This window comes from Bradyrhizobium sp. 170 (assembly GCF_023101085.1).
Taxonomy (GTDB): Bacteria; Pseudomonadota; Alphaproteobacteria; order Rhizobiales; family Xanthobacteraceae; genus Bradyrhizobium.
This window is the reverse complement of record NZ_CP064703.1, coordinates 5,473,874-5,531,544: the sequence shown is the minus strand read 5'-3', so window position 1 is coordinate 5,531,544 and position 57,671 is coordinate 5,473,874. Positions and strand designations below refer to the sequence as shown.

At 63.0% G+C, this 57,671-nt stretch carries 39 protein-coding genes and 1 pseudogene (2 of these 40 running past the window's edge); 19 read left to right on the top strand and 21 right to left on the bottom strand.

Features of this window, described 5'->3' with window-relative positions; translation table 11 throughout:
- The 5 genes in view from IVB05_RS25755 to fhuB are tightly spaced (at most 51 nt apart) and all read left to right on the top strand, a layout consistent with a single transcriptional unit that may run on beyond the window.
- Window positions 1-1,364 carry the end of a non-ribosomal peptide synthetase gene (locus IVB05_RS25755; RefSeq protein ID WP_247778737.1) on the top strand. 5,209 nt of this gene lie to the left of the window's left edge, so 1,364 of the gene's 6,573 nt are visible here — the last part of the coding sequence; its start codon lies off the left edge, out of view; the stop codon is at window positions 1,362-1,364.
- Window positions 1,357-17,802: a non-ribosomal peptide synthase/polyketide synthase gene (locus tag IVB05_RS25750; RefSeq protein WP_247778736.1), complete on the top strand. Its 16,446-nt coding sequence runs from the start codon at window positions 1,357-1,359 to the stop codon at window positions 17,800-17,802. The genes IVB05_RS25755 and IVB05_RS25750 overlap by 8 nt, the downstream gene beginning before the upstream one ends.
- Complete coding sequence (locus IVB05_RS25745; RefSeq protein ID WP_247778734.1) at window positions 17,799-18,818, top strand: alpha/beta hydrolase; 1,020 nt, start codon at window positions 17,799-17,801, stop codon at window positions 18,816-18,818. Before IVB05_RS25750 ends, IVB05_RS25745 begins: the two co-directional genes overlap by 4 nt.
- A gap of 51 nt (window positions 18,819-18,869) precedes the next feature.
- Window positions 18,870-19,811: an ABC transporter substrate-binding protein gene (locus tag IVB05_RS25740; protein WP_247778733.1), complete on the top strand. Its 942-nt coding sequence runs from the start codon at window positions 18,870-18,872 to the stop codon at window positions 19,809-19,811.
- On the top strand, window positions 19,798-21,804 hold the full coding sequence (gene fhuB, locus IVB05_RS25735) for a Fe(3+)-hydroxamate ABC transporter permease FhuB (RefSeq protein ID WP_247778732.1): 2,007 nt from the start codon (window positions 19,798-19,800) through the stop codon (window positions 21,802-21,804). Before IVB05_RS25740 ends, fhuB begins: the two co-directional genes overlap by 14 nt.
- Before the next feature lie 34 nt (window positions 21,805-21,838).
- Here fhuB and IVB05_RS25730 read toward each other — a convergent pair whose 3' ends face one another.
- Window positions 21,839-22,663 (bottom strand): ATP-binding cassette domain-containing protein, encoded by an 825-nt coding sequence (locus tag IVB05_RS25730; RefSeq protein ID WP_247778731.1) that lies wholly within the window; start codon window positions 22,661-22,663, stop codon window positions 21,839-21,841.
- A 74-nt stretch (window positions 22,664-22,737) separates the two neighbouring features.
- The gene (locus tag IVB05_RS25725; protein WP_247778730.1) at window positions 22,738-23,799 is read right to left on the bottom strand and encodes a siderophore-interacting protein; all 1,062 of its coding nucleotides are present in this window, start codon (window positions 23,797-23,799) and stop codon (window positions 22,738-22,740) included.
- Between the two features lie 221 nt (window positions 23,800-24,020).
- Here IVB05_RS25725 and IVB05_RS25720 point away from each other — a divergent pair, with 221 nt between their 5' ends.
- The 3 genes from IVB05_RS25720 to IVB05_RS25710 all read left to right on the top strand — a co-directional run bounded on the left by IVB05_RS25720 (window position 24,021) and on the right by IVB05_RS25710 (window position 28,419).
- Window positions 24,021-25,808 carry a cyclic peptide export ABC transporter gene (locus IVB05_RS25720; RefSeq protein ID WP_346771781.1) on the top strand — a complete coding sequence of 596 codons (1,788 nt, stop codon included), beginning with the start codon at window positions 24,021-24,023 and terminating at the stop codon, window positions 25,806-25,808.
- 228 nt (window positions 25,809-26,036) lie between these two features.
- Window positions 26,037-27,098: a GNAT family N-acetyltransferase gene (locus IVB05_RS25715; protein WP_247778729.1), complete on the top strand. Its 1,062-nt coding sequence runs from the start codon at window positions 26,037-26,039 to the stop codon at window positions 27,096-27,098.
- Window positions 27,099-27,120: 22 nt separating this feature from the next.
- Window positions 27,121-28,419, top strand: a complete 1,299-nt coding sequence (locus IVB05_RS25710) for a lysine N(6)-hydroxylase/L-ornithine N(5)-oxygenase family protein (protein WP_247778728.1) — start codon at window positions 27,121-27,123, stop codon at window positions 28,417-28,419.
- 4 nt (window positions 28,420-28,423) lie between these two features.
- Here IVB05_RS25710 and IVB05_RS25705 read toward each other — a convergent pair whose 3' ends face one another.
- The 14 genes and pseudogenes from IVB05_RS25705 to IVB05_RS25640 all read right to left on the bottom strand — a co-directional run bounded on the left by IVB05_RS25705 (window position 28,424) and on the right by IVB05_RS25640 (window position 42,066).
- Window positions 28,424-29,239, bottom strand: coding sequence for a 4'-phosphopantetheinyl transferase superfamily protein (locus tag IVB05_RS25705; RefSeq protein ID WP_247778727.1), 816 nt, complete (start codon window positions 29,237-29,239; stop codon window positions 28,424-28,426).
- A gap of 68 nt (window positions 29,240-29,307) precedes the next feature.
- Window positions 29,308-29,580, bottom strand: a pseudogene (locus IVB05_RS25700) (amidase family protein); the annotation flags it as partial.
- Between the two features lie 259 nt (window positions 29,581-29,839).
- Complete coding sequence (locus IVB05_RS25695) at window positions 29,840-30,811, bottom strand: tripartite tricarboxylate transporter substrate-binding protein (protein ID WP_247778726.1); 972 nt, start codon at window positions 30,809-30,811, stop codon at window positions 29,840-29,842.
- A 58-nt stretch (window positions 30,812-30,869) separates the two neighbouring features.
- Window positions 30,870-31,586 (bottom strand): GntR family transcriptional regulator, encoded by a 717-nt coding sequence (locus IVB05_RS25690; protein ID WP_247778725.1) that lies wholly within the window; start codon window positions 31,584-31,586, stop codon window positions 30,870-30,872.
- 28 nt (window positions 31,587-31,614) lie between these two features.
- On the bottom strand, window positions 31,615-32,355 hold the full coding sequence (locus IVB05_RS25685; protein WP_247778723.1) for an SDR family oxidoreductase: 741 nt from the start codon (window positions 32,353-32,355) through the stop codon (window positions 31,615-31,617).
- Between the two features lie 33 nt (window positions 32,356-32,388).
- Window positions 32,389-33,162, bottom strand: coding sequence for an SDR family oxidoreductase (locus IVB05_RS25680; RefSeq protein WP_247778722.1), 774 nt, complete (start codon window positions 33,160-33,162; stop codon window positions 32,389-32,391).
- 15 nt (window positions 33,163-33,177) lie between these two features.
- Window positions 33,178-33,558 carry a carboxymuconolactone decarboxylase family protein gene (locus IVB05_RS25675; protein ID WP_212441740.1) on the bottom strand — a complete coding sequence of 127 codons (381 nt, stop codon included), beginning with the start codon at window positions 33,556-33,558 and terminating at the stop codon, window positions 33,178-33,180.
- Between the two features lie 19 nt (window positions 33,559-33,577).
- The gene (locus IVB05_RS25670) at window positions 33,578-34,813 is read right to left on the bottom strand and encodes an ABC transporter substrate-binding protein (protein WP_247778721.1); all 1,236 of its coding nucleotides are present in this window, start codon (window positions 34,811-34,813) and stop codon (window positions 33,578-33,580) included.
- 37 nt (window positions 34,814-34,850) lie between these two features.
- Complete coding sequence (locus IVB05_RS25665; RefSeq protein WP_247778720.1) at window positions 34,851-36,107, bottom strand: ABC transporter substrate-binding protein; 1,257 nt, start codon at window positions 36,105-36,107, stop codon at window positions 34,851-34,853.
- Window positions 36,108-36,143: 36 nt separating this feature from the next.
- Entirely contained in the window at window positions 36,144-36,851 is a 708-nt protein-coding gene (locus tag IVB05_RS25660; protein WP_247778719.1) for an ABC transporter ATP-binding protein, read from the bottom strand.
- Window positions 36,838-38,622, bottom strand: coding sequence for a branched-chain amino acid ABC transporter ATP-binding protein/permease (locus tag IVB05_RS25655; protein ID WP_247778718.1), 1,785 nt, complete (start codon window positions 38,620-38,622; stop codon window positions 36,838-36,840). Before IVB05_RS25655 ends, IVB05_RS25660 begins: the two co-directional genes overlap by 14 nt.
- 2 nt (window positions 38,623-38,624) lie before the next feature.
- Entirely contained in the window at window positions 38,625-39,575 is a 951-nt protein-coding gene (locus IVB05_RS25650) for a branched-chain amino acid ABC transporter permease (RefSeq protein ID WP_247778717.1), read from the bottom strand.
- A 115-nt stretch (window positions 39,576-39,690) separates the two neighbouring features.
- Window positions 39,691-41,088 carry an MmgE/PrpD family protein gene (locus IVB05_RS25645; protein WP_247778715.1) on the bottom strand — a complete coding sequence of 466 codons (1,398 nt, stop codon included), beginning with the start codon at window positions 41,086-41,088 and terminating at the stop codon, window positions 39,691-39,693.
- Between the two features lie 33 nt (window positions 41,089-41,121).
- A complete protein-coding gene (locus tag IVB05_RS25640) occupies window positions 41,122-42,066 on the bottom strand; it encodes an NAD(P)-dependent oxidoreductase (protein ID WP_256473451.1) in 945 nt (314 codons plus the stop codon).
- 126 nt (window positions 42,067-42,192) lie between these two features.
- Between IVB05_RS25640 and IVB05_RS25635 the strand changes: the two genes are divergently transcribed.
- From IVB05_RS25635 to IVB05_RS25625, 3 genes are read left to right on the top strand one after another with little or no spacing between them, the layout of a single operon-like run.
- Window positions 42,193-43,536, top strand: a complete 1,344-nt coding sequence (locus IVB05_RS25635) for an MmgE/PrpD family protein (protein WP_247778713.1) — start codon at window positions 42,193-42,195, stop codon at window positions 43,534-43,536.
- Window positions 43,537-43,584: 48 nt separating this feature from the next.
- Window positions 43,585-43,962: a carboxymuconolactone decarboxylase family protein gene (locus IVB05_RS25630; RefSeq protein ID WP_247516655.1), complete on the top strand. Its 378-nt coding sequence runs from the start codon at window positions 43,585-43,587 to the stop codon at window positions 43,960-43,962.
- A 27-nt stretch (window positions 43,963-43,989) separates the two neighbouring features.
- Complete coding sequence (locus tag IVB05_RS25625; RefSeq protein ID WP_247778712.1) at window positions 43,990-44,823, top strand: N-acyl homoserine lactonase family protein; 834 nt, start codon at window positions 43,990-43,992, stop codon at window positions 44,821-44,823.
- Window positions 44,824-45,024: 201 nt separating this feature from the next.
- Here IVB05_RS25625 and IVB05_RS25620 read toward each other — a convergent pair whose 3' ends face one another.
- Genes IVB05_RS25620 through IVB05_RS25610 form a run of 3 tightly spaced genes read right to left on the bottom strand, consistent with a single transcriptional unit; the run spans window position 45,025 to window position 47,007 of the window.
- On the bottom strand, window positions 45,025-45,318 hold the full coding sequence (locus IVB05_RS25620) for a hypothetical protein (RefSeq protein WP_247778711.1): 294 nt from the start codon (window positions 45,316-45,318) through the stop codon (window positions 45,025-45,027).
- Between the two features lie 34 nt (window positions 45,319-45,352).
- The gene (locus IVB05_RS25615) at window positions 45,353-45,916 is read right to left on the bottom strand and encodes a flavin reductase family protein (RefSeq protein WP_247778710.1); all 564 of its coding nucleotides are present in this window, start codon (window positions 45,914-45,916) and stop codon (window positions 45,353-45,355) included.
- Window positions 45,913-47,007 carry an LLM class flavin-dependent oxidoreductase gene (locus IVB05_RS25610; RefSeq protein WP_247778709.1) on the bottom strand — a complete coding sequence of 365 codons (1,095 nt, stop codon included), beginning with the start codon at window positions 47,005-47,007 and terminating at the stop codon, window positions 45,913-45,915. The genes IVB05_RS25615 and IVB05_RS25610 overlap by 4 nt, the downstream gene beginning before the upstream one ends.
- A gap of 127 nt (window positions 47,008-47,134) precedes the next feature.
- On the opposite strand from IVB05_RS25610, the gene IVB05_RS25605 reads away from it, so the two are divergent.
- Complete coding sequence (locus tag IVB05_RS25605; RefSeq protein WP_247778708.1) at window positions 47,135-48,049, top strand: LysR family transcriptional regulator; 915 nt, start codon at window positions 47,135-47,137, stop codon at window positions 48,047-48,049.
- A gap of 19 nt (window positions 48,050-48,068) precedes the next feature.
- Here the strand turns inward: IVB05_RS25605 and IVB05_RS25600 are convergent, their stop codons facing one another.
- On the bottom strand, window positions 48,069-48,956 hold the full coding sequence (locus tag IVB05_RS25600; protein ID WP_247778706.1) for an SMP-30/gluconolactonase/LRE family protein: 888 nt from the start codon (window positions 48,954-48,956) through the stop codon (window positions 48,069-48,071).
- 128 nt (window positions 48,957-49,084) lie between these two features.
- Here IVB05_RS25600 and IVB05_RS25595 point away from each other — a divergent pair, with 128 nt between their 5' ends.
- A complete protein-coding gene (locus IVB05_RS25595) occupies window positions 49,085-49,759 on the top strand; it encodes a TetR/AcrR family transcriptional regulator (RefSeq protein ID WP_247778705.1) in 675 nt (224 codons plus the stop codon).
- A gap of 43 nt (window positions 49,760-49,802) precedes the next feature.
- Here IVB05_RS25595 and IVB05_RS25590 read toward each other — a convergent pair whose 3' ends face one another.
- Complete coding sequence (locus IVB05_RS25590; RefSeq protein ID WP_247778704.1) at window positions 49,803-50,783, bottom strand: tripartite tricarboxylate transporter substrate binding protein; 981 nt, start codon at window positions 50,781-50,783, stop codon at window positions 49,803-49,805.
- Window positions 50,784-50,902: 119 nt separating this feature from the next.
- Here IVB05_RS25590 and IVB05_RS25585 point away from each other — a divergent pair, with 119 nt between their 5' ends.
- The 6 genes from IVB05_RS25585 to IVB05_RS25560 form a co-directional block, all read left to right on the top strand.
- The gene (locus IVB05_RS25585) at window positions 50,903-51,760 is read left to right on the top strand and encodes an enoyl-CoA hydratase/isomerase family protein (protein ID WP_247778703.1); all 858 of its coding nucleotides are present in this window, start codon (window positions 50,903-50,905) and stop codon (window positions 51,758-51,760) included.
- Between the two features lie 2 nt (window positions 51,761-51,762).
- The gene (locus IVB05_RS25580; RefSeq protein WP_247778702.1) at window positions 51,763-53,895 is read left to right on the top strand and encodes an acetate--CoA ligase family protein; all 2,133 of its coding nucleotides are present in this window, start codon (window positions 51,763-51,765) and stop codon (window positions 53,893-53,895) included.
- 56 nt (window positions 53,896-53,951) lie between these two features.
- Window positions 53,952-55,181 carry an ABC transporter substrate-binding protein gene (locus IVB05_RS25575; RefSeq protein ID WP_247778701.1) on the top strand — a complete coding sequence of 410 codons (1,230 nt, stop codon included), beginning with the start codon at window positions 53,952-53,954 and terminating at the stop codon, window positions 55,179-55,181.
- Between the two features lie 81 nt (window positions 55,182-55,262).
- Window positions 55,263-56,474, top strand: a complete 1,212-nt coding sequence (locus tag IVB05_RS25570) for an acyl-CoA dehydrogenase family protein (protein ID WP_247778700.1) — start codon at window positions 55,263-55,265, stop codon at window positions 56,472-56,474.
- Window positions 56,474-57,508: an acyl-CoA dehydrogenase family protein gene (locus tag IVB05_RS25565; protein WP_247778698.1), complete on the top strand. Its 1,035-nt coding sequence runs from the start codon at window positions 56,474-56,476 to the stop codon at window positions 57,506-57,508. Before IVB05_RS25570 ends, IVB05_RS25565 begins: the two co-directional genes overlap by 1 nt.
- A 15-nt stretch (window positions 57,509-57,523) precedes the next feature.
- On the top strand, window positions 57,524-57,671 hold the 5' end (the start) of the coding sequence (locus IVB05_RS25560) for an SDR family oxidoreductase (RefSeq protein ID WP_247778697.1). The gene runs 623 nt beyond the window's last position; only the first 148 of its 771 coding nucleotides appear in the window; it begins with the start codon at window positions 57,524-57,526; the stop codon falls past the right edge of the window.

The window sequence follows — 57,671 nt, the reverse complement described above, 5'->3', positions numbered from 1 at the left end:
CCTATGTGATCTACACCTCAGGTTCGACCGGCCTGCCCAAGGGCGTGATGGTCCGCCACGACGCGGTGACGAACTTTTTGGCGACGATGGCGGAGCGACCGGGAATCACTCCACGCGACCGGGTGCTCGGCCTGACCTCGCTGTCGTTCGACATTGCGGTGCTGGAGCTGTGGCTGCCGCTCACTCTGGGGGCGCGCGTGGTGCTGGCGGATCGCGCGGCCGCACATGATCCATCGCGGCTCAAAGCCATGGTGGCAACTCAGGGTGTAACCATGATCCAGGCGACGCCGTCGACCTGGCGGATGCTGCTCGATCACGATGGCCCATCGCTCCCGATAAGCTGCCGCGTGCTGTGCGGCGGCGAGGCGCTGGCGCCGGATCTGGCGCGGCGGCTGGTGGCGCAGGCCGGCGAGGTGTGGAACCTGTACGGCCCGAGCGAGACCACGGTGTGGTCGGCGCGTCATCGCCTCGATGCGCGGGACGACCGTCCGGTGCTGGGCGGACCGATCGGCAACACCACGCTGCATATCCTGGACAACGACCTTAACCTCGCGCCGATCGGGGTTGCGGGCGAACTTTATATCGGCGGCGACGGGCTGGCGCGGGGCTATTGGCAGCGCGGCGCGCTGACGGCGGAACGTTTTATTCCCGATCCGTTCGGCCCACCGGGCGCGCGGCTGTACCGCACCGGCGACGTGGCGCGGTGGCGCGCCGATGGCGTGATCGAATATATCGGCCGCTCGGATCACCAGGTGAAGATCCGCGGCTTTCGCATTGAACTCGGCGAGATCGAGGCGCGGCTGATGGCGCAGGCCGCCGTGCGGTCGGCCGTGGTGGTGGCGCGCGAAGTCGGTGCAGGCCGTCAACTCGTAGGTTATGTCAGCGGTGGGGCATCGTTGGATGGATCGACGCTAAAGACCGCGCTGTCATCGGTGCTGCCGGACTACATGGTTCCGGCGCGGATCGTGGTGCTGGACCGGCTGCCGCTGACGCCGAACGGCAAGATCGACCGCAAGGCGCTGCCGGCGCCGGATCAACTCGCCGCTTTGGCCGAGCATGTGGCGCCGCGCACGCCGGTCGAGGTGGCGCTGGCCGCGATCTGGGCCGACCTGCTGCGCCAGCCCAACATCGGCGTCACCGACAACTTCTTCGAACTCGGCGGGGACTCTCTCACCGCCGTCCAGCTCATCAGCCGCATCAAGCGCGATCTCGGCCACGACCTGCCGCTGCACCGCCTGTTTGAAATGACGACCATCGAAACGATGGCCGCTGGTCTCGCCCCGGAGATTCAGGTCGACAAGCGCAGCGACGATATCGCCGCGATGCTCGACATGTTGAAGGAAGTCGAACTTTCCGATGAGTGAAACCGCCACAACGCAGAAGCAGCAGCTTCGCGATATCTCACGGCGATTGATGCGCCTTGATGCGAACAAGCAGCACGCTTTCCTGACGCAGCTAGCGGCCAAGGGCGTCAATCTGGCCATGCTGCCGATTGCGCGCCAGGAGCGGACGCGCGCGCCGCTTTCCTTTGCGCAGTCGCGCCTCTGGTTCCTGTGGCGAATGGATCCGGGCAGCGCAACCTACAACATCTCGGCGACCGTGCGAGTGCGAGGCAAACTCGATGTGCATGCAATGCAGCAGGCGTTCGACATGCTGGTTACCAGGCACAGCGCGCTTCGCACGGTATTTCGGCAAGAGGGCAGGGAAGCCGAGCAGATCCTGCTCGACCCGCAACCGGTCAACCTGCGGCGCGTCAAGGTGGATGGCCGTGATCGCGAACAGCAGGCTCGCCTGCTGGCGCGCGAGGAAGCCGCACGACCCTTCGATCTCGAGGTTGGCCCGCTCATGCGTGTCGCGTTGCTGACGCTGGAAGAAGACCACCAGTTTGTCGTGGTCAGCCTGCACCATATCGTGGCCGACGGCTGGTCGATGGGGGTGCTGGTCGAAGAATTCTGGCACTTGTATGCGGTGGCTGCGCGTGGCGAGGCGCCGGCGCTGCCGGAACTCGATATTGAATACGCCGACTATGCCGAATGGCAGCGGCTGTGGATGAGCGCGGTCGACGGCGAGCGGCAGGTCGACTACTGGACGGCTCGCCTCAAGGATCCGGCGGTGCTGCAGCTTCCCATCGATCGGGCGCGGCCGGCGGTTCCCGACCTCGCCGGCGCTGCGGTTCGCATGGAGCTTGAACCGGCGCTTGCCGATGCCCTACGCGCTCTGGCGCGCAAGCACCAGACAACACTGTTCGTCGTCCTGCTGGCGAGCTTCAAGCTGCTGCTCTATCGCTACACCGGCCAATCCGATATCGGCGTCGGCGTGCCGGTCGCCAATCGCCACCGGGACGAGACCCGGGGGATGATCGGTCTGTTCGTCAATACCCAGGTGCTTCGCACGCAGCTCGACGGGCGCGCGACGATCGCGGATTTCATCGCATCCGTGCATGCAGCCACGATCGAAGCCCAGGAGAACCAGGATCTTCCGTTCGAACGGCTGTTGGAGGTATTGCAGCCGAAACGAAGTTTGAGCCAGAATCCTCTCTTCCAGGTTCTCTACAATCACCAGCGCCGCCGGGCATCGGACAATTCGCTCGGCCTGACGGGTCTGCAGATCGAAAAAATCGACGCCAATGTCGACACCGTGAAGTTCGACCTGGCGCTCGACAGCGACGAGGGACCGTCAGGAGAGCTACGCGCCATATTTACCTATGCGACGGCCTTGTTCGACGCGACAACGATCGAACGCCTTGGGGCGCATTGGATCACGCTCCTCAAGACGATGGCTCAGGATTCGTCGCAGTCCATCGCCGGCACCGCGCTGCTTTCCGAGCAGGAGTTATCCAGAATCCGGAGCTGGAACGAAGCTGACGCCGGATCGGCGGCGCCGTTCACGCCCGTGCACCAGACGGTCGCCCGCTTTGCCGCGCAAACGCCCGATGCGCCGGCCCTCGTCTTCGGTGCCGACGTCATCTCGTACGGCGAGCTTGATCGTCGCGCCAACCGTCTTGCCCAGCGCCTGATCCGTCTTGGTGTCACCGGTTCCGACCTGGTCGGCCTCTCTGCGCGACGTTCGCCATCCCTCATCGTAGCCTTGCTGGCCGTGCTGAAAGCGGGCGCCGCCTATCTGCCGCTTGATCCTGAGCATCCCGTCAAGCGCCAGCTTGACACCATGCGTGATGCTGGCGTGCGTTTTGTCCTGATCGATGCGGCAGGCGCAGTGCTGACCTCGCAAGAGGCCGGGGTCGAAGTTATTTCGCTTGACGCTGTTGATCTCGACCAGGAGCCGGAGAGCGATCCCGCGATCGCCGTGGGAGCGCAAAGCCTCGCCTATGTGATCTACACTTCGGGCTCGACCGGAATGCCGAAAGGTGTCGCGGTTGAGCATGGGCCGTTCGCGATGCATTGCGAGGTGACCGCCGGGCTCTACGACATGGACCGGCATTCCCGCGAACTGCATTTCCTGTCCTTTACGTTCGACGGTGCGCATGAGCGGCTCTGGACCGCGCTGACCTGCGGCGCCGCGTTGGTGATGCGGGATGAGAATCTATGGTCGGCCGAGCAGACGCTCGACATCATGCGCAAACAGCGCGTCACCAACGCCGGCTTTCCGCCGGCTTACCTGCAGCAGCTCGCCGACTTTGCGGCCTGGCGCGGCGATCCGCCGCCGGTCTCGCTTTATTCTTTCGGCGGCGAGGCGATGCCGAAGGCCGGGTTCGACAAGGTCAAGCGCGCGCTCAAGCCGCGGACCTTGATCAACGGTTACGGCCCGACCGAAACCGTCGTGACGCCGCTGGTCTGGAAGGTCGACGCCAGCGAAGAGATCGAGGGTAGTTATGCCCCGATCGGTCGCCCCGTTGGTCGGCGGTCCGCCTATGTCCTCGATGCCGATCTGAACATCGTGCCGGTTGGCGTGACCGGCGAATTGTTCATCGGTGGTGAAGGGTTGGCGCGAGGCTACTGGAGGCGTGGCGCGCTGACGGCAGAGCGGTTCATTCCCGATCCCTTCGGTGCGCCGGGCATGCGGCTATACCGTACCGGCGATCTGGCCCGATGGCGCGCTGATGGCGTGGTGGAATATGTCGGCCGCTCCGATCATCAGGTCAAGATCCGCGGTTTTCGGATTGAGCTCGGCGAAATCGAGTCATGGCTGATGCGCCAGCCGGGCGTGCAATCGGCGATCGTTGTTGCCCGCGACGCCGGGGCAACCCGCCAGCTGGTCGGTTATGTCTGTGGTGAAGGTGCGCTCGATGAGACGGCAATGCGCACCGCACTCTCGGACGGACTGCCGGACTACATGGTGCCGGCCCGTATTGTGAGACTTGAAAGCCTGCCGCTCACCGCTCATGGCAAGGTGGACCGTGAGGCCCTGCCATTCCCCGATATGCATGCCGTTACGGCAGCTCACGTCGCGCCGCGTACTGCGGTGGAGACGACACTTGCCGCGATCTGGGCCGAGCTCCTTGGCCAGCCCCTGATTGGTGTCGACGACAATTTCTTCGAACTTGGCGGCGATTCGATCATCTCGCTGCAGATGGTTGGTCGAGCCCGTCAGGCAGGCCTGCTGATCGAACCGCGTGACGTTTTCCGGCACCAGACGTTGCAGGAGCTGGCGCTGGCGGCGCGCATGGAACGGGCGATGCAGGACGCTGAGCCTGAGAAGGATCTGGCGGGCAGCGAGCATCCGCTGTTGCCGATTCAAGTTCGGTTTTTCGGTGAGGACGCCGGCGAACGCCATCACTGGAACCAGGCCGTATTGTTGATGCCGCAGTCGCGGCTGGAGTGGGGGATCGTTGAGCGCGCGGTCGCCGCCGTCGTGGCGCATCACGATGCGCTGCGTCTTCGCTTCGAGGAGATCGACGGCGTCTGGCGGGCGACCTATGACGCCGCGCCTCCAGTATCCGAACTATTGTGGATTCGGAGCGGCATACGCGACGCGGCCGAGGTGACGACGCTGGCGTCTGCGGCGCAGGCCAGCCTGTCATTGCGCGGACCGCTGTTGCGCGTGGTCGGAATGGACCTTGCCGACGGCGGTCAGCGGCTCCTGATATCGGTGCATCATCTTGTCATCGACGGTGTGTCGTGGCGCGTCCTGCTGGAAGACTTCGCAGCGGTTTACGGTCAGATGGAGCAGGGGGTGGCCTCGATCGCGCTGGCGCCAAAGAGCCAATCCTATGCATCCTGGGCCGCGCGCCTGAAGGCGCATGCAGGCAGCGTCGAATTGGCTGCCGAACTAGCGTATTGGCTCGAACGCAAGCCGACCACCGATCTGCCCTGCGACGACGATCATGGCGACGTCGATCGGGTTTCTGACGGTGAGGAAATCCTGCTGACTTTCGACGCGGGGCTGACGACGCGGCTGCTCAAGGAAGCGCCGTCGGCTTACCGAACCCACGTCAACGATCTGCTGTTGGCCGCGTTGTCGCGCGCGGTATCGTGCTGGAGCGGGATTGACGATGTCCTTGTCGAACTCGAGGGCCACGGCCGTGAGGATATCTTCGCGGGCGCCGAGATTTCACGCACGGTGGGCTGGTTCACCACCGCGTTCCCCGTGCGTTTGCCGGCCGGGTCGAGCGACGACGCCGCGCTGATCAAGGCCGTCAAGGAAGAACTTCGGGCGATCCCCGCGCGCGGGCTGGGGTATGGCGTGCTGCGCTATCTCGGCACCGAAGAGCAGCGCCATGTGCTCTCCTCGGTCTCCGAACCGCGTATCGTTTTCAACTATCTTGGCCAGTTCGATGCCAGCCTGGGTGAGGGCGCCCCGTTCAAGCTTGCTCCCGAGGGCGCGGGCGCTGCGCGCAGCGCGAGCGCGCCGCTTGGCCGCTGGCTGAGCATCAACGGTCAGGTGCGCGACGGCCTGCTGCGGCTGTCGTTTAGTTTTGGTCGCAGGCGCTACCGGCGCGCGACGGTTGAACGTCTCGCAGAACACTATGCGGACGCCTTGCGTGAACTGGTGGACCACTGCACCGGCGGCGCGCGCGGGATCACGCCGTCTGACGTCGAACTCTCCGGGTTGAACCAGGCTGATCTCGACATTCTCTGTGCAACGATCGATTGCCGTGAGATCGAGGATATCTATCCGCTGTCGCCGATGCAGCAGGGAATGTTGTTCCACGCGCTGCGCGATGGCGAAAGCGGAAACTATGTCAATCAGGTCGGCCTGGAAGTTCGCGGCCTCGATCCCGGAAGGCTGCGCGCGGCCTGGCAGGAAGTGAGCGCCCGGCACGCCGTGTTGAGAACAGGCTTCGCCTGGCGCGAACTGTCGGGTCCTGCCCAGCAGGTAGTGTATCGTCATGTGGCGCTGCCGTTCGTCGAAGAAGACTGGCGCGAGCAGGCGACCACAATGGACCGCAGCGAACTCGAGGCCGCGCTGGCGCGGGCGTCGCAGGCCGAGCGGGCCCAGGGATTCGATTTGTCGCATTCACCCTTGCAGCGGGTGCGGCTGATCAGGCTCGGGGAAGGCCGCCACTGGCTGATCTGGACGCATCACCATATCCTTCTGGACGGCTGGAGTTCGGCGCGCCTGATTGCAGAGATCCTGCAGCACGAACGCGGCGGCCGATTGCCCGCCGTGCAGGGCCGTTACCGCGACTACATCGGTTGGCTGCAACGGCAGGATCGCGATGCGTCGGCGGCGTTCTGGCGTACCGCGTTGGCTGATTTGGACGAGCCGACCTTCCTGGCGGATGCGTTGGGAGGAACTTCGAGCCACGATACGTCCGGCCACGGTTCGCTGGATCTGCTTCTCACCTCCGATCTGACCGCAAGATTGCAGGCGTTCGCCAGACGCGAGCGCATGACGCTTAACACCCTGCTGCAGGGCGCGTGGGCGCAACTGTTGCGCCGTCATACCGGGCAGCGCGTTGTCTGCTTCGGAGCGACGGTGTCGGGCAGGCCCGCGGAGATTGCCGGGTCCGAAGAAATGGTGGGCCTGTTCATCAATACCCTTCCGGTCGTTGATCAAGCAAACCCGCAAGCCGAAATGGGTGCGTGGCTTCGTGATCTGCAGGAGCGCAACATTGACTTACGCGACCATGGCCGGATGCCGCTCTACGAGATCCAGCGCCTGGCAGGACGATCCGGCCGGCCGCTGTTCGACAGCATCCTGGTGTTCGAGAACTATCCGATCGATCAGGCCCTGCGCGGCGAGAATGAAAGTGGCACCCGCTTTGGCCGGGTCGAGCAGGTCTCGATCACCAACTATGCTCTGACAGTCGCCGTATTCGCCAAGGCCGACGGCATCAATCTTGGTTTCCGGTATGATCGCGGCCGGTTCGACGAAGATCAGATACGGTATCTGCAAGCCTGCCTGTCGCACCTGCTCGCGCAGATCGTGACGGATGCCGCCGCGCCGCTTGGTGAACTCAGGGGACTTGATATCGATGAGACCCGGCAGGTTCTCGGCTGGAGTGGCGGCGCAACCGAACTCGGCAAGATTCCGGATTTTGATGGCGGGATCGTCGCCCAGATCGAGGCGCGCGCCGCTGGTTCGCCGTCCGCAATCGCGTTGGTGTTCGGCGATCAACAGGTCAGCTATGGCGATTTGAACGCTCGCGCCAATCGTCTGGCGCGACAGTTGCGGGATCGCGGTATCGGCCGCGACCAGTTGGTCGGTGTCGCGCTGGAGCGCAGCGTCGAGCTGATCGTCGGTGTTCTCGCCGTGCTGAAAGCGGGTGGCGGCTATCTGCCCCTCGATCCGGATTATCCGCCAGACCGACTTCTGCATATGCTGCGCGACAGCGGAGCCAGGCTGATACTGACGCAAGGCCGGTTGCTTGAACGCCTCGCGCCCGTGATTGCAGAAGCAGCCGCGGAGGCCTGGACTATCGACGTGGGGAATGAAGCCGGGGCAGGAGAGCCGGCCAGCAATCTCGACATCGCGGTTCATCCGGACAGTCTGGCCTATGTGATGTACACGTCGGGATCGACGGGCATGCCCAAGGGCGTGGCCTGCTCGCATGGCGCGCTCGCCGCACGGCTTGGCTGGATGCAGGCGGAATATCGCCTCGATGCCGGCGAGACCTTGCTGCAAAAAACGCCGTTCAGTTTCGACGTCTCGGTCTGGGAAATCCTGTGGCCGCTTGCGGCCGGTGCTCGCCTTGCGATCGCAGCGCCGGGCGCGCATCGCGAACCGCGGCTTCTCATTGATGCGGTCATTGCCCACGATGTGACGACGCTGCATTTCGTGCCGCCGATGCTCGAGCATTTCATTGCAGAGCCGGAGGCGAAACGCTGCGCGACGCTCAAGCGGCTGTTTGCCGGCGGCGAAGCATTGTCGGCGGAGTTGAAGGCGCGCGTGCTCGCAGCCTTCCCCGACGTTCGGTTCGACAATCGCTACGGGCCGACCGAGGCCCTGATCAACGCGACGTTCTGGACTTGCCGCGACGACGGCACAGCACGGGTCCCGATCGGACGACCGATTCCGGGCACGGCCATTCGCATCCTCGATACCGAGCTGAACATGGTTCCGGCCGGAGTGACGGGTGAGTTGTTCATCGGCGGCGTTGGGCTGGCGCGCGGCTATTGGCAGCGCCAGGGCCTGACGGCGGAGAGGTTTATCCCGGATCCTTTCGGCGGTCCCGGCGAGCGTCTGTATCGGACGGGAGACCTGGCGCGCTGGCGTTCGGACGGCGCCATCGAGTATGTCGGACGATCCGATCATCAGATCAAGATCCGCGGTTTCCGTATCGAGCTTGGAGAGATCGAAGCGCGGCTGCTTGAACAGCCCGGGGTACGCTCCGCGGTGGTGGTCGCGCGCGAGGTAGGCGCTGGACGTCAGCTAGTCGGATACGTCAGCGGTGCGAACGAGCTCGACGGAACTGCGTTGCGGACGGCGCTGTCGTCTGTCCTGCCTGATTACATGCTGCCGTCGCGAATCGTGACGCTGGAACGGCTGCCGCTGGCGCCGAACGGTAAGGTCGACCGCCGTGCGCTCCCGGCGCCCGGCCACGCGACTTACACCGGCTCAGAACACCAGGCGCCGGGCACCCCGGCGGAAATAGCGCTCGCGGCGATTTGGGCCGAGCTGCTCGGCCGGCCCGTCGTCGGCCTCGCCGACAACTTCTTCGAACTCGGCGGCGATTCGATTATCTCGTTGCAGATGGTGAGCCGGGCCCGTCGCGCCGGTTATCTGATCGAACCGCGCGATGTGTTTCAGTATCAGACGCTCGAAGCCCTGGCGCTGGCGGCACGTGCCGAACAGCAGAGCGCGCCGCGCGCCGATCAGGGGCTGGTGTCCGGTTCACATCCCTTGCTGCCGATACAGACCCGGTTCTTCGCTGATGATGTCGGAGAACGCGATCACTGGAACCAGGCGGTGCTGTTGCGGCCGAAGGATCGACTTGATTGGGAGATCTCAGGACGCGCGATAGCGGCCGTGCTCAGTCATCACGACGCATTGCGGCTTCGCTTCCAGGTGAGGGACGGTGTATGGCGTGCGGAGCACGGCGCCGCTCCAGCCGCAGCGGAACTGTTGTGGGTCCGAAGTGCGGCTGATGGCGAAGCTGTCACGGCGCTTGCATCATCGGCACAGGCTAGCCTCTCGCTGTCCGGGGGGCCGCTGCTGCGGGCCGTCGGCATCGATGTCGCTGACGGCAGTCAGCGCTTGCTGATCGTGATCCATCATCTAGTTGTCGACGGCGTGTCGTGGCGGGTGCTGCTGGAGGACATCGCGGCTGCATACAGCCAGTTGGCGCAAGGTGATACAGTTGTGCTGCCGCCGAAGAGCCATGCCTACGCGCTGTGGGGTGCCCGGCTGCATGCCTATGCAGGCTCGTCCGAACTCGCGGCAGAACTGCCCTATTGGGTCGAGCGCGATGGAGGTTTGGGTTTTCCGTGCGACGACGATCACGGCGGTACCGACTGCGTCGCCGAGGCCGATGAAGTCTCGCTGTCGTTCGATGCGGAATTGACGCAACGCCTGCTGACGGACGCGCCTTCCGCCTATCGCACTCAAATAAACGACCTTCTCCTCGCCGGTCTGACGCGCGCTGTTTGGCGATGGAGCGGACTGGACGACGTGCTGGTCGAGCTGGAAGGCCACGGCCGCGAGGACCTGTTCGGCGATATCGACATCTCGCGCACGGTCGGCTGGTTCACGACCGCGTTTCCCGTGCGGTTGGTGGGCGGGTCGCAGAATCCTTCGTCACTGATAAAGACCGTGAAGGAGGAGCTTCGTGCCATTCCCGGCCGCGGGCTTGGCTACGGCGTGTTGCGTTATCTAGGCTCCGAAGAGCAGCGCGCGGCCCTGTCGGGAGTGGCCGAGCCGAAGATCACGTTTAACTATCTCGGCCAGATCGACGGCGGCGCCGGAGAGGCGGAATTGTTCGCCATGGCGCCGGAAAGCGCGGGCCCGTCGCGCGACGCATCGAGCCCCTTGCGGCGCTGGCTCAGCGTCAACGGCACCGTACGCGAAGGCCAATTGCGATTGTCGTTCGGATTCGGCCGGAAACGCTATCGGCGCGAGACGATCGAGCGGCTGGCCGGATTGTATGATGCGGCGCTGCGGGAGTTGGTTGAACACTGCACCAGTGGAGCCTGCGGGCTGACGCCGTCGGATGTGGCGTTGTCCGGCCTCAGCCAGACCGATCTCGATAGGCTGGAGCTCGATTGGCGGCAGATCGAGGACGTTTATCCGTTGTCGCCGATGCAGCAGGGCATGCTGTTCCATGCGATGCACGACGGCGAGAACGGACTTTATGTCAACCAGGTTGCCGCCGAAATACACGGCCTCGATGCCGGCAAGCTTCGTCTGGCATGGCAGGCGGTCAGCGATCGTCATGCGGTGCTGCGGACCGGCTTTGTCTGGCGCGACCTGTCAGGTCCGGCGCAACAGGTGGTCTATCGTCATGCCCAGGTGCCGTTCGTCGAGGAGGATTGGCGCGCGCGGGTGGTGGTGCTGGCGCAATCCGAACTGGATGCTGCCCTGACGGATGCTTCGCGGCAGGAACGGCTCGAAGGCTTTGACCTGTCGCGGCCGCCCTTGCAGCGGGTCCGGCTGATCCGCCTGGGACAAGATCGTCACTGGCTGATCTGGACCCATCATCACATCCTGCTCGACGGATGGAGCTCGGCGCGACTGATCGCCGAGGTGCTGCAGTACGGCGGCGATGGCCGATTGCCGGCCTTGCAGCGCCGCTATCGTGACTACATCGGCTGGCTGCAGAATCAGGATCGCGACGCCGCGGCCACCTTCTGGCGCGCAGCGATGGCAGAGCGAGGCGAACCGGGCTTCCTCTCGGACGGTTCGGCGGAACGTTCGAGCGGAGAAACGTCCGGTCACGGCGCGCTGGCGCTGGAACTGGACGCGGCGCTGACCGGACGGCTGCAACAGTTTGCGGCGCGCGAGCGCGTGACGCTGAACACATTGGTGCAGGCCGCATGGGCGCAAATGCTGCGTCAGCATACCGGACAGGGCACGGTCTGCTTCGGCGTCACCGTGTCGGGCCGGCCGTCGGAACTCGCAGGCTCCGAAGACATGGTCGGCCTCTTCATCAACACCTTGCCGGTCGTCGACGGCGTCGCTCCGCAGCAGAAAATCGGCGCATGGCTGCGCGAGCTGCAGGACCGCAACCTGACCATGCGTGAATATGGCTGGACGCCGCTCTATGAAATCCAGCGCCTGGCGGGACGTCCCGGACGGCCGCTGTTCGACAGCATCCTGGTGTTTGAGAATTATCCGGTCGACAACGCGCTGAAGGAGAAGAACCAGCGCGTCCGGGTCGGTGAGACTAGGATCGTCGAGACCAGCAATTATCCGCTGTTTGCGAGCGTCGGGCTCGATGAGCGGCTGCGGCTGGTGTTCAACTATCAGCGCAAGCATTTTGATGAGGCGCAGGTGGCGCGGCTGCAAGCCGCCTTCGTGCGGTTGCTGGAAGCGTTGAGCGCCGATGCGGATCGGCCGGTCGGCATGATCGCCGCGAGCGATCCGGCGGATGACGCGCTGCTCTCGCGCATGAACAATACGCGTCGCGATCAACCGCGCCGGGGAATTGTCGAACAGTTCGAGGAACAGGTCCGCCAGTCTCCCGATGCTGTGGCGCTGGTGGTTGGCGATGAGGAATTGAGCTACGGCGAGTTGAACAGCCGGGCCAACAGGCTGGTGCGGGGGCTGCGGGATTACGGTGTCGCGACGGACGTGGTGGTGGGACTGGCGCTGGATCGCGGCGTCGGGATGATGGTCGCGTTGCTGGCGGTGCTGAAGGCGGGCGGGGCGTATCTGCCGCTCGATCCGGAATACCCGCCGGAGCGGCTTGCGCACATGCTGCGCGACAGCGGTACGGCGCTGGTGCTGACGCAGACGTCGCTACTGGAGCAGTTCGCACCGGTGCTGAAGGAGACGGGCGCCGAGGCGTGGCTGCTCGACGAGGCGGATGGCGGCGAGGGCCGTGATACCGGCAATCTCGACGTCGCGGTTCACCCCGAGAGCCTGGCCTATGTGGTCTACACCTCAGGCTCGACCGGCCTGCCCAAGGGCGTGATGGTCCGCCACGACGCGGTAACGAACTTTTTGGCGACGATGGCGGAGCGGCCGGGAATCACTCCACGCGACCGGGTGCTCGGCCTGACCTCGCTGTCGTTCGACATTGCGGTGCTGGAACTGTGGCTGCCGCTCACCCTGGGGGCGCGCGTGGTGCTGGCGGATCGCGCGGCCGCACATGATCCATCGCGGCTCAAAGCCATGGTGGCAACCCAGGGCGTAACCATGATCCAGGCGACGCCGTCGACCTGGCGGATGCTGCTCGATCACGATGGCCCATCGCTCCCGACAAGCTGCCGCGTGCTGTGCGGCGGCGAGGCGCTGGCGCCGGATCTGGCGCGGCGGCTGGTGGCGCAGGCCGGCGAGGTGTGGAACCTGTACGGTCCGACCGAGACCACGGTGTGGTCGGCCCGTCATCGCCTCGATGCGCGGGACGACCGCCCGGTGCTGGGTGGACCGATCGGCAACACCACGCTGCACATCCTGGACAATGACCTCAATCTTGCGCCGATCGGGGTTGCAGGTGAACTTTATATCGGCGGCGACGGACTGGCGCGGGGCTATTGGCAACGCGGCGCGCTGACGGCGGAACGTTTTATTCTCGATCCGTTCGGCACATCGGGCGCGCGGCTGTACCGCACCGGCGACGTGGCGCGGTGGCGCGCCGATGGCGTGATCGAATATATCGGCCGCTCGGATCACCAGGTGAAGATCCGCGGCTTTCGCATTGAACTCGGCGAGATCGAGGCGCGGCTGATGGCGCAGGCCGCCGTGCGGTCGGCCGTGGTGGTGGCGCGCGAAGTCGGTGCAGGCCGTCAACTCGTAGGTTATGTCAGCGGTGGGGCATCGTTGGATGGATCGACGCTAAAGACCGCGCTGTCATCGGTGCTGCCGGACTACATGGTTCCGGCGCGGATCGTGGTGCTGGACCGGCTGCCGCTGACGCCGAATGGCAAGATCGACCGCAAGGCGCTGCCGGCGCCGGATCAACTCGCCGCTTTGGCCGAGCATGTGGCGCCGCGCACACCGGTCGAGGCGGCGCTGGCCGCGATCTGGGGCGACCTGCTGCGCCAGCCCAACATCGGCGTCACCGACAACTTCTTCGAACTCGGCGGGGACTCGATCATTTCGCTGCAAATGGTGAGCCGCGCGCGCCGCGAAGGCGTGTTGATCGAGCCGCGTGACTGCTTTCACCATCAAACAATCGAAACGCTTGCAGCGATATCCCGACACGTTCGGCCGCCAAAGGAAGCGCCGACCCCGGTGCGCGGTTCCCTATCGGGCCTGACCAGCGAACAGCTCGAAAAACTCGATCTGGACTGGAGCCGAATCGAGGACATCTATCCCCTGTCACCGATGCAGCAGGGCATGCTGTTCCACAGCCTGCGCGATGCCGGCAGCGGCGTTTACGTCAATCAGGTCAGCGTTGAAATCCGTGGGCTCGACGCCGAACGCTTCCGGACAGCATGGCACGAGGTGACTGCGCGTCACCCGATGCTTCGGACCGGATTCCTCTGGCGCGAGCTCTCGGGCTCCCCACTGCAGGCCGTCTATCGCGATGCAGTCGCGCCGTTCGAGCAGGAGGACTGGCGGGGGCAAGCCGTCAACGAGGAACGTATTGCGGCGGCCCTTGCCGGCGAACGCTCCGCCGAGTTTGACCTCTCGATGCCGCCTCTACAGAGGGTTCGGCTGCTGCGTCTCGATGACGACTTCTATCGTCTCATCTGGACCTATCATCACATCCTGATGGACGGCTGGAGCTCGGCACGGTTTGTCGGCGAAATTCTGGAGCGCTATTACGGCGGATCGCCCGCGGCGAACCCGGCGCGTTACCGCGACTATATTGCGTGGCTGGTGGCTCAGGATGCAGAGGCTGCTGAAATTTTCTGGCGTGAACAGCTGAAGGCCTTCGACGAGCCGACGCAACTCGCCGACGCCTTCGGTTCTCGCCGTCATGAGGCGTCCGGCCACGAGCGCTGTTACACGCGACTCGGCGAGACGGCGACCGCTGAGTTGAAGGCGTTCGCCCGCAGTGAGCGGATCACGCTCAGTACCATTGTTCAGGGCGTATGGGCGTTGTTGTTGCAACGCTATACCGGCCAGCAGGCTGTGACCTTCGGCGTCACCGTCGCCGGTCGCCCGGCGGGCCTCGAGGGGTCGCAGCAGATGCTCGGTCTCTTCATCAACACGCTCCCCGTGATCGAATCGCCGTCGTTCGCAAGCACGGTGGGCGAATGGTTGCGCGCGCTTCAGGATCGCAATCTGGCGATCCGGGACTACGAGCACACGCCGCTCTACGACATTCAGAGCTGGGCCGGCCACGCCGGTCAGACGATGTTCGACAGCATCATCGTGTTCGAGAACTATCCGATCGAACGCGGCATGCACCGAGGTGACGGGTCGCTTCAATTCAGTGGCCTGAAGAATGTCGACGTGACGAATTATCCGATGGATCTGTCGGTGCTCGTCGAGGAGACGCTTCAGGTCGAATACACCTATATGCCGAGCCATTTTACAGCCGCGCAAGCCGGGCAGATCAAGATGCAGTTCGAGCAACTGCTTGCAGCGCTGACGCGGGATGCGTCGGTGTTGCTTGGCAGTATCGATCCGGTCACGACGGTCGATGCCCGTCTTGCCGACAACTGCAATCGCCACGCGACATCAGCCATTGCATTGCCGCTGGTACATGAGGCGATCAGCGAACATGCCAAGCGTCATCCAGAACGGACGGCGCTTACCATCAGCGGGGAGGCGCTGTCGTTCGGAGCGCTCGATGCCAGGGCCAATCGTCTTGCCCAGCGCCTGATCGATCGCGGGCTTAAGCTAGAGCAGCGCGTTGGTGTCGTGGTCGAACGAACCGAAGCCACGATGGTCGCGCTGCTCGCCGTCCTCAAGGCGGGTGGGGCGTACGTTCCGCTCGATCCGGAGCTTCCGCCCGAGCGCCGCGGGTTTGTCATGCGCGATGCCGGGATTTCATTCCTGCTGACGGGACAGCTCGACGAGGGTCTGGATGATGTTGAAAGAATCTCTCTTCCTGCATTTGATTTCGATGCGGGTCCGGACCATGCGCCGCAACCTGACCTGCATGCGGACAATCTCGCTTATCTGATCTACACCTCCGGCTCGACAGGGACGCCAAAAGGCGTGGCGGTCGCCCATGGACCGCTCGCCATGCACTGTCACGTCACTGGAAGCCTCTACGAGATCGACGAGGGATCGTGCGAATTGCATTTCCTGTCGCTGGCTTTCGACGGCGCGCACGAACGCTGGTTGACGGTGCTGTCGCACGGTGCGCGGCTGCTGATGCGCGATGCCGAGTTGTGGACGCCGGAGCAAACGGTCGAAGCTTTGCATGCCCATCGGGTCAGCCATATCGGCCTGCCACCGGCCTATCTTCAGCAAGTGGCGGAATGGGTCGAGCAGGCCGGCAATCCGCCACCGGTCAAACTATATTCGTTCGGCGGCGAGGCGATGCCGAAGGCGGGTTTCGACAAGGTCAGGCGCGTCCTGAAACCGCGCATCCTGATCAACGGCTATGGCCCGACCGAAACCGTGGTCACGCCGCTGGTATGGAAGGTCGATGGTGCTGCCGAATGCGACACGCCATACGCACCGATCGGTTTGCCGGTCGGTGATCGCAGCGCCTACATTCTCGATAGCTCGCTCAATATCATTCCCGCCGGCGTCGCCGGTGAGCTCTATCTTGGAGGCTTTGGACTGGCGCGCGGCTATCACGGCAAGGCTGGCATGACGGCAGAGCGTTTCGTGCCTGACCCGTTCGCGGCGGAGCCGGGCGCCCGGCTGTACCGTACCGGTGACCTGGCGCGATGGCGCGAAGACGGTACCGTCGAGTATCTCGGCCGCAGCGACGATCAGGTCAAGATCAACGGCTTCCGGATTGAGCTTGGCGAGATCCAGACCTCTCTTCTTCGTCACGAGGAGATTGAGCAAGCGGCGGTGGTGGCGCTGCCGGGCGCTGCCGGAAGCCAACTCGTTGCCTATGTCGCGCCGAAGGTGACAAAGGACGCGTCGGGAGCCGCCGCCGAGGCTCTGGTCGACAGATTGACCGATTTCCTGAGGCAGACATTGCCGCTCTACATGGTGCCGGCGCGGATCATGGTGCTTGAGCGTCTGCCGGTGATGTCGAGCGGAAAGATCGATCGCCGTGCGCTGCCGGCTCCCGACTCGGCGGCGCGTACCTTCGTTGCCCCGCAAGGGGCTGCGGAAACCGCGTTGGCGCGTCTGTGGGCCGACATACTCAAGCTGCCGCAAGTCGGTGTCACCGACAATTTCTTCGAACTCGGCGGCAATTCGATCCTCAGCCTCAAGGTCGTTGCCCGGCTCCGGCAGGACAAGACCTTCGGCATCGAGATCAAGCTGCGCGATCTCCTGCAGAAGCCGACGATTCGCGCGTTGCTCGCGGATACCGCCGCGGCTCCCGCCGCATCGGCGCCGTCGGCGCTGCTGCCACTGAATGCGGCGGTTGGTGGAACGCAGCCGGTATTCTGCGTGCACGGCGGCTTCGGCACCGTTTTCGACTATGGGCCGCTGGCGCGACGCCTTGATGGACGCCGGCAGGTGATTGGATTGCAGTCCAGGATGCTTGTCGACAGTTCCTGGAGCGACCAGTCGCTCGATGCGATGGCGACAGACTATGCGCGCGAGATCAGGCGGGCGCAGCCGCACGGTCCGTACAGCCTGATCGGCTGGTCGCTGGGAGGACTTCTCGTCAGCCTCGTTGCGGCCGAACTCGAACGAAGCGGCGAACGCGTGGCTTGTCTCGCCATGGTCGACAGCTTCGTGCTGCGGCAGCGCGGCGGACCGAGCCGGCAGGAAGCCACAGTCCATTGGACCGATGATCTGGCCGGACTGCTGTCGGCCGTTCTTCCGCCGGCTGCGATCGCTCGCGTCGGTTCGCACGTGGAAGCGGCGAAACGTGCCGGCTTGCCGGAGACATCCGAGGCCGTCCGGCGTCTGGTCGCAGGAGCATTGGAAGGAACGTCGGGGACATCGGCGGATGATTCCTTGCTCGGAGTAGAAGACATAGCCGGCGCCTTCGCGGTCGGGCGGCACCTGAAAGCTTTGGCGCAGACCGCGACGCCGCCGCAGCGTCTTGCGACTGCCCCATTGTGCTGGTGGACGTCAGGTCGCCTGACGCAGCGCAGTCGGCTGGAGACGCAACTGCCTGACGCCGTTGACCGCGGCGTTGTCGGAGACAACCATTTTACGATTTTGCGGGATGCCGGCTTCCTCGATGAGATCTGTGTGCTGCTTGCTCCGGCGGCGACATCGACGACTTCGCTGGATCAGGTTCCGGAACCGGCGGAGTGAACAAGCCCATGAGCCTTGATCCCGATATCGCGGCGCTGCTCGAGATGGTCCAGCTCGGGACCGAGAGCGGCGCACGCATTCCGTTTCCGCAGTTGACCGCCGTACAGGCGCGAGCGGATTTCGACGCGTCCTCGCCGCTGCTCGACGTCGATCCTCCGGCGCTCGCATTTGAACGTCAACTCTCTCTGCCGACGCGCGATGGTGATGCAATTGCTGCGCGGCTGTACGCTCAGCGGGAGCCGGACGCGCAAAATCCCGCGCCTGTGCTTCTTTACATGCACGGCGGAGGTTTCGTTGTCGGCAGCCTCGATTCGCATCAGCCCTTGTGCCGCGGTCTCGCCGCCGATAGCGGCGCAGCCGTGCTGTCGATTGGCTATCGGCTTGCACCGGAGCATAAATTTCCGACGGCGTTCGAGGATGCCGTCGATGCGCTGGCCTGGATCGGGCGCGAGGGGGAAGCGGCGGGGATTGACGCCGGCCGCGTTGCGGTCGGCGGCGATAGCGCCGGCGGAACGCTTGCCGCAGCCCTTGCGATTGAAGCGAAAGCCGACAGGGGCTTGCCGCGGCCCGTCCTGCAGGTTCTTGCGTATCCCGGCCTGAGCTCGCGGCAAACATCGGAATCCTACAACCAATACGGCTCGGGCTTCCTGCTGGAGCGGGACACCGTAGATTGGTTCTTCCGGCAATACCTCCGCAACGATTCCGACCGCGACGATTGGCGCTTTGCGCCGCTGGCCGCGCACGATCTCTCGGGGTTGCCGCCGGCGCTGGTCGTGCTGGCCGAATATGACCCGCTGGTGGATGAGGGGCGCGATTATGCGGCACGGCTCCGCGCCGCCGGCGTTCCCGTCGATCTCCAGATCTATCCGGGTATGATCCATGAATTCCTGCGCATGGGAAATGTCGTGACCGATGCCTTGCAGGCGCGGGCGGCGATCGGGCAGGCCCTGGCCAATGCTCTTCGAGCCTCCAGCGGCAGGGCTTGGAAAGACACGGCGGTTGAAGGTATGTCATAATGGCCTTCTGTCCCCAGGCCTTGGCCGCAAGAGCTCTTTGAGCCGATTTCCATGAACAAGAAGTCTGTCATTGCTTCCGATCATCGGCCGTCGCGCCGCGATGTTCTCACCGCAGGCCTGAGCCTTGGCGGCGGCGTGCTGCTCGGCACTTGGCCACTGGACGCAACACAAGCCGCCACGTCTCAACACGGGCCGCGCGTTGCCGCGCTCGGTTGGGCCTGTGCGCAGACGCTGTTGGCGCTCGGTGTCGTGCCGCTGGTCGTTCCGGAGATCGAGCGCTACGGCAGGCTCGTCGTCGAGCCGGCTATTCCTTCAAGCGTTCAGGAAATAGGGTTACGTTCGGAGCCAAATCTCGAACTGCTGCAGAGCTTCGCGCCTGATATTATCATCATCGATCCCAGCATCACTGCGGCAATACCCCGCCTCAAGCTGATCGCCCCGGTCGAGGTCTTTACGATTTTCAAGCCCGGCCGGCATCCCCTGGAAACGGCGCGCAGTTCGACGATGGAGCTCGCACAGCGTGTCGGCGTGCAGGCCGCATGCGAAGCCTATCTGGCGCGTTTCGATGCGGCGATGACCGGCTACCGCGAGCAGCTAAGGAATCGCGGAGGCAAACCGCTGTATCTTGTCAGCGAGATCGCGCGCAATCGTGCGCTCGTGTTCGGTCCGAACAGCCTTTATCAGGAGGTACTCAGCCAATTCGGATTGAAGAATGCCTGGACCGGACAAAGCGGTCCATGGGGGCATACCAGCGTGGGTCTTGAAGTGCTCGCCGCGGTTCCGGACGCGCGGCTGATCCTGATGAGTTCGCGGGTCGCGGATATCGAAGCCCTGCTTACGTCGAGCCCGGTGCTGCGGACTTTGCCGTTCCTTCGGTCGGGACGGCTGACGGTATTGGGAAATCAATTCTTCTATGGCGGCGTGCCGGCGGCGGAGCGCTTCGCACGCCTTCTCGCCGAGCGTCTCCCGCAGGAAAACAATGAGCAAGGTTGACGCGCTGCCCGTCCGTTCCGGAATTGCGATGCATCCTGCGATGCTGATCGGTTTGCTGTTTGCGGCCGCCGTCGCAATGACGTGGCGTCATCTGTCGGGATTTCTGCCGGCCACCGCATGGTTGCCGGTGCTGTGGCGGCCCGAGATCACGGACCCGCAGCAGATGCTCGTGCATTACACCGTCTTTCCACGAATAGCCGTGGCCTTGCTCAGCGGGGCGGCCCTTGGCCTGGCAGGCACGGTCTGTCAGCAGGTGCTGCGCAATCCGCTTGCTGAACCGAGCACCCTCGGTGTCTTGAATGGAGCCTATCTCGCGCTGACCGTGACAACCTTGTGGGCGCCGTCGCTGCTTGCCTTCGGCCGCGAGTGGATCGCGTTGATAGGCGGCTTCGCCGCGTTCCTGTGCGTGTTCGGTCTCACCTGGCGCCGTGCGCTGTCGCCGGTCGTGCTGGTGCTTGCCGGGCTGATCGTCGCCTACTACTGCGCCGTGACGACCCAGGCGCTGGTGTTGCTCAACCACGAATACCTGATCGGCCTGTTCATCTGGGGCGCGGGTTTCCTCAACCAGCAGGACTGGAACAACGTCGCATTCCTTGCGCCGCGTTTCATCATTTCCTTCGTACTCATCGCGGCGATGGTCCGCCCGCTGACCTTGCTCGGCTTCGATGACGAGACCGCGCGCAATCTTGGCCTCGGATTGACCGGCGCGCGGGTCTGCGCGCTTGGTATCGCGATCGCGCTCAGCGCTTCGGTTGTCAGCGTGGTCGGCATAATGGGCTTTGTGGGCCTTGCCGCGCCGGCCATCGTCATGCTGTCAGGCGCGCGCCGTTTTCGCGACCGGCTGATTTGGGCGCCACTTTGCGGCGCCCTGCTGCTGTGGCTGACGGATGAGCTTGTATTGCTGATCCCGCCCGGCTACCGCGAAATGCCGGCTGGCGCCGCGACGGCCCTGATCGGCGCGCCGATGTTGCTTTTGTTGCTGCCGCGGCTACGGGCCACCGCGCCGGTAAGCAACCTCACGCCATCCGTTCCACTACGCCTTGACCATCCCTGGCGAGTGATCCTGTTCGGCCTGGCCTTGCTGTTGCTCGTGGTCTGGATCGCGCTTGCCGTCGGGGTAGGGTCAGAAGGCTGGAGCTGGAGCGGTCTGGCCGGCATCCAGGAATTTCTGCCGTGGCGCTGGCCGCGTGTGGTGTCGGCATTGGCGGCGGGGGCCACGCTGGCGGTGGCCGGCACGCTGCTGCAACGCATGACCGGGAATCCAATGGCGGCTCCGGAGGTGATGGGGATCAGCTACGGCGCCGCGATGGGTGTGCTCGTTCTCCTTTATCTTCTTCCCTCCCACACACGCGTAGCGCAGATTGCAGGCGGCGGGATCGGAGCCTTCATCGTGCTCGGGCTGGTTCTGCTGTTCAGCCGGCGGTCCGAATTCAGTCCGGAGCGTGTGCTGCTGGCGGGCGTCGCCATGAGCGCGGCGTTCGGCGCGATCATGGCCATGGTGCTTGCGACCGGTGATCCCCGCATCGGCATGCTGCTGTCGTTGCTGGCGGGATCGCTTTATCAGATCGGTCCGACCGAGGCCGCGATACTGGCCGCCGCCGCCATCGTCCTGCTGGCTATGGTGCCGATGTTGTCACGCTGGCTCGACATCCTGCCGCTCGGCTCTGCGGCGTCGCGTTCGGTGGGCGTGCCTATGGCGAGAAGTCGAATTGTCATCATGCTGCTGACCGCGTTGTTGACGGCGACCGCGACACTGATGGTTGGTCTTCTAAGCCTGGTCGGTTTCATCGCGCCGCATATGGCGCGGATGATGGGGGCGCAACGCGCGCTTCACCAGGCGGCGCTGGCCGCGCTGATTGGCGCCACCCTGATGGTCTTCGCGGATTGGGCCGGGCGGATGGTGATATTTCCGTTCCAGATGCCGGCCGGCATCTTCGCGATGATGCTCGCCGGGCCTTATCTGGTTTGGCTATTGCGCCCGCGGCGAACATGACATGCCGCGATGGAAAGGCGGATGACCCGCCCTTTTATCGCGCAAAGCTGATGAGGTGGCTTTGATCCGGAGACGGCATCACTCCCATGGGGATGCCGTAGATGGTTTCGAGCTCAGCCGGCGTCATGATCCTGTCGGGGGCGCCGCGGGCTATCAGCCTGCCCGAATGCAAGGCGATGATCTCGTCGCAGAAGCGTGCCGCCATGTTGACGTCATGGAGCACGACGACCACGCAGAGGTTGCGTTCGCGGGCGAGCTTCTGCACCAGCGACAGAACTTCGATCTGATGAGCAATGTCGAGTGCCGAAATCGGCTCGTCGAGCAGCAGGCACTCGGCGTCCTGCGCAACCAGCATGGCGATCCAGACCCGCTGGCGCTCGCCGCCTGACAATGTGTCGACCAGCCGGTCCGCAAACGGCTCGATGTGGGTCAGCGCCATGGCTTTCGCCACCTTGTCGCGATCAGTGTTGCCGAACCGGCCGAGTGCGCCGTGCCATGGATAGCGGCCGAGCGCGACCAGCTCCTTGACCAGCATGCCGGCGGCGGGGGGCGTCTGCTGCGGCAGGTAGGCCACCTTGCGGGCGTACTCCCGGTCGCTCCATTCGCGCAGCGGACGCCCTTCGAAACGGATCGCGCCGGAGGAGCTTGGCTGCTGCCTCGCCAGCAGCTTCAACAACGTCGATTTGCCGGAGCCGTTGTGCCCAATCAGGCCGACGACGCTGCGAGCAGGAAGGGTCAGGGTCAGCGGCTCGAGCAACGCGCGGCCCGCCACCGCGAAGCTCACCTGGTCCAGTTCGAACAAGGGCGTGGCCGCGTCGCGCGACGCCGTAGCGGTTTCGGTTGGCAGAATTGCGTGCATCGGAAGCGCCTGATGGAGTTATGTGGTGCAAGGAGAAGGCAGCCCGGCCGGTCCACGTATCGGACGTTGGGACGTCATGGCTGACGCAGGCTCCAATACGCGACGGCAAGATGCTGTTCGCGGGAGAGCTTTCTCTCATCGCGCAGATGGTTTCGAAGCGCCTTCAGCGCCTGTGCTTCGCAGGCGACCCACGCAAAGACCTCGCGATGGTCGGGCCATCGCACGGCCTTCACGGCGTCGATCAGCAACTGCGTCGTCCCGGCCGGCCGGTCGCCGCGATGCAGCCAGCGGACTGACACACCGGCGGGTGCGACCAGCGGGACTTCCTCGAGCCGGTCAGCGACTTCAATGAAGGCTTCACCCGTTGCCGTTGCCGGCAATGTCTCGAGAATTCGCGCGATGGCGGGAAGGGCGGTTTCGTCGCCCGCCAGCAGTAACCAGCGGGCCGGACGAATGCTTCGTCCGAGGGGGCCGGCCATACCGCAAATGGCGCCGGCTTGCGCATTGAGGGCGAACGCCGAGCCGGGGCCGGCATGATCATGGACCACGAAATCGATATCGATCTCGCGGGCCTGCAGATCGATGCGGCGGATCGTGTAGTAGCGGGTGACAGGCCTGCGATCGGGTTCGGGCCACAGGATGCGCCCGTCGGGTGCAGGCCAGGGCCATTCAGGCTTGGCGAGGCCCTCCGGCGGGAAATACAGGCGAACGTGGAGGTCATCGTCGTTCACGAAACGCGTGATGTCGTCTCCGGTAAAAGTCAGCCGGCGCATGCGGGGCGTCAGGTCGATCGTCGCCTTCAGCCGCACTTCGCGGAAATTGGCAAGCGTGCCGCCATTGGATTCATGGCCGGACCAGACGATGGTCGGCGCCTCATCGCCTGCGAATTCGATAACGTGTGACGCGACGACCGAACGCAGAACCTCGAGGTTGCCCTTGTCGTTGGCCTCGACGCGGATCTTGAGCGCCTCGGCCTCGACGGCGAGCGAACTCGTTCCAAACGGCAGTCTTGCCACCATCACACCATCCAGCGCCTGGAAGGTGATATCATGTTCGGCCAGATGATCGATCATCCGGGCGGCAAGGCCGGCGGCATCGGCAAGCGGGATGCGGGTTTCGGAGACAAGGGAATCCAAAGTCATTCTCCAGTCGGGCCTGTCCGATGCTGGCCTGCAAGCGTTTCGATTTTTCGGATATCGCGGCCCCGACACAGCGGCTGGATCCATGTCCTACGCGCTCCTCGGCTGCGATGCAAAGGGGGTACTACCCGGCATTTTATTAAACGCGATGCTGATCACAAATTAGAATCAATCGAAAGAGATCGGAAAATAAGCGCGGGAACAGCGATGCTGCCATCATGTATTCGCATCACTCCGGCAAGGCTGTTCGCATCGCGACGGGCCGTGTAGGTTCGCTTCAGCTCTACTCCAGCGCGGCACCCATGATGAATTCACGAAGCGGCCTGACGGCGCAGATACTGCATCTCCTGCGGCCATATTGGCCAACCGTGCTCGGAGGCATCGTTCTCGGTATTGTCGGCGGCGCCAGCGTGGCGGGGTTGCTTGCGGTCGTCAATCACGGGTTGTACGCGTCGCAGGGTGACGTCGCGATGCTGCTTTATGCCTTTGCAGGCCTGTGTTCGCTGATCCTGATTGGTTCGATCGGCTCGGATGTTAGCGTCAACTATGTCGGACAGCGGATCATCGCCGAGCTCCGAAAGTCGCTCGCGGCCAAGATTCTGGCGGCTCCGATTGACCAACTCGAGATCTATCGTACGCATCGGCTGATCCCGGTGCTCACGCAGGATGTCGATACGATCAGCGATTTCGCGTTCTTTTTCTCCTCCTTCTTCGTGTCGGTCGTTATCACCGTCGGCTGCATGGTTTACCTCGCGGTGTTGTCGTGGCCGCTCTTTCTGATCACGGGGCTGGTCATTGTCCTGGGCTCGTTGGCGCATGCCTACGCTCGAACGCGAGGGGTTCGGGGCTTCAATGCCGCCCGCGATTCGGAAGACGAGTTGCATAAGCACTACCGGGCAATCGCGGAGGGCGCCAAGGAATTGCGCCTGAATCGCACCCGCCGGCAGCGCGTGTACGTGGACAAGCTTCAGCATACCGTTGACCGGATCAGCGAGGTGCAGATCAAGTCGATCAATCTCTTCGTGACCGCGCGGGCTTTCGGCACGATGCTGTTCTTTGTCGTGATCGGCGTGGCACTGACCCTGCGCCCCTTCCTGTGGCCGGACAGCCCCGCCTCGGTCTCTAGCGGTTTTGTGCTTGTGCTGCTCTATATGCGAGGGCCCATTGATCAGGTCATCGGGATCCTGCCCGCACTCGGCCGCGCACAGGTGGCGATGCGGCGCATCGCCGAGCTCTCGGAACAGTTCTCGACCCCCGAACAGGGGTTGCTGGCTGCGCCTTCGACTGCGCCGGAAGCATCGGCCAGGATCGAATCGATCGAACTTCGTGGGGTGTCGTACGGCTTCCGCGCGGTGTCCGGCAGCAATCCTTTCGTTCTCGGGCCGATCGACCTGCATATCCGCCAGGGCGATATCGTTTTCATTGTCGGCGAAAACGGTAGCGGAAAAACCACGCTCATCAAATTGCTGCTGGGCCTTTATGCGCCACAGACCGGTGCGGTATTTCGCGATGGCCTGTCCGTCGTAACGGAAACGCGCGATGACTACCGGCAGCTCTTCACCACCATCTTCTCCGACTACTATTTGTTCGAAGATCTCCTGCAGGGATCAGGAATGGTGCCCGATATCGCGGAGCGGTATCTTGAGCGATTGGAGGTCGCGCACAAGGTTTCGGTCGAGAATGGCGTATTCACGACAACGGATCTGTCGACCGGGCAGCGCAAACGGCTGGCTCTGATGAATGCCTGGCTCGAGGAGCGACCGGTCCTCGTGTTCGATGAGTGGGCGGCGGATCAGGATCCCGCGTTCCGGCACATCTTCTACACGGAATTGCTGCCCGACCTGAAGCGTCTGGGCAAGACGATCATCGTGATCTCACATGACGACCGCTATTTCGGCGCGGCAGATCACCTTGTGCGCCTCCGGAACGGCAAGATTGTCGCTGGCGAGGCGAGGGCCCATAACGTCATGGAGCCGTCATCAGTTCCAAGCGGCGCGTCTCTTTAGACGTATTTTTGTTTTCGGAGAAAATTTGAAGTTAAGTTCGGGCACCGTCGGGACGTGCCTTGAACAAGGCATGCAGTGCTCCTGCGATGTCATGCATCGGTTTTGTAAGGAATCTAATCTGCGTGCGGTGGCAGTTCTTGTCATCCTGCACGGGAGTGATTTACATCGCATGCGTGAGCGAAGATCGCGTCTTGTTTCAAGCGGTCATGTCTGCAATGCGAGTGCCGGATGAACAAAGCTTCGAGCTCCGCGAAAGATCCTCACGCGTTTCCGATCGGGCCGTACTCCGCCATGACGGTACTTCAAGACGGTGCGGAGCTGCGGGTTGTTGCAGATGACGCCACGGTGATGCGGCTGCGTCTCGATGAGGGGCTGGATCATCTGGAGATGCTCGATGCGCCCGACGATCCACGGCTAGCGGTACGGGCGGTTTCGGCGGCAGCGGAGGCAATGTTCGGGTGGCGCCCGAATCTCAATCGGCTTTTTCTGGGTTCGATCAATAAGGCGCCCATTGGGCGCGAACTGCTGGACCATGGTCTTGCAGTCGCGGCCGGAGGCAACCTCGTGCTGCTCCCGGAGCTGACAATGCAGCGCCGTGACAATTGGCTGGTCGATGCCGGACGGCCGCCATTTCCGCAACTCCACGTCATGACCGACGGCAAACGGCATCCGCGACGTTCGCAAAAGCCGGTGGGGATGGTGTATGCCCGCTTCATCACTTGGCTCGGCGAGGTCATCTCGTTTCGTGTTGCCGATGTGAACGATGACTTGCATCTGCTGCACCGGTGGATGAACGATCCTCGCGTCGACGCCTTCTGGGATGAGGCCGGCGATCTCGAAAAGCATCGGACGTATCTGTCCACCATTCTGGCCGATCCGCACATGCTGCCGCTGATCGGCTGCTTCGGTGACGCGCCATTTGGTTACTTCGAGGTCTATTGGGCCAAGGAGAACCGCATCGCGCCGTTCTACGATGCCAATGATTACGATCGGGGCTGGCACGTTGTGGTTGGAGAAGACGCCTATCGTGGACGCCGCTACATCAGTGCGTGGCTGCCGTCACTGATGCACTACATGTTCCTGGATGATTGCCGAACACAGCGGATCGTCGGCGAGCCGGCGGCGGCGCATTCGCAGCAACTTCGCAATCTGGAACTGTCGGGATTCGCGAAAATCAAGAATTTCGATTTTCCACACAAGCGGGCCACCCTGGTCATGCTGCTGCGCGAGCGCTTCTTTGGTGACCGGCTGTGGCTACCGGCGGCGGCCGGTCCGGCAACCATGGCCTAACGCGCGAACGGAGCGCAGTTTCATGTCTCACCAGCTTGTCATCGAGCACGACGTCATCGGCGTCGGCTTCGGGCCGTCCAACCTCGCGCTTGCGATCGCGCTGGACGAGTGCGCCAGAAGGTCACGCCTCAAATGCGGTCCACTTTTCGTGGAGAAGCAACGCCAGTTTACCTGGCACGGCGGCATGCTTCTGCCGGGTAGCGATATGCAGATCTCGTTTCTCAAGGATCTGGTTTCGTTGCGTGATCCAACCAGTCCGTTCACCTTCGTGAACTATCTGCACAAGCACGGCCGTTTGCAGGATTTCATCAACTGTCGAACGTTCTATCCGAGCAGGATGGAATTCAACGACTATCTGCGGTGGGTGGCAGCTCAGTTCAAGTCACAAGCGGCTTACGGTGAGGCCGTCGTCGCCATCGAGCCCGTAACGGCGGGACAGTCGGTGACGTCGTTACGTGTGTATTCGCGCACGCTCGCTGGTAGTGAAACGGTACGACTGGCGAAGAATCTGGTGGTCGCGGCGGGAGGGAGGCCCAATATCCCGCAGGTGTTCGCAAACATCGTCGATGATTCCAGATTGTTCCACTCAAGCCGCTACCTCGATACGGTCGAGTCCGTTGGCATGGGCGGGAAGGCTGCATGCGTGGCCGTTATCGGGGGAGGGCAGAGCGCGGTGGAGGTGACGGTCGACCTTCGAAATCGCTTTCCGCAAGCGAGCGTTGACCTGATCTTTCGCGGCCACGCGTTGAAGCCGTCCGACAGCAGCCCGTTCGTCAACGAGATCTTCAATCCGGATTACACGGATTTTATCTACGCCCAGCCTGACGAGCGTCGAGACGCAATCGTTCGTAATTTTCGAAATACGAACTATGCCGTGGTCGATTCCGATCTGCTCGATCAGTTGTATCGCTTGCTATATCAGCAGCGCGTCAGCGGCATGGCGGGCGTCGAGTTGCATCCGCGCAGCGAGATTACAAAAGTGCTCGCGGCCGTTGAGGGCATCGAGATCCGAACGGTTGACAAGTTCGACGGTCGAGATCGCCGCTCCTGCTACGACGCCGTTATCCTCGCAACCGGCTACGACAGGGAAACACCGCACACGTTCCTGGAGCCGATACGGCGCTATATCGAGGACAACGTTATCGACCGCAACTACAGGCTCTCCACAAGTCCCGCGTTTCGGCCGCAAATCCATCTCCAGGGATATTCCGAAGCGTCGCACGGCCTGAGCGACACGTTGCTCTCCGTTCTGGCCACGCGTTCGCAGGAAATCGCCGAGTCGCTGCTTTTGACGATCTCGCGCCGCGAGCTCATAGCTTAGCCTTTCAGGCGGCGGGGGCGAAAAGTCGCCATTGCGAGACGTGTCCGAGGACGGCTGGTACCGAAAGGACGACAGGGGACGGGCCTGCGTCGACTATCACCGTATTCGGTGCAATCATGAATCCAAGCGCAGCTGCTTTCAGTATCGCTTCCTTGAGGGTCCAGAAGCGAAGAAATAGCCGCGATCGGAACGTCGCCGGAGCGTTCCACAAAATTTCCTGCTCTTCGCGAGCCAGGACGATCTCACTGACGGAATCCAGGTCGGGGATTTCTCGCAAGGGCTCGACATCGACGCCGACCAGCCCACACGCAGCGGCGACGGCGACCACACCTCTTGCATGGCTCAGGCTGAAGTCGAGATTCGGCGGGCCTGCGACCAGCATCGGCTTGCCATGCAAGGACGGTCGAAACCGCAAGGTGTCGGCCGATTGCCCCACAATGCCCTCCAGCAAAAGACGGACACCGGCATGCGCGGCCAGGTAGCTGTGTCGATCCTCAATGTGCAGGAAACGCGCCAGACGGCTGGCTTCCTCGGCATCAAGGACCGCTGCAGCTTGCTTGAAGCTGAGCGCACCGGGTCTATCGGTGCTTTGGTCACGATAGGGAGGTACTGCGGCGAGCCAGAGAAGGATCTCTTCCGGTCTTAGCTGCTCGATTGGGCCCGAGGAACTTGGACCGGGCAGCCATCGCACGCACAACTTATCTGGCGGAATTTGGCATTTGATAGCGATGGACCAAGCGACGCTGTCTCTCGCATGGTCGATCGGTAACGATACGGCGAATTCGTCCTGTCCCGCGTCGTCGGATTGCGCCATGTTCATCGGTTAGTTGAAGAGCAGCAATACTATTTGTGGGAGGATAGTATAACAGATACTTCGCCATGGCTCGAATCGACGAACGCCGCGGTGTCGCGAACTGAACGTGTCTGGCAGCCTTGGATTGATACGAGTCCGGTCAAGTCGGAGAGGTTCGGCGCGATCGAGTACACCCCCTTGAAACCTTCAGGCCAATATTGCCATTGACGCCTGCTGGAATGCGGATTGAGCCGACCACCGTCGGTCGCATGGGCCATCGGTACGGCGCCAGCAGCGACCGCAGCGGCGCCTCCCGCTGATGAGCCACATGTCGTGTACTCGGTATTCCAAGGATTACGAGTGATATGGCCGCGGCGGCCAACCCAACCGATGTCGTTCCGCCGCGGATCTCGCCCCGGTCGAGCCGCAGAGCGGTGAAGAGTGAACCCCACGCAGTTTGCAGCACCTCCGGTAGTGCACCCAGCGTCCCCCAGGAAAGCGTCGTCTCCAGAGATTGGACCTGCGCAGCCGGTACGCAGACGTATTCCGCATAGCGGCCGTCGAACGGTCGTCGCATGCCGCCCATTGCCGTCGCTACGACCTGGTCATGCCGGAAGCGAGTTCGCTTTACTGGGGAGTAATGCCGGCATCCTTGATTATCCGACCCCATCGGTCGATTTCACTCTTGAGGAGGGCTTCGAGCGCCGCTGGCGTTGCGCGTTCCTGCTCGACGGGAGCCATGCTGAGTTCAGCGAACCGGTTGACCAAGAGCGGGTCCTTCAGCGCTTTTTGCAGGGCGTCGATGAGCGCGTCCATGATCGGCTTCGGCGTATTGCGTGGTGCGTACAGCCCGTACCAGGTCGTGACGTCAAACTTCGGCACGCCGGCTTCCGCCGCAGTCGGCACGTTCGGCAGGGTCGGTACGCGCTTTTTGCTGGTGATGGCGTAGCCCGGGATGGTGCCGGCCTGAATATAGGGCGTCGGCCCGGTGGCGGGATCGCAATAGACGTCGATGTGACCGGCGATGATATCGTTCAGCGCGGGACCGCCGCCTTTGTAATAGATAGGCGTGAGCTTGGCTTCGATGGCGCTCATGAACATCAGCCCGCACAGATGTGACGCGGAGCCGAGCCCCACATTGCCGTAGGTGACTTTATCGCCCTGCGCGCGCACATAGGTGACGAGCTCCTTGAGGTCCTTGGCCGGAAAATTCGCGCGCGCCACCAGGATCATCGGCACGTCGGTGACGAGGCCGATCGGCTCAAAGTCGCCGACGGGGTCGAACGGCAGCTTCGCATAGAGCGCGGGCGCGGTTGCCTGACCGACATGCATCAGCAGCAGGGTGTAACCGTCAGGCGCGGCCTTGGCGACCCGATTGGTACCGAGGGTGCCGCCGGCGCCGACGGCGTTCTCGACGACGATCGGCTGCTTCAGCGTTGCGCTCATCGATGTCCCGAGCAGGCGGGCAATTACGTCGCCTGGGCCGCCGGCCGAGAAGGGAACGACCATCGTGATCGGTCGGCTCGGGAATTCCTGGGCGAATACCGGCAGTACGGGCGACAGCAACAGCATCAGAAAAATGCGTTTTACAAACTTCATGGCAGCTTCCTATCGGCTTTGCGGCCCTTTGAAACGGCTTGATCGAAATAACGTTGGATCATTCATCCGCGATCGCCTTTTCGTTCGACGCGGACGATTGCTCGATCATGTTGAGCGCGGCCACGGCTGCCGCCTTGATGTGATCGACGCAGCACTGCTCAGCGAGGTCGGGGTCACCATTCTGGATAGCACGCCAGATCGCCGTGACTTCGCGCAGGCTCTTGTTGATCCGTTTTGGCTGCGACATCGAGGTAATTCGCAACAGCGTAATCCGGTCGTGCAGCGGCCTGAGCATGCGTTCGATGAAGGCGTTCTGACAGCCGCCGATAAGTGCTGCGTAAAATTCCGTCTTGGCCTCGAGGGCCGTCATCAGGTCGCCATCGGCGAATGCAGCTTTCAGTTTGGTGAGCGCGTCGCCGATCCGGCGAACGACAGCGGGATCGTGCAGGCGTGCGCATTCACGTCCGGCAAATCCTTCGAGAACGGCGCGAGCCGCGTAGAGCTGCTTTGCTTCCTCAAGACTGATGGTACTGACGACGGGACCGCGATGGGGGACCGTGTTGACCAGGCCGTCCGCCTCCAGCAGCCGAAGCGCCTCGCGAATGGACGGGCGGCTCACGCCGGTCATCTCGCAAAGCTCACGTTCGATCAGGCGCTGGCCCGGCTTCAGCTTTCCGGACATGATCGCCTCGCGCAGCTTTTGAGCGACCATCGATCGGACGGTCGGAACGTCTTCGATCCGGAGCGTCGATTGCAATTCACCGCGTTTGTCCATTGTCTACCGCCTTGGTACCGGCATTGGTTCAATAGCGATTTACGGGCAGAATCATCATCTCCGCAATCTGAACATGCGGCGGTTGGTCCAGCGCAAAGACGATCGACCGGGCAATATCGGCCGGATCGAGCGCCATCTTGAACTGGTCGAAATAGTCCTTTTCCTTCTCCCGGTCGCCGCGATAGCGGGTGAGGATGATGTTGGTCCTGGTCAGGCCGGGCTGCATTTCGGTGACCCGGATTGCCGTTTCCGCAAGCTCTCCCCGGAGCGTCTCGGTAAACATGTGCACGCCGGCCTTGCTGGCGCTGTAGGCGGCCATGTCGGGAACGATGCGAACGGCGTTGATCGAGCTGATGTTGACGATGTGGCCCGAATTACGCCTGACCATGTCGGGCAGCAGGCTGCGGGTCACCCGCATCAGGCCGATCAAATTGGTCTGGATGATTCCGGACCAATCGTCCGCCGCGCCGGCATCGAAGCGCGTCCGGCCGCCGATGTCGTGGCCGGCATTGTTGATGAGGATGTCGATCGGCTTGAGGGCGTCCGGGAGGAGGTCGGGTAGGCGGTCCACGGCCTTGGCGTCGGTAATATCGAGTTCGATTGGGAATGTGTTGTCGCCCATTTCGGCGGCGAACTCATGAAGGGAGGCGGGATCGCGGTCGGCTAGCACGACCCGTCGTCCGCTTTCGACCAGCGCTTTCGTAATGGCACGACCCATGCCACCGGCGGCGCCGGTCACCACGGCATTTCGGTTCGATGCTTCAGTCATTGTAGATCTCCTGCGTGGGACGGCCGATGATGCTCATGCGACGGACCAGCCCCCATCGATCGGCAGCGTTGCCCCCGTGATATCCTGTGCGGCCGGGCTGCAGAGGAAGGCAGCCATCGCACCGACGGCCTCCATGGCGACAAACCGCCCGGTCGGCTGGCGGGTCGCCAGATAGTCGCTGGTAGTCTCGTCGATGCCGCGGCCTTCGCTGGCCGCGATCCCTGCGATTTTTCCCTGAATGGCCGGCGTCGGCAGCGTGCCCGGGCACAGCGCATTGCAGGTAATCCCGCTCTTCGTGGTTTCAATTGCGACCGCACGGGTCATGCCGACGATAGCGGTCTTGGTGGTCACATAATCGATCCGGTCCGCGACCGCGCGGGTCGAATAGATCGAGGCCATGTTGATGATGCGGCCCCAGCGTCGCGCTTTCATCCCGGGCAATGCGAGACGAATCAGGTGGAACGGGGCCGACAGATTGACGGCGATCGCTTCGTCCCACCGTTCCGGCGGGAAGTGTTCGACCGGTGAAAAATGCCGGACCACCGCGTTGTTCACCAATATGTCGACCGCGCCGATGCGGCCGAGCAGGCCGGCCATCATCGCTTCTATGGCGGCGCGCTGCGACAGGTCGGCCGCGACGCTGACTGTATCGACGCCGAATTGCGCGCGAAGACGATCTCGCGTCTGCACCGGTTCGTTCAGATCGTGCAGGACAATGTTGGCTCCCGCGCCGGCAAGGCTTTCAGCCACGGCCAGGCCCAAGCCCGCCGTCGCCCCGGTCACGAGAGCCCATTTGCCCTTCAACATCGCCTCAAGCTCCGACTACTTCTTGTCCAGTTCGGCAAATACTTCCTTGGCGTTGCGGAAGGCGTCGACGCCGGCCGGCACGCCGCAGTAGATCGCGACCTGCATGAACACCTCGCGTATCTCCTCGCGCGTGGCGCCGTTGGTCAGGGCGCCCCGCACGTGGGTCTTGAGTTCCTGTGGCCGGTTGAGCGCGCAAAGCATCGCGAGGTTGAGGAAACTGCGGGTCTTGTGCGAAAGGCCGTCGCGGCCCCAGACATAGCCCCAGCAATACTCCGTGGTGAGGTCCTGCATCGGACGGTTGAAGTCGTCGGCTGATGCGATCGCCTTGTCGACGAATTCATTGCCCAGCACGCTCTTGCGGATCTGGAGGCCTCGATCGTATGTCGCCTTGTCCATATCGGTATCCAATCTTCAGCTAGTTTTTGGGCCAGAACGGCTGGGACAGCGCCAGTTGCGGCGGGAATACCGTGACTGGAACGCCAGCCTGCCACTGCACGATGGTCATGCCAGCGCCGACGCGTCGGCCCTTTTCGTCGAACTTGATTTCGCCGAGCGGGTAATATTTCGAGGGACCTGCATCCATGGTGCGCAGCGCGTCGGCCACGGCAACGCGGTCAGCCTTGCCGGCCTTCTCGAGCGCGTCCTTGATCACCCACATGTCGCCATAGGTGGAGATCGCATTCTGCGTCATCCAAGGTTCCTTGTAGCGAGTCTTGAGTTCGGCGATCAGCGCCTCGTGCCCCTTGGCGCCCCAACTCGCGACGCAGGTGAGCAGGCCCTGCAGCAATTCCGGGCTCACGGTCTGCAGCATGTCGGGCTCGGCGATGGCGATACCGAACGAGATGGTCGGAATCTTGCCTTGTCCTAGACCGAACTCGTTCATCTTCTCGAGCAGCAGCTTGGCGTCGGAAATCACGGTCGGCAGGAAGAACAGCAGGTCAGGTTTCGCCGACCGGATTTTTTGAACCAGCGAGGTGGCGTCAGCGAGAGGCGGGGTAAAGGTTTCGTCGACGATCAGTTGCAGCCCATTTTCGGCAAGCAGGCCGTCTCGCATCGCCTTTGCCGAAGAAACCGATGCCGCGGTGTTGTCGGTGATGATCGCGACCGTCTTGGGCTTCTTTCCGGAAGCGGTTTCAGCAAGCTTCACGATCTGCGGCAAAGCCTGTTTTGCCTGCGACCCCGCCGTAGCCGATGTCTGGAAGACATATTTGAAGCCGCGATCGGTAATCAGGTCGGAGTAGGAGAGGGTGAGGACCGGAAGATTGGCCCGCTCCGTGACCTCGGTGACCGCCAGCGTGAATGAACTCAGATAGGAACCGCTGGCCGCCACCAAATCGGGTTCCTGCGCGACCATGCGCTGCGCGGCATTTTTGGCCTTCTCGGTGGTATCGCCGGAATCGAGCACGACCAGCTTGAGCTTGGCGCCACCGAGCGACTTGATGCCGCCTTGCGCGTTGATGTGTTCCACCCCCATCTCGGCACCGTGGCGCATCACGGCTCCCGGGCGCGCATAGAGGCCCGAGATTGGCACCAGCAACCCGACCTTCACTTCGGATGGTTGCTGAGCCCACACGCGAGACGAGATCAGACCGGCGGATGCGCCGGCGAGCAGGCCGCGCCGCGTCAATGCGGCCCGGGTGATTTCTGTCATGACTATTCCTCCCTGAAATGTTTGAAACGCGTTGCGATCAAGACTTCTTCGGCCAGAACGGAGCGGCTAATGCGAGGTCGGACGGAAAGACGGTGACGGGCACGCCGGATTGCCACTGCACGATCACGACGCCGGCGCCGACACGGCGGCCCTTTTCGTCGAACTTGAGCTGGCCGCCGGGATAGTGTTTCGACGGACCGCCATCCATGGTGCGGAACGCCTGCGCAACGGCCAGGCGGTCGGCCTTGCCGGCTTGTTCGAGCGCGGCCTTCATTAACCACATGTCGCCATAGGTCGAGATGACGTTCTGCGTCATCCAGGGCTCTTTGTACTTCGCCTTCAACTCGGCGATCAGGGCCTCGTGGCCCTTCGAACCCCAGTTAGCGACCACCGTCATGATGCCCTGCACGGCGTCGGTGCTGACGCTTTGCAGCATATCGGGTTCGGCGATCGTGATCGAGAAGGAGACGGTTGGAATTTTGCCCTGGCCAAGCCCGAACTCGTTGATCTTTTCCAGGCCGAGCTTGGCGTCCGATATCGCGTTGGGCATGAACAGTAGCAGGTCCGGTCGGGCCGACCTGACCTTCTGGATCAGCGGCGTGGCGTCCGAAAGCGGCGGCGTCCACACCTCCTCGACGACCAGTTGCAGGCCTTCCTGCGCAAAGATCTTCTCCTTGAGCGCCTTGGCGGTCGCAACCGAGGTCGCCGTGTTGTCCATCAGGATCGCCACCGTCTTCGGACGCTTGCCGGATGCGGCTTCGGCAAGCTTCATCAGTTCGGGCAAGCCAAGCTCCGACTGCCGGCTTGCAGGCGCGGCCGTCTGGAAGATGAATTTGAAGCCTCGCTCGGTCAGCAAGTCCGAATAGGACAGCGTGAGCATTGGCAGTTCGGCGCGTTCGGTAACCTCGGTCACCGCCAGCGTGAAGGAACTCAGATAGGAGCCGGTTGCCGCAACCAGATCGGCCTCCTGGGCGACCATGCGCTGCGCCGCGTTCTTGGCCTTCTCCGTGGTGTCGCCGCAATCGATCACGACAAGCTTCATCTTCGCGCCGCCGAGCGATTTGATGCCGCCTTGCGCGTTGATGTGCTCGATGCCCATCTCGGCGCCCATGCGCATCACCTGACCCGGCCTTGTATAGATGCCCGACAGCGGCACGATCAGGCCGACCTTGACCTCGGCCGGCTGCTGCGCGCGCGCCACCGTCGACAGGCCGATTGCGGCCGCACCTGAGAGCACGGTTCGCCGCGTCAGTGACGTCTTCGAGATCTTGTCGGATGCGTTATCCTGGCCCATTTTCGCCTTCCCAATGGTGTTGTTGATGTTTGTTGGTTACATGCCGAGGTAAGCCTTGCGGATGCGGTCGTCCGCCCGCAAGGTTTGGTTGTTGCCTTCGAGTGCGACGCGTCCGGCTTCGAGAACGTAGCCGTGGTCGGCGGATTCGAGCGCCTCCGCGACGCGCTGTTCGACCAGCAGGATCGTCAGGTTCGATTGCCGGCGGATTTCGATCAGCCGTTCGAAGATGAAATCCGCGATCGTGGGCGCGAGGCCCATCGAGGGTTCATCCAGCATCAGGAGTTTGGGCGAGGAGGCTAACCCGCGGCCGATCGCCAGCATCTGCTGCTGTCCGCCCGAGAGCGTGCCTGCGAACTGGCCGCGGCGCTCGGCCAGGATCGGCAGCCATTCGAAGATGCGCTCGATGTTGTGTTGCCAGTCGCGCTGGCCGGCCTCGGTCATCGCGCCCATCTCGAGGTTTTCCATCACGGTGAGCGAGGGAAAGACCTGTCGTCCTTCCGGAACGTGAGCGATGCCGAGATGCGCGCGTTGCGCCGGCCGGATTGAGAGAAGGTCGTGATCTCCGAACTTGATCGTTCCCGCGCTCGGGCGCACGATGCCGGAAATTGTCTTGAACAACGTGGTCTTGCCGGCGCCGTTCGGCCCGACGATCGCGACGAACTGGCCTTCCTCGACCTTGATCGAGACGCCGTTCAACACGGGGATCGCGGAATAGCCGGCGGTCAGCCCTTCAATGCGGAGCATGGGCCATCCATTTCTTGCCGAGATAGGCTTCGATGACGCGGCTGTCGCGGGTGACCGCTTCCGGTTCGCCCTCGACGATAACGGCGCCGTGGTCGAGCACTAGGAAACTGTCGACCAGACGGACCATCGCCTGCATCGTGTGTTCAATGATCGCGATCGTCATGCCGTCGCGGGCCAGCCGCTGGATCACTGCCACGACCTCGTTGGCTTCGTCATGGCCGAGGCCTGCGAGCGTCTCGTCGAGCAGCAGGATGCGCGGCTGTCCGGCCAGCGCGCGGGCAAGCTCCATCAGCCGTAATTCCTTGGTCGTGAGTTCACCTGCGATGCGGTCGGCGATTTCGGACAGGCCGACGCGGGTAATCGCGTCGGCGGCCAGTTGCCTTGCTTCGGCATCGGTCTTGGCGCGGACATAGGCACCGACCACGACATTGTCTGAAATCGACATGCGCAGGAACGGGCGCATGATCTGGAAGGTGCGGCCGATGCCGGCCTCGCAGAGCTCATGCGGCTTGCGGCCGGACATCTCGCGTCCGTCGAGGAGGATTTCGCCCGTTCCTGGCCGAAGGAATCCGTTCAGAAGGTTGAACAGCGTGGTCTTGCCGGCACCGTTGGGGCCGATGATCCCGAGGATCTCGTTTTGTCGTAGCTTGAAGCTGACATCCTGCACGGCCTTCAATCCACCGAACGAGCGCGACAGGTTGCGAACTTCCAGGACGACGTCACCTGTCCCAACGGATCGCTCGGTACGCGCTGGCGCTAGTGCGGCGGGGACCGGAACTGCAACCGAGACGTCCAGTGCGGTCGGCGTTGCCGCCACCGGCAGCGCCGACCGCTTGCGCAGGAAATCGCGCACTTTCCAGAACAGGCCCTCAGGCGCGAGCAGGATGACGCATATGATGGCGAGGCCGTAGATCACCCCCTGAATTCCGGGAAAGCGCGAGCCTGCTTCGGCGTTGAGCGTTTCGGCCAACGGGATCAGGATCACCGATCCGATCACCGGCCCCCAGACCGTTCCGACACCGCCGAACATGGCGACCGTCAGCGCCTGGGCCGACACCAGCATGCCGAATACCGATTGCGGGGTCACCACCAGCAGCACGACGGCGTAGAACCCGCCAACCGCTCCGGCGATGGCTCCGCTGAGCGTGACGGCACGGAGCTTCCAGGCCAGCGTGTTGATTCCCGCGGCTTCCGCGGCAGCCTCGTTCTGCTTGATCGCAAGCAGCGCCATGCCGAAGCGCGACCGTTCGATGGCGCGCGTCAGCAGGATCGTGGCAAGCATCATCGCCAGAGCCAGCAGCGTGTAGAGACGGTGATCGGCGAATTGCATATAGGCGATCGGATTGTCGCGCTTGATTGGCAGCGTAACTTCCTGAAGGCCGAGCCATTCGAACACGTAGAGAATGGCGAGCGGGTAGGCGAGCATCGCCAGCGCAAAGTAGTGACCCTGCAGGCGGAAGGTCGGAAAGCCGATCAGCAATCCGGCGATGCCGCCGAAGATGGCTGCGATGGGGATCATGATCCATGGCGACAGGTCGAAATGGATCTGGCCGAGCACGACGGCATAGGCGCCGACGCCGAAGAAGGCGGCGTGACCGAACGAGATCAGTCCGGTGTATCCACTAAGCAGGTTCCACGACAGGCCGAATATCGCCCAGACCGGAACCAGCGTCATCACCAGCTGGTAATAGGAATTGGTCACGCTCAGCGACACCGCCGCATAGAGGGCGGTGAAGACAATGATAGGCAGCAGCGATCGCCATCCACGCATGGTCATGTCCTCTCGACCATGCGCCCGAAGAAACCTTGCGGGCGAAAAAAGATGATCAGGAGAAACACGACGAAGATCGCGGCGTTCTGCAATTGCGTCGGCAGGATCAGCGTCGACATCTGCTGGACCAGCCCGATCGTCATGCCACCCCAGAAGGCGCCGATGATGCTGCCCATGCCGCCGAGCACGACGCCGGCATACATGACGATGACGTATTCGACGCCGACGAAGGGATGAAAGGGATAATTGGTGGCGAGCAGGCCGCCGGCAATGGCGGTGATACCGGTGCCGAGCGCGAAGGCTATGCGGTGCGCGCGGTCGACGTCGATGCCCATATAGGTTGCCGCGGTAGGATTATCGGCCGCGGCCCGCAGCGACTTTCCGATCCGCGACCGCGTGATCATTAGCGTCAGCAGCAGCATCGTCACCAGCGAAACAACCGCGTCTATCCCGCGCGCCTTGTTGATGAAGACGCTGACGTCATAAAACAGCGGTCCAAGCTCCCACGCCGAACTCGACAGCGGCGTCCGGATCGAGGCCAGCACCGAGCCGAACACGAGCAGGCCGCCGTTCTGCAGGATCAGCGCGATCCCCAGCGTCAGAATGAGCTGGGCATAATGACCCTCTCCCTCGAGCGAAGAGGTGCGCGTGCCGGATACGCGCGAGATCAGGGTGAGGTGGACGAAGTAACCGAAGGCAGCCAGCACCGGGCCGGCCAGCAGGATCGCGACGAACGGTCCGAAGGTGTTGCCGAACGTGGCCTGCACACCGAGTGCGGTGAAGAAATAGAACGCCGCATACATGCCGAGCATCATGAAATCGCCCTGGGCGAAATTGATTACCCGCATGACGCCGAAAATCAGCCCGAGCCCGACGCACATCAAGCCGTAGACCGCGCCGATCAAAAGTCCGGCGGACAACGCTTGCAGGAAGCCTTCCAGCGCCTGGGTCACCGGAGACCTCGCGCAAGGAGGGAGTATCCGTGTTTCGGACCGGCTATAGATATGGCCTCGTCGGCCATCTCGCGCTTGAACATTGTGCCCCCCATTTTCCGTTTGTCGTTATCGATCATGATGCTGGCCGCAGTCGTTGCTCTGTCGGTTCAAGCCGGCACCGGGCGGCGATGACGCGGCTGTCCGGAAGTGATGTGCAATTATCCACCAGCTCTTCCAGATGGCGTACATGCTTGTCGCCGATGACGTCGGAAGCGGCCTGCCGAAAGCGGACACGGATCTCCTCCGGCGTCGCGGCGACGACATTCTCGAGACGCTGATGGATGGTCTTTCCGTCGCGCAGGCCAACAAGAACCTCGGCGCCCTGGTTCGCCGGGAATGCGGCGGTGAGGTCAGGCGCGCTTTGCAGATCGGTCCGTTCGATGAGGCGGAGTATCCAGGGATTGTCGACTCGCGCGTAATTCTCCTCTTCGAGCGCACCGCGCGCCAGCACGGCAGCGACGCTGAAGGGAATGCTCATTTTGGCTTGCAGCGCATTGTGAAATGGCCCCTTGGAGTCGCAGCCGGGGTAGCGGGCCGCCGCTTCGGGGACCCGGATCGCAACGGTCGCGATGTCTTCCGATGTCCCGAGTTCGCGCGCGGCGCGCAGGGCTGCCTGCGCCGCTGTCTGCGCGAAATTGCAGGCGGGAGCGGGCTTGTTATAGACGGCCATGATCTCGGGCTCTGCGCCGGCAAACAACCGGATCTCGGACGGGGCAGCCTGGCGGCGGAAGGCGGCGAACAATCCGGCCTCGCCCTCAAGGATCGTCTCCGAGGCGAGGGCGCCGGCCTCGGCCAGTTCGATCGCGGCAATCGCGTTGCGCGCGGCAAAGCCCGGATGGAAATACATCTCGGAGCCGCCGGCGCGGGGCCATTCGTTCAGGCCGGACGATGTGTTGGCGGCAATGGCGACTGCGCTGGTTGCAGCACTCTCGCTAAGACCAAGGGCATAGCTTCCCGCCATCGCTGCGCCGAGTGGCGCAACAAGGCCGGTCGGCCGGTAGAGACGGGCAAGATCGGCGGTAAAGAGGGCGCGTCCGATCTGTGCGCCGGTCTCATAGCCGATGATTGCAGCGGCAAGGAATGACGCGCCGGACAGCGTCGTTCGTTCCGACAAGGCGAGCAGCGTCGGCCAGATCACTACGCCATGGTGGCAGATGCTGGCGGCGTGCATGTCTTCGCGCACCAGGCCGTGGCCCATGGTGGCGTTGGCGAAGGCCGCATCGCCCGGCGAGGCAAGCATGCCGGTTCCGACAATCGTCGCGCCGTTTCCGACTGCGCGCGCGATGCCGATCGCCTGGCGGCTCCACGGGTGGTTACGTGCCTCGAAAGCGCAAGAGAGGAAATCCAGCAGGCAGATTTTCGCCTTGGCGATGACATCAGCATCGAAGCGGCCGGGATTGATGGCAAGCGCTGTGCGAGCCAGCGCTCGCGCCAACGAAATCTCGCCTGGTCCGGTTGAATCGATCGTCATGGCAATCGCCCTTCGCGCGCTGGTGGCTTCGGCCTAGCCGCGCATTTCGACGCCGGCCCATTCCTCCAGCACTTTCGCGATCGACGTAAAGTCGGATGACGCGCCATATTTGGCGTTGGTGATGGCGAGCATCTGTCGGACCACGGAACCGCAGACCATCGGAACACCCATCGCCTCGGCTTCATCGACGCAGAGCCGAACGTCCTTGTAGGAGAGGCCGGTGGTAAATCCGAAATCGAAGGTGCCGGGAAGCACGGCGCGGGGGAATTTGTCTTCCGAGGCGCTGTTGCGCCCGCTGCTGGCGTTGATGATGTCGATCAGCACCTTGGCGTTGACGCCGCCCTTGACGCCCATCGCCACCGCTTCGGAGGTGATCACGAGCGCTGCCGCCGCCATCAGATTGTTGGCCAGTTTTGCCGTCTGTGCCGTGCCCGGCTTGTCGCCGGTGTAAAACAGCTTTCCGAAGTGCTTCAGGATCGGCTCAACCCTGTCATAGGTCGCCTTCGGACAGGAAACCATCACCGCAAGCGTACCGTTCACTGCGCCCTTGATGCCGCCGCTGACCGGTGCATCGACGAGGGTCAGGTTCCTCGCTTCGAATCCCTTCGCGATCAATTTGGCGGCGCCAGGCCCGGTGGTGGACAAGTCGATCAGCACCGTGGCGCGGTTTCCGGCAATGATTCCATCGGGCCCCAGCGCAACCGCCTTGACGATGTCGGGGGTCGGCAGGCTTGCCAGCACGATATCGGCGCTCGATGCGACTTCGGCGGGCGATTGCGCTAGCCGTGCGCCGCGCGCAACCAGCACCTTGGTCGCCTCGACCTGCGAATCGTAAATGCACAGCGAATAGCCGGCGTCGAGCAGGCGCCCGGCCATCGGTCCACCCATGCGGCCGGTTCCGACAAAGCCGATTGTTTCTGCAGCCATGGTTCGCTCCCTGTTCGCGCCGCAAGCGCTCTCTTGTTCTTGCCGCGGCAGGTTTCCCTGCCCGCGTTTCGTCGAATGTCAAGATTGTCAGTCAATCTGTCAAGCATAAGATTCCTGTCGACAGGCCATGGCGCGCCGGAATAGGGTCGGAAAAACAAGGTCCGAGGAATTCGCTCAGTGCGGCAAGTTGAAGCGCAAGGCGCCGGCACCATTTTCGGCGATCTCATTGCCGGCACGGTGTGGGCGGATGTCGCCGCGCAAAGTCACGAAGCGAAACGCTCGATGCTGAACTTCTTCGCGACCGCGCTGGGTTCGGCGAATGACCCCGCCGTCACCGCGGCGTTGCGCACGTTATTGCCGTTCAGCGGTGCTGCGACGTCGACGATCATCGGCCGTACGGAACGGCTCGACGCCATGTGCGCGTCGTTCCTCAACGCCATTTCGGCCAATCTGCTCGATTTCGACGATACCCATCTGGACACCATCATTCATCCCGCGGCGCCGGTCGCAGCTCCGGTGCTGGCATTGGCGCAGGCGCGGGGATTTTCGGGCCAAGCGGTTCTCACGGCATTCATTCTCGGCGTAGAGGTCGAATGTCGCGTCGGCAACGCAGTGTCTCCCGGACATTATGCGCGTGGCTGGCACATCACCTCGACTTGCGGGGTGTTCGGTGCGGCCGCAGCCTGCGCGAAACTGCTCGGGCTTTCGGCGGACCAGATTTCGAACGCGATTGGAATTGCAGCCAGCCAGTCGGCCGGGATCGTCGAAAATCTCCCGAGCGCCGCCAAGAATGTCAGCGTTGGCAACGCGGCGCGCAACGGCCTGTTTGCGGCATTGCTTGCGGCTGAAGGCTACTCCGCATCGCCGCGGGCTATTGAGGGGACGCTCGGCTGGGCTCGTGCCATGGGTGACGAACCCGATATGGCACAGTTGACGGGCGGTCTCGGCAAGACCTGGGAGATCGCGAAGAATACCTACAAGCCCTATCCGGCGGGCATCGTGTTTCATGCCGTGATCGACGCCTGCTTCGAACTACGAGCGAGCCTGAACCAGCGCATTGATAGTATCGCCTCCATCACGGTGCAGGGCTCGGCGCTGTTGCTGGCGCGCGGCGACCGGCCGGTTCGCAACGAACGCGACGCGCGGGTCAGCATTCATCATTGCGCCGCCTGTGCGCTGCTGCTGGGTGCGGCCGGCGTCACCGAGTTCGCGGACGCGACCGTATTTCGGCCGGACATCGTGTCGCTGCGCCAGAAGGTGAGGGCAATGCCTGACGCTTCGCTTCCGGATGGTGCCGCGCGCGTCATTATCCAATTGACGTCGGGAGAGACGTTCGAAAAGCTTGTGATGGAAGCGAAAGGCAGTCTTGCCGACCCATTATCCGACCGTGATGTCGAAGCGAAAGTGCGCGATTGCGCGCGGCTGGGCGGCACCGGTTGGGATATAGATCGCATCATCGATGGTGTCTGGCGTCTCGACACGCTTGCAGACGTCGCGAGCCTGATGAGGGTGCACGGATGAACCGCGCCGCCCTGAAAAGCAGTTCTCAAACAATGAAAGGAACCAGCGATGACTGAATTGTTCGACAAGGGCCTAAAGGTGCGCAAGGAAGTACTCGGCGAGGACTATGTCAACAAGTCCATTGCCGGCGCGGATGAATTCACCCGGACGATGGCCGAATGGTCGACCGAATTCTGCTGGGGTGCATTGTGGACCCGGCCGGGGCTCGACCGCCGCACCCGCAGCATCGTCAATCTGGCGATGCTCGGCGCGCTCAATCGACCCCACGAACTGAAGTTGCACGTCAAGGGGGCCTTGAAGAACGGCCTCACCAAGGACGAGATCAAGGAGATCCTGCTTCAGGTCGGTGTCTATTGCGGCATCCCATCGGGAATCGACGCCTTCCGCAACGCACGGGAGGCGTTCAACGAAGTGGAAGGGAAGTGATGAACCGCCGGTCTATTGGGAAATAGCATGGCCGACCAGGAATACGAGCTGTTCGCTATTCGCTATGCCACCCGCGATGCGTGGCGCAGCGATCATTTCATCGGCGGCGATCCGCACGACGGCCCGATGCCGATGGACTATTTCATGTGGCTGGCAAGAGGGGGAGGCCGCACCTTCGTCATCGACACCGGCTTCAACGCGGAAGTCGCGAACAAGCGGAAACGGACGTTCCTGCGCTGTCCAGTGGAGACGCTCGGTGCGTTCGACATCGATGCAGCCGGGATCGAGGACGTTATCCTCACGCATCTGCATTACGACCATGTGGGAAATTTCGACCGGTTCCCGAACGCGCGATTTCATCTCCAGGAACGCGAAATTGCCTATGCCACGGGACGCTTCATGCGATATCCGCGGTCATCGCATTCGTTCGAGGTCGAGGATGTCTGCGGGATCGTACGGCTCAACTATGCGCGCCGGGTGCTGTTCTACGATGGTGACGCCGAGCTCGCTCCCGGTCTCTCCATACATGCCGCAGGCGGCCATTCGGCGGGGCTTCAGTTCGTTCGCGTCAGGACCCGCCGCGGATTCGTCGTGCTGGCCTCCGACGTCAGTCATTTCTATGAGAATATGGCGAGCGAACGCCCATTTACGACCGCCCTTCATATCGGCGAAATGCTGGAGGGGTTCGACCGGTTGCTGAAACTGGCGCCGGACGAGAGCTACATCATTCCCGGCCATGATCCGCTCGTGATGAAGCTATATCCGGCCCCGAGTCCGGAATTAGAGGGCATTGCCGTACGCCTCGACGTGCCGCCATCGGGAGCCGCGCCTGTTCGCGCTGATTATCTGTCGGGGCACTAGCCGATCTCGATGCGATCTCGACGGAGGCGAGTGCCTTCGAGGCGCGATGCCGTGCTTATTTCTCCGCCGCGGCATTTAGAATCGGCATTAGCCGTGCGGATCCGCATTTGACCAGGTCCGCGAGGGCTTTTGGTCCGCGGCGGCTTTGCTCCACGCTTTCGGCGCCGAGATCGGCCAATCGCTGCTGGCCAGGCGGTCACATCATCGTTCGACGTGAGCGCGAACAGCGTTTGATTGCGCGTCGATCCAACCGTGGTTGCGGGCCGCTTCGATCATGGCGAAATAGTTCTTCAGCCACCGTTCGCCGTCGGGCCGGCCGGGTAGTGTCGGGACGAGCTCGATTGAGATTAGCGCGTTTCGCTCGTCGACGAATGTAATTCCCTCAACCGAGACCGAACCGGCATTCCAATCGCCCTTCACGCGTAGCTTGAAATTGCGGAAATCTTCCGGCTCCGCGAGGGACAGGCCTTTGCCTGATGAGTATTCCACGATCATCGCTCAACTCCGATGGTGCTTTCGTAGATACCGGTCACGCAACGGGCAGTGTGTGCAACTCGCCCTGAAAGTTTATTACCGGATTTCCTGCACAATGCTGTCGCGTCGCAACAATCCGGCCGATCAGAATGCCATGGCTGCCGACGATCTGATGCAGCTGCAGCACGCAATCAATGGCGCATATTGCGGTTTCCAGCAGCGGGGCGCCGGTAATTCCTTCGTTCCAGCGAGCATCCCCGAAGCGGTCTGCACCGCTAACGCCGGTTAAACCCGCGAAGCGCTGAGCCAACGCCTCCTGTCCGTCTCTCAGCAAACTGATTCCAAAGTACCCGTTGGTGAGGATTGAATCGTGAGTCTCCGACTTCGTGTTGACGCTCACCAGAAGACAAGGGGGATTCATGCAAAGCGAAGTGACAGAACTCGCCGTCAACCCCCGTCGGGCATCGCCGATGCCTGTGGCAACAATGGCGACGCCGCTCGCCAGATTGCGCATTGCGTTGCGAAATTCGGTCGCCTCGACGTGCGGAAACTGGGCGAGGTGGGCGCCGCACGCGCGCTGGCCGACATGCGGCATCGCGGTCGAGGGTGCCTTGATCATGCGACAACGCCCTCGCTGTCATGCTTTGCGTGCGCGGAGCTGGCGGTGCCGCTCAACTCGCGCCGGACCGCCGGGATGATCTTGCTGCCCCACAGCTCGATCTGCCGTAGCATCGTCTTCTGATCGAAATCACCAAGCTGGGTCTGCAGCGCGATGTGCGACGGTTTCAATACGCTGATTTCCTCGAGCAGGCGGTCGATCACCTGGTTGACGCTTCCCACCGGCAGATTCTTGCGCATGGTCTCCAGCGACATGTCGTTCGGGCCGGCCTCCTCCTTGATGAGGTAGCCATCCTCGCTCTGGGCACGGCGGAACTTGAGGCTTTCGGATACCCGGCGCTGGAAGCGCGCGTTGTCGAGATAGGACGTGATCTCGCTCTCGTTGTCGCTGGCATAACCGCAGCGCAGGAAGCCGAACCTGACATCGTCGATGGAACGCCCCTCCTTTGCCGCTATCCCCTCCAGCCGTTCGCGCAGGGCTTTCACCGCGTCGAGGCCGTTGAGCAGTGCCGTGACGAATAAATTGTGGTTGTCGCGAATGGCGCGTCCGAGCGTCTCTGGATGACCCGACGTCACCCAGATCGGCGGCATAGGTTTTTGCACTGTTCGTACCGCAATCGCGGTTGGCGGCATCTGCAGATGCTTTCCGTGATAGGAGAAGACGCGTTCGCGCATGCCCGCTTCAAGGATCTCGTAGAATTCCGCGAACAGCGAATGCGAGTCCGTCAGGTTGACGCCGAAACGATCGAATTCGAACTGCTGATAGCCGGAGCCGATGCCGAGATCGAGGCGACCGCCTGAGACCGTATCGGCAAAGCCGATCTCGCCCAGCAGACGCGCGGGGTGATACAGCGGCAACACGCAGACCGCGGTGCCGAGCCGGATCCGCTTGGTCAGTCCGGCACAGTGCGCCACCATCATCAGCGGCGACGGGCACAGGCTGTAATTGTTGAAATGATGCTCGGCGTACCAAGCCGTATTGAAGCCGGCCGCTTCCGCGGCGACGGTCTGTTCGACCGCGTTGTTGATGACCTGCTGCGAGGATTGGTGATAGCCGCGCTGCTGCGCCAGAATGAAGACGCCGAATTCCATGGGATGCGTTCCTCCGCCATTTTACGTCGCGGCCGTTTGCGACCGGTTGAGGGGAGGGTATGGTCTTGAGGTTTTTCGAACAATCGGCGTAATCTAAGCATGTCTTTTGCAAAATATGAAAAGATCAATGAACCGCCTCCAGGCCATGGAATTGTTCGTCAGCACTGTCCGCGAAGGCAGTTTCTCCGCCGCCGGCCGCCGGGCGGGGCTCTCGCCGGCGTCAGTGTCGCGCTATGTGGGCGAGCTCGAGGCCCAGCTCGGCGTGCAATTGATCAATCGCAGCACCCGCCATCTCGGATTAACCGAGGCAGGCAAGATCTTCTTCCAGCGAACCGAACAGGTGCTGCATGGCATCGAGGATGCCGAGGCCGCGGCGCTCGCGTTGCAGAGCACGCCGCGCGGAACGCTCCGGGTTCATTCGCGGACGCTATTCGGCATCAAGGTGCTTTCACCGTTGATTCCCCAGTTCCAGAAGCTTTATCCGGAACTGAAGGTCGAGCTTCGCCTGTCAGAACGGCGCGTCCAGCTCCGAGAAGAGGAGTTCGATATCGATTTTCAGATCGCCGCGCCCAAGGATCCGGGCCTGATGCAACGCAGGCTGGTGCGGAGCGAACGCTTCCTGGTGGCCTCGCCGGACTATGCCGGGCGAATGCCAAAGTTGCGCGGGCCGGACGATTTGGCGGGCCACAACTGCCTGACTTACTGGATGGGACCGGAGGACGTGGTTTGGAAATTCATGCGTAAGAGCAGGCTCCGCGAAATCGTCGTGCCGTCCTCGTTCAGCAGCAACAACGGCATCATTCTGTGCGATCTGGCGGTGCAGGGACATGGCATCGCGTTGCTCGACGACTACACCGTCGCAGACGAGTTGAAGAGCGGAGAGCTCGTGCGGCTGCTGCCGGGCTTCCGGGTGACCAATTCGACTTATGACGAGGGCATCTACGCCACGTTCCAGCAGAGCAGCTACCTGCCGGAGAAGATTAGGGTGTTTGTCGATTACATGGCGGAGAGTGTGCCGCGGCAGATCAAGCGATCCGCCTAGCATCAGGCGTCATGTCAGCCTACCGCGCGTCAAATCTTTGAGCCGGTAGTCCCGTCACGCCGAGATCCTCGACGGCGAACAATCCTCCGGCGTCCGGAGCATCGTCCGAGAGGTTGGTGCTGCGCGAGATCGACGTTACATAGAGGACATCGAGGCTGGGGCCGCCGAAGGTCACGCTCGTCGGATGGCGCACCGGCATGTCGATACGGTGCACCATCGTTCCATCCGGCGCGAACCGCGCGATCGCGCCGATACGGACCAGGACCGTCCATAGATAGCCTTCCGCATCGACCGTCGCCCCATCGGCCCCCGAACCCAGCGCCTCCGTGTCAGCGAAGATGCGCCTGTTCGCAAGCGGGCCTTCGCGGCGATAGTCATAGGCCCAGATCACGCGCCGCGCCGTGTCGGCGAGATAGAAGATCCTGCCATCGGGACTGAAGCACGGGCCGTTGGTCACGGCGAGATCGGTCTCGAGGTGCTCGAGGGCGCCCGACGCGTCGATGCGGTAAAGGCCGCCGAGCGGCCTTTCATCGTCAGCCCGGCCGCCGTGCATGGTGCCGGCGACGAATCGTCCGAAAGGATCCACTTTGCCGTCGTTCAGGCGGAGCATGGGGTGGTCGAGGCCGATCGGCGGACCCATGGTCAATCTCTGCCTACTGAAATCGTAGTAAGCAAAGCCATGGCGCAGGGCCAGGACTGCGCCGTCGTTGTGCGCGAGGGCCAGCGACCCGATCGGAGCGGGCACCCGAAATTCTTCGATCGCGCCGGTCGCGGGGGACAGTTTGCGGATCAATCCCGCAAGCGAATCGATCCAGTAAAGCGTCTGCGTTCGCTCGTCCCAAACCGGGCTCTCGCCGAGCTGATCTTTGGTCCCGCCGATACGGGTGACGCGCGGGACCACGTTCATCTGGGCACCTCGTTGGTCTGCAGGACTGAGCGGGCTTGACCGATCGGTCGGGGAAAAACTACGCTGTTTCCAAGTGATGGTCAGTGTTCGGTCTGGTTCGGATGTGCCAGGCCAGATTTGCAGGTTCGATGGTTGAATTATCGACGACAAAGGACGGCATCGCGAATCCGGCGGAGGCGTCCGATCGCGTCCTGCAGATTCTCTCGGAAGCCGGGCGGCTTTTCGCCACCAAGGGATATGATGGAACGTCGATGCGTGACATTGCGCTCGCCTGCGGCATCTCGAAGTCGCTGCTGTATCATCATTTCTCCAACAAGGACGAGATCTACGCGCGCGTGGCGGTCGGCTCCACGCTGGAATTGTACCTGTTCGTGCGCGACCGCATTCCGGATGGGCCGCCGTCGCAGAAGATCCGCGCTTTTATGGTCGCAACGGCCGAATATTTTCGGCGCTACCGGTGGGCCTGGATCGCATCGACGACCGCTTTCTGGAACGATCCCGATCGTCACCGGCAGAAGGAAAGACTCACGCGCCGGGACCGGTTCGAACACTTCCTGCGGGGCCTGATCCAGGAAGCGGTCGACGCCGGCGAGATTCGGAAGGTCGATGTGCCCATGACCGGGCGTCTGATCCTGTCCTCGCTCAACTGGATGCATCGGTGGTACAATCCCAACAAGTCCGCAACGCCCGAGCAGATCGCCGACATCTTCTTCGACATGGTGTTCAACGGCCTTCGTAACCCGGATTTTGCAGAGCCGCCGACCGTTGAGCAGCCCAAGCCCTCCCGACGAAAAGCGCGCTAGCGGCCGAGATCGAGACGATCGCGCGGCCGAGAGAAGGCCCGGATCATTCGAGCGCGATATGTTGCGCTGTGATCACGGGTCCCCAAAGTGCTGCGTCCTTGCTCAGTTGGGAATCGAGCAATTGCGGCGCTCCGATATCGGCTTGCAATCCGTCGGTTTCCAGCTGTTTTGCGATTTCCGGCTTCTGCATCGCGGCGTTGGCCGCCGCGTTCAGCCGTTCAATCACGTCGCGCGGGGTGCCTGCGGGCGCGTGCAGCGCGGTCCAGAACGTTGCCGAGAGCTCTGGATAGCCTGACTCGGCGAGCGTCGGGACATCGGGAAGGCTCGCCATACGTTTGGCGGAGGAGACGGCGAGAATGCGCAGTTTGCCTATCTTTGCGTGCTCGGCGACCGCGGCGGGCGTTGCGAAATTGAGGTCGCATTCACCCGACAGTAGTTCCATGATCGCAAGCGGATTGTTGCGATAGGCGACGTCGGTGACAGCGAACCCCATCGATTTTCCCATCATGATCCCGAACAGATGCGTCACGCTGCCGGGGCCGAGGGTGCCGTAGAACAAGGGTTTGTCGCGGCCCTTTGCGTAAGCAACGAAGCTCTTCACGTCGGTGACCGGCATCTTGGCGTTCACGGTCAACGACAGTGGGCCGTTGCAGAGCATGGCGACGGATGCGAAATCCGCGAGCTTGTAGGGCAGGTTCTTGCGCAGCAGAACGTTTAACGAGATGGGACCGGTGCCGCCGGCAAGCAGCACAGTGCCGTCTTTTGCTGCGCGCGCGACATATTGCGATCCGACGATGCCATTGGCGCCCGGCTTGTTGTCGACCAGAACGGGTTGATCCAGCGCTTCCGACATCCCCTTGGCGATCGACCGCATCAGGCTGTCGATCGAGCCGCCGCTCGCGTAGGGCACGATGATGAAGATGGTCTGTGACGAGCGCGCTTTGACGATCGAGGGCGCGGCAAACGGCGCGACGATGGCGCCGGCCATTAGCGTCGCGGCCTGACGTCGGCTGATTTTGGCCATGGCGATTTCTCCCCGGTTTTGTTGTCGGTTGTTCTCAATCTAAAACCCGACCGATCGGTCAGTCAACTGATCTATCGTCGCAACTCTTGCAAACAATTATCCGTGGTGTTATTAGCTCGTTGACTGACCGATCGGTCAGGTATGTGGGAAGAGCCGCCAACGTCGAAGATCGCGACGTCAAGATCAAGCAAAGCCAGGAGGAAGCCATGTCCGGCGACATCATCACGCTCGAAGTATCCGACCATATTGCATTGGTGACGCTGAACCGTCCTCCGGTGAATGCGCTCAATCGTGCGATGCGTGAGCGCATCGTGAGTGTGTTCGATGAGATTTCCGAGCGCAGCGATGTCAGGGTGGCGATCCTGACCGGAGCCGGGAAGGTGTTTTGCAGCGGCGCCGATCTGAAGGATCGTCCGGATGCGACGGCACTCGGCGCCTTTCACAGTCACAACCGGATCACCCGCGAAACCGGCAACTGCATCCGCGAATGTTCCAAGCCGGTCATTGCCGCGATCAATGGCGTCGCGTTGGGCGCCGGCCTCGGCCTGATGGCGTCCTGCGACATCTTCTACGCGTCCGAAGAGGCCGTCTTCGGCATGCCCGAGATCAATGTCGGGCTGGCCGGCGGTGCGGCTATGCTGAACACGCTGTTCGGACGCTCCCTGATGCGCCGCATGTTCTTCACGGGCTACCGGGTGCCCGCAGCCGAACTCTATCGCCTCGGCATCATCGAAGCCTGCACGGCCAGCGAAAACCTCATTCCGGAAGCGATGAAGGTCGCGCGAGAGATCGCGGCAAAGAGCCCGATTGCGATCGAGTATGCCAAGCAGGCCACCAACATGGTCGAACTGATGCCGCCGCGCGATGCCTATCGTTTCGAGCAGAATATCACCATGGCGCTGTCGAAGACCGAGGACGCCAAGGAAGCGCGGCAGGCGTTCCTCGAGAAGCGTGCGCCGGTGTTCAAGGGACGCTGACGATGCGGCCGGGAGAAGGTCTCGACGCGCTGATGGCGCCGCGCTCGATCGCCATCATCGGGGCATCGCAGGATGCCACCAAGATCGGAGGTCGGCCGGTGGATCTGCTGCGCCGCTACGGCTATGCGGGGCGGATCTATCCGGTGAACCCGAAGGCCTCGGTGGTCCAGGGTCTTCAGGCCTATGCCTCGCTCGATGAACTGCCAGAGGCGCCGGACCTTGCCATCATTGCGGTGGACGCCGAGAAGGCGCCCGAGGCGGTGGAGCAGTGCGCCAAGCGGGGTGTCCGCAGCGTTGTCGTGTTCTCTTCCGGCTTTGCCGAGCTCGGCGAGAAGGGGCGCGCGATGCAGGAGCGGCTGCGCATGGCTGCACGCCGGACTGGTATGCGGTTGCTGGGGCCGAATTGCCTTGGCGCGGTCAGCGTCGCCGAACGTTCCATCGCCACTTTCTCGATCGTGCTCGAGCACAGCCTGCCGGCGGCCGGCTCGCTCGGCATCGTGTCGCAAAGCGGAAATCTCGGCAGCTTCACCATGCGCCTGGCGAGCGACCGCGGCGTCGGCGTCAGCCGTTTCATGACGACCGGCAATGAATGCGACATCGACATTGCCGACGGAATTGCCTGGCTTGCCCGCGATCCCGCCACCAAAGTCATTTTGAGTTGCATTGAGGCCTGCCGCGATGCCGGTCGCCTCATTGCGGCGCTGACCGAGGCGCGCGATGCAGGAAAGCCGGTCATTGCGCTGAAGATCGGCACGTCAGCTGCGGGGCAGGCGGCGGCGGCCTCCCACACCGGGGCCATGGCGGGATCGGACGCTGTGTTCGATGCCTTGCTTGCGCGTCATGGCGCGGTGCGGGTGCGTAGCATCGACGAGCTGATCGACCTCGGCCATGCCGCCTCGATCCTGCTGTCGGATCGGTTGCCAAGGGGGACACGCCTCGCGGTCGTGACGGCGTCAGGTGGGTTTGGCGTCCTGCTCGCGGATGCGGCGCAGGCTGTCGGGCTGTCGCTGCCGGAACTGAATGAAGCGACACAGCGAACGATCCTCGACCTCGTGCCGTTTGCGTCCGCGCGCAATCCGGTGGATGCCACCGCGCAGATGTCCAGCCGGCCCGATCTGTTGCAAAAGATCCTGTCGGCGGTCGTCGCTGACGATCGCTGCGACGCGGTCGTGCTGCCACTTCCGTTCTCGCTGCACGTGCCGCGATTGCGCTCGGTCTACATGGAAGCCCTGCGCCACATCCGTGCGCAGTATCCCGATCGGCCCGTCATACTCTGCGTCGACGGCCCTCCGGACGCGCTCGCCGAACTGCAGGCCATGGGCTATCCGACGGTTGCGAGTTTTGACGGTAGCTGCGCCGTCGTTGCGGCGCTGGCGCGATTGCAGGCGGCTGCGAAAGCTCCAAGGGACACGAGCCCGCCTGCGATTGCGAAAGCCTCACCGCTTGCTGCCGATGCGTTCCGCCATGAACTCGGCGCCAAGCGCGCGCTTGCGGATGCCGGCATCCCGGTGCTTGCCGAGCGGCTGGTGTCGAATGCCGATGCGGCCGCGCGCGCTGCAAGTGAAATCGGATTTCCTGTCGTGTTGAAGATCGCGTCACCCGATCTTCCGCACAAGACGGAAGTCGGAGGTGTCGCCATCGGCCTTCGTTCAGAAGCCGAGGTGCGACAAGCCCATGCCGAGATGCTGCGGCGTGTGGCTGCGAAAGCGCCGCGCGCGGTGATCGATGGCGTCATCGTTGCTCCAATGGCGCAAGGCCTGTCCGAACTCATTCTCGGCAGCCGGATTGATCCGGTGTTCGGGCCCATCGTCATGGTCGGCCTCGGCGGCATCTTTGCGGAAATTGTCCAGGACACCGCTGTCGAGATGGCGCCGGTGAGCGAGACGCGGGCCATGGCGATGCTGACATCGCTCAAGGCGTTCGCTGTCCTGAACGGGGCGCGCGGGCGTCATCGCGCCGATATCGAGGCGGCCGCACGGACGATCGCTGCGCTGTCGCGCTTCGCCGTCGCACATGCCGAAACGGTGTCCGAAATCGATATCAACCCACTGCTGTTGAAAGCAGAGGGCGAGGGGGCGGTCGCACTCGATGCGCTGTTGGTATCGCGCGCTGGCGGACCGATCCACGAACACTGACGACGCCGATCAAAAAGAGCCGCGAAGTCGGATCAACGATCATAGGGAGAAAAACCATGATGAAGCTGAATGTCCGCTTTCTCAACATGGCCGTCATATTGGGGGTCCTGTTGGTCCTGGCGGTACCGCTGCGCGCGCAAGGCATCTCCGGCGACGTGATCAAGATCGGCATCATGAACGACCAGAACGGCCCGTATTCCGACAATTGTGGACTGGGTTCGGTTACCTCGGCGCGGCTCGCGATCTCTGATTTCGGTGGCGCCGTCAATGGCAAGAAGGTCGAGCTCGTCACGGCTGACGACCAGAACAAGCCCGACATCGGGCTCGCCGTCGCGCTGCGATGGCTCGACAACGAGGGCGTCGACGCCATCGTGGGCTGCTCGGCCTCATCGATCGCGCTTGCCGTTCAGGACATCATGAAGGCGCGGAAGAAGCCCTATCTTCTGGCGGGGACGGCGGGTTCGTTCTTCACGAACGACAAATGCTCCCCCATGACCACGCAATGGATGGTCGATACCTATGCGCAGCCGAAGGCCACGGTGAAGGCCTTGCTGGGCCAGGGCGTCGACACATGGTTCTTCCTGACCGTCGACTACGCCTTCGGCAAGGGATGGCAGGCGGACACGACGAACTTCATCAAGGCCGGCGGCGGCAGGGTCTTGGGCTCGGTGCTGCATCCTCTCAATTCGTCGGACTTCTCCTCGTTCCTGCTGACGGCGCAGGCGAGCGGCGCGAAGGCGATTGCGCTCGCCAACTCCGGAGCGGATTTCGGCAATGCCATCAAGCAGGCGCAGGAATTCGGACTATCGCAGAAGCAGCTGCTTGTGCCGCTGGGATTGATGATTAGCCAGACGCACGGGATCGGGCTTCGCGACCTGCAGAACGTGCGCCTGACCACGCCCTTCTACTGGGACATGACTCCCGACGCGCGCGCCTTTGCCAAGCGCTATTCCGAAGCGTTCAATGGCCAGATTCTGAACGAGGCAAAGGCCGCTACCTACAGCGCCATCACGCATTACCTCAAGGCCGTCGCGGCGACGGGCACCGATGAGGGCGACGCCGTGATGCGGCAGATGAAGAATACGCCGATCAACGATTTCGAGATGAAGAATGTGAGCATCCGCGCCGACGGGCAGGTGATGCGTCCGCTCTATGTCGCTCGCATCAAGACGCCGGCCGAGTCGAAATATGCCTACGACTACTATGAGATCACGGGGACCATCCCGTCGGAGGAAGCCTGGCGGCCGGCCTCGGAAAGCGCGTGCGATCTGCTCAAGTCGCAATGATCGGGAAAATCGAGGGGACGATCCGGTCGATTGCGACCGGTGTCGGTCCCTTGCAGGGTTAGCCAAAGCGGGAAGTCGACGATGACAGTTATTGAAACAGAGCCGCCTGAAGCCGCCGCAGCCGCTGAGCTGTCCGGTGAGGCGTATCGGGTGGCGATGCGTCGTTGGCTTCGTGCCAATCTGCCTGCGAGTTTTTGCAGCGACAGCGCGGCATTCTTGCCTCCGACATTGCCGCAATCGATTTCGTGGGAAGCGGCGATGTATCGCGCCGGCCTTGCCGGCATCACCTGGCCGCAGGTCTATGGAGGTCACGGCCGGACCTTGCGCGAGCACCTGATCGCAAACCAGGAAATCGGTGCATTCGCGATGCCGGAGAGCGTCAATTCGATCGGCAAGGAGCTTGCAGGCCCGATCATTCTTGCTGTTGGCACCGAGGAGCAGAAGCGCCGCTTCCTGCCCGCTATCCTCGAGATGCGGGATATCTGGTGCCAGGGCTTTTCCGAGCCCGAGGCCGGTTCGGACCTGGCGAGCCTGCGCACGCGCGCCATCCGCAACGGCGACACATGGCGGATCAACGGTCAGAAGATCTGGACGAGCGGGGCGTACCGTGCCCAGCGCTGCCTGGTGCTGGCCCGAACCGGACCGCTGGAGGATCGGCATCGCGGCCTTGCCATGTTCGCCGTGCGGCTCGATGCGAAAGGCGTGCGCGTGCGACCGATCAAATCGATCGATGGACGCGAGAGCTTCTGTGAGGTCTTTTTCGACGACGTCGAGGTATTGCAGTCCGATGCGCTCGGGGCGCCGGATGAAGGCTGGGCTGCCGCGATCCGCGTGCTCGAGATCGAGCGGGCGACCAACCGCATGTATCGGGCCTGGCGCTTCGAGAACGAGCTTCGTCACTTGATTGCGGCCTGCAAGAGCGATCCCGTGCTGGCGCAACTGGTTGCGGGCCACCATTACGCGGTCAAGCTTGGCGAGCTTGTCGTAGATATCGAGGTGCTGAAGGCGCACGTGGAGACAGCCGTGGGCGCGCTCGTGAACGGCGACCGGATCGGCGCGCGCGGCAGCCTGGCGAAGCTGCATTGGAGCGAAGCGCATCAGCGCTTTGCGGCGCTCGCACTCGAACTTCTTGCGCAGGCGTCGTTGCCGCCGCCTCCGGCCGTGCAGGTGGCGCGCCGTCGCTTCGAGGCGATCTACCTGCAGGCGCGCGCCGAGACCATCTATGCCGGTACCACCGAAATTCAGCTCGGCATCATCGCCGACAGGATCCTGCAGCTCTCGAGGGGCAAGTGATGACATTGACCGGCGACGGATTGCAGCCGAGCGAGTTCGCAGTTACCGCGGCACGCGCGGTTGCGGAATGCACGGCGTTGAGTCTGCGGGAGCAGGCAAGGCATTTGGCCAATGACGGCCTGCTCGGGGTGATTGCGGCTCAGGATGTCGGTGGACTGGATTTGCCGTTGGCCTTTGCTGTTCCGGTGGTCGCCGCCTCCGGTTCGGGCCTGCTCGGCTTTCCGCTGATTGAAGCGCTGCTCGTTGGCCGCGCGCTGCAGGAATCGCTGCCGCGGGCGGCCGAGGCTGTCGTGTCCGGCGAGATGCTGGCGACGATCGCCTGGCAGGGCGGCGTCGGTGCCGAGCGTGAAGGTGAATCGGTTGTGCTCAACGGCTGGGTTGCGCGGGCGGCTTGCGCCAGCGAGGCCGACTGCCTCCTGGTGCGGATCGGCACGGGTGCGGCGGTACTGGTTCCGACCGACGGCGAAGGAGTCGTCGTCGAGGATGCGACAGGCCTGGATCTGACGGTGCCGGAACACGCCGTCCGCTTGCAGGGCGTCACCATACCGGCGGCAAGCGTTCTGCCCGAGAGCACCTGGAATCTCCTGTGCTCGGACGCCAATGTTCTGCGCGCCGCCGCCATTCTGGGCTCTGCTGATGCGTGCCTGACGCTGGCGCAGGAGCACGCCTCGACGCGCCGCCAGTTTGGCCGCGCGCTATCTTATAATCAGGCTATACGGCATGCCCTGGCCCGGCAGAAACTCGGGCTTGAGGGCATACGACATGCCATCACACGCAGCGTGGGCGGCGAGGCCGGCGCGCTCCAGCGCGATGCGGCGTTCCTCGCTGCAGGCGTCTATGGCAGTGCGATCGGCGAAGGCGCGCTGCAGATTCACGGCGGTATGGGATTCACGTGGGATGTGCCGGTGCATCGGCACTTGCGCCGTGTCCGCGCTTTGCAGGCGCAAGGTGATGCCAGTGGGGTCTTGGCTGCACTTGGCCGCCGCTATGTCGGTGCAATCGCGCCAGTCGCCGACACCGCAGTGTCAGGATAGGGAAGGGAAGCGGTAATGATGGAAACGAAAGACAAGACGCTCGCGGGCCGTGTTGCGCTCGTAACCGGTGCTGGGAACGGGATCGGACGGGCAACCGCGATGCTTCTCGCCTCGCGCGGCGCCATCGTCGGCATTAACGACCTGAAGCCGGAGTTCGTCAATG

Bases quoted from the DNA above. Each gene is read 5' to 3' on its own strand.
- IVB05_RS25740 (WP_247778733.1), top strand. From the start codon at position 18,870: ATGAACAAGAAGTCTGTCATTGCTTCCGATCATCGGCCGTCGCGCCGC.
- IVB05_RS25610 (WP_247778709.1), bottom strand. From the start codon at position 47,007: ATGGAATTCGGCGTCTTCATTCTGGCGCAGCAGCGCGGCTATCACCAA.
- IVB05_RS25565 (WP_247778698.1), top strand. From the start codon at position 56,474: ATGACATTGACCGGCGACGGATTGCAGCCGAGCGAGTTCGCAGTTACC.
- IVB05_RS25595 (WP_247778705.1), top strand. From the start codon at position 49,085: ATGGTTGAATTATCGACGACAAAGGACGGCATCGCGAATCCGGCGGAG.
- IVB05_RS25720 (WP_346771781.1), top strand. From the start codon at position 24,021: ATGTATTCGCATCACTCCGGCAAGGCTGTTCGCATCGCGACGGGCCGT.
- IVB05_RS25695 (WP_247778726.1), bottom strand. From the start codon at position 30,811: ATGAAGTTTGTAAAACGCATTTTTCTGATGCTGTTGCTGTCGCCCGTA.
- IVB05_RS25645 (WP_247778715.1), bottom strand. From the start codon at position 41,088: ATGACGATCGATTCAACCGGACCAGGCGAGATTTCGTTGGCGCGAGCG.
- IVB05_RS25710 (WP_247778728.1), top strand. From the start codon at position 27,121: ATGTCTCACCAGCTTGTCATCGAGCACGACGTCATCGGCGTCGGCTTC.
- fhuB (WP_247778732.1), top strand. From the start codon at position 19,798: ATGAGCAAGGTTGACGCGCTGCCCGTCCGTTCCGGAATTGCGATGCAT.
- IVB05_RS25590 (WP_247778704.1), bottom strand. From the start codon at position 50,783: ATGGCCAAAATCAGCCGACGTCAGGCCGCGACGCTAATGGCCGGCGCC.
- IVB05_RS25730 (WP_247778731.1), bottom strand. From the start codon at position 22,663: ATGCACGCAATTCTGCCAACCGAAACCGCTACGGCGTCGCGCGACGCG.
- IVB05_RS25675 (WP_212441740.1), bottom strand. From the start codon at position 33,558: ATGGACAAGGCGACATACGATCGAGGCCTCCAGATCCGCAAGAGCGTG.
- IVB05_RS25690 (WP_247778725.1), bottom strand. From the start codon at position 31,586: ATGGACAAACGCGGTGAATTGCAATCGACGCTCCGGATCGAAGACGTT.
- IVB05_RS25665 (WP_247778720.1), bottom strand. From the start codon at position 36,107: ATGGGCCAGGATAACGCATCCGACAAGATCTCGAAGACGTCACTGACG.
- IVB05_RS25620 (WP_247778711.1), bottom strand. From the start codon at position 45,318: ATGATCGTGGAATACTCATCAGGCAAAGGCCTGTCCCTCGCGGAGCCG.
- IVB05_RS25660 (WP_247778719.1), bottom strand. From the start codon at position 36,851: ATGCTCCGCATTGAAGGGCTGACCGCCGGCTATTCCGCGATCCCCGTG.
- IVB05_RS25655 (WP_247778718.1), bottom strand. From the start codon at position 38,622: ATGCGTGGATGGCGATCGCTGCTGCCTATCATTGTCTTCACCGCCCTC.
- IVB05_RS25600 (WP_247778706.1), bottom strand. From the start codon at position 48,956: ATGAACGTGGTCCCGCGCGTCACCCGTATCGGCGGGACCAAAGATCAG.
- IVB05_RS25570 (WP_247778700.1), top strand. From the start codon at position 55,263: ATGACAGTTATTGAAACAGAGCCGCCTGAAGCCGCCGCAGCCGCTGAG.
- IVB05_RS25750 (WP_247778736.1), top strand. From the start codon at position 1,357: ATGAGTGAAACCGCCACAACGCAGAAGCAGCAGCTTCGCGATATCTCA.
- IVB05_RS25680 (WP_247778722.1), bottom strand. From the start codon at position 33,162: ATGTTGAAGGGCAAATGGGCTCTCGTGACCGGGGCGACGGCGGGCTTG.
- IVB05_RS25615 (WP_247778710.1), bottom strand. From the start codon at position 45,916: ATGATCAAGGCACCCTCGACCGCGATGCCGCATGTCGGCCAGCGCGCG.
- IVB05_RS25670 (WP_247778721.1), bottom strand. From the start codon at position 34,813: ATGACAGAAATCACCCGGGCCGCATTGACGCGGCGCGGCCTGCTCGCC.
- IVB05_RS25575 (WP_247778701.1), top strand. From the start codon at position 53,952: ATGATGAAGCTGAATGTCCGCTTTCTCAACATGGCCGTCATATTGGGG.
- IVB05_RS25685 (WP_247778723.1), bottom strand. From the start codon at position 32,355: ATGACTGAAGCATCGAACCGAAATGCCGTGGTGACCGGCGCCGCCGGT.
- IVB05_RS25625 (WP_247778712.1), top strand. From the start codon at position 43,990: ATGGCCGACCAGGAATACGAGCTGTTCGCTATTCGCTATGCCACCCGC.
- IVB05_RS25630 (WP_247516655.1), top strand. From the start codon at position 43,585: ATGACTGAATTGTTCGACAAGGGCCTAAAGGTGCGCAAGGAAGTACTC.
- IVB05_RS25715 (WP_247778729.1), top strand. From the start codon at position 26,037: ATGAACAAAGCTTCGAGCTCCGCGAAAGATCCTCACGCGTTTCCGATC.
- IVB05_RS25605 (WP_247778708.1), top strand. From the start codon at position 47,135: ATGAACCGCCTCCAGGCCATGGAATTGTTCGTCAGCACTGTCCGCGAA.
- IVB05_RS25705 (WP_247778727.1), bottom strand. From the start codon at position 29,239: ATGAACATGGCGCAATCCGACGACGCGGGACAGGACGAATTCGCCGTA.
- IVB05_RS25580 (WP_247778702.1), top strand. From the start codon at position 51,763: ATGCGGCCGGGAGAAGGTCTCGACGCGCTGATGGCGCCGCGCTCGATC.